This window comes from Streptomyces sp. NPDC002889 (assembly GCF_042888425.1).
Lineage (GTDB): Bacteria > Actinomycetota > Actinomycetes > Streptomycetales > Streptomycetaceae > Streptomyces.
Genome location: NZ_JBIAPT010000011.1, coordinates 1 through 52,842, shown reverse-complemented (window position 1 = coordinate 52,842; position 52,842 = coordinate 1). Strand labels below are relative to the sequence as shown.

At 71.9% G+C, this 52,842-nt stretch carries 41 protein-coding genes; 20 read left to right on the top strand and 21 right to left on the bottom strand.

The genetic code is table 11. The annotated features are described in order from the left end of the window. Positions 1–134 precede the first annotated feature (134 nt). The 4 genes from ACFYWI_RS18080 to ACFYWI_RS18065 all read right to left on the bottom strand — a co-directional run bounded on the left by ACFYWI_RS18080 (position 135) and on the right by ACFYWI_RS18065 (position 3,573). Positions 135–509: an RNA polymerase-binding protein RbpA gene (locus tag ACFYWI_RS18080; protein WP_003959706.1), complete on the bottom strand. Its 375-nt coding sequence runs from the start codon at positions 507–509 to the stop codon at positions 135–137. A gap of 267 nt (positions 510–776) precedes the next feature. Next, positions 777–2,123, bottom strand: a complete 1,347-nt coding sequence (locus ACFYWI_RS18075) for an MFS transporter (protein ID WP_389232765.1) — start codon at positions 2,121–2,123, stop codon at positions 777–779. A 41-nt stretch (positions 2,124–2,164) separates the two neighbouring features. Next, complete coding sequence (locus ACFYWI_RS18070; protein ID WP_389232762.1) at positions 2,165–2,929, bottom strand: glycerophosphodiester phosphodiesterase family protein; 765 nt, start codon at positions 2,927–2,929, stop codon at positions 2,165–2,167. Further along, positions 2,926–3,573 carry a YitT family protein gene (locus ACFYWI_RS18065; protein WP_389232759.1) on the bottom strand — a complete coding sequence of 216 codons (648 nt, stop codon included), beginning with the start codon at positions 3,571–3,573 and terminating at the stop codon, positions 2,926–2,928. Before ACFYWI_RS18065 ends, ACFYWI_RS18070 begins: the two co-directional genes overlap by 4 nt. A 98-nt stretch (positions 3,574–3,671) precedes the next feature. Between ACFYWI_RS18065 and ACFYWI_RS18060 the strand changes: the two genes are divergently transcribed. Beyond that, the gene (locus tag ACFYWI_RS18060) at positions 3,672–5,171 is read left to right on the top strand and encodes a PLP-dependent aminotransferase family protein (RefSeq protein WP_389232756.1); all 1,500 of its coding nucleotides are present in this window, start codon (positions 3,672–3,674) and stop codon (positions 5,169–5,171) included. 23 nt (positions 5,172–5,194) lie between these two features. On the opposite strand, the gene ACFYWI_RS18055 is transcribed toward ACFYWI_RS18060, so the two are convergent. Both ACFYWI_RS18055 and ACFYWI_RS18050 read right to left on the bottom strand, forming a co-directional pair. Next, entirely contained in the window at positions 5,195–6,811 is a 1,617-nt protein-coding gene (locus ACFYWI_RS18055) for a hypothetical protein (RefSeq protein WP_389232753.1), read from the bottom strand. Positions 6,812–6,854: 43 nt separating this feature from the next. Beyond that, positions 6,855–7,049, bottom strand: a complete 195-nt coding sequence (locus ACFYWI_RS18050) for a hypothetical protein (RefSeq protein ID WP_389232750.1) — start codon at positions 7,047–7,049, stop codon at positions 6,855–6,857. Positions 7,050–7,358: 309 nt separating this feature from the next. Between ACFYWI_RS18050 and ACFYWI_RS18045 the strand changes: the two genes are divergently transcribed. From ACFYWI_RS18045 to ACFYWI_RS18020, 6 genes are all read left to right on the top strand, one after another. After that, positions 7,359–7,751, top strand: a complete 393-nt coding sequence (locus ACFYWI_RS18045) for an ankyrin repeat domain-containing protein (protein ID WP_389232747.1) — start codon at positions 7,359–7,361, stop codon at positions 7,749–7,751. A gap of 307 nt (positions 7,752–8,058) precedes the next feature. Further along, on the top strand, positions 8,059–9,477 hold the full coding sequence (locus tag ACFYWI_RS18040) for a HEAT repeat domain-containing protein (RefSeq protein ID WP_389232744.1): 1,419 nt from the start codon (positions 8,059–8,061) through the stop codon (positions 9,475–9,477). Between the two features lie 140 nt (positions 9,478–9,617). Continuing rightward, the gene (locus ACFYWI_RS18035; protein ID WP_389232741.1) at positions 9,618–10,742 is read left to right on the top strand and encodes a glycosyltransferase family 4 protein; all 1,125 of its coding nucleotides are present in this window, start codon (positions 9,618–9,620) and stop codon (positions 10,740–10,742) included. After that, the gene (locus tag ACFYWI_RS18030) at positions 10,739–11,917 is read left to right on the top strand and encodes a glycosyltransferase (protein ID WP_389232739.1); all 1,179 of its coding nucleotides are present in this window, start codon (positions 10,739–10,741) and stop codon (positions 11,915–11,917) included. The genes ACFYWI_RS18035 and ACFYWI_RS18030 overlap by 4 nt, the downstream gene beginning before the upstream one ends. A 128-nt stretch (positions 11,918–12,045) precedes the next feature. Further along, complete coding sequence (locus ACFYWI_RS18025; RefSeq protein ID WP_389233433.1) at positions 12,046–12,963, top strand: SGNH/GDSL hydrolase family protein; 918 nt, start codon at positions 12,046–12,048, stop codon at positions 12,961–12,963. Then, complete coding sequence (locus ACFYWI_RS18020; RefSeq protein ID WP_389232736.1) at positions 12,960–16,565, top strand: hydantoinase B/oxoprolinase family protein; 3,606 nt, start codon at positions 12,960–12,962, stop codon at positions 16,563–16,565. Before ACFYWI_RS18025 ends, ACFYWI_RS18020 begins: the two co-directional genes overlap by 4 nt. Before the next feature lie 58 nt (positions 16,566–16,623). Here the strand turns inward: ACFYWI_RS18020 and ACFYWI_RS18015 are convergent, their stop codons facing one another. The 5 genes from ACFYWI_RS18015 to ACFYWI_RS17995 are packed head-to-tail and all read right to left on the bottom strand — an operon-like array spanning position 16,624 to position 20,381. Continuing rightward, a complete protein-coding gene (locus ACFYWI_RS18015) occupies positions 16,624–17,490 on the bottom strand; it encodes a biotin-dependent carboxyltransferase family protein (protein ID WP_389232733.1) in 867 nt (288 codons plus the stop codon). After that, the gene (gene pxpB, locus ACFYWI_RS18010) at positions 17,487–18,137 is read right to left on the bottom strand and encodes a 5-oxoprolinase subunit PxpB (protein WP_389232730.1); all 651 of its coding nucleotides are present in this window, start codon (positions 18,135–18,137) and stop codon (positions 17,487–17,489) included. Before pxpB ends, ACFYWI_RS18015 begins: the two co-directional genes overlap by 4 nt. After that, positions 18,134–18,898 (bottom strand): LamB/YcsF family protein, encoded by a 765-nt coding sequence (locus ACFYWI_RS18005; RefSeq protein WP_389232727.1) that lies wholly within the window; start codon positions 18,896–18,898, stop codon positions 18,134–18,136. The genes pxpB and ACFYWI_RS18005 overlap by 4 nt, the downstream gene beginning before the upstream one ends. Before the next feature lie 24 nt (positions 18,899–18,922). After that, on the bottom strand, positions 18,923–19,051 hold the full coding sequence (locus ACFYWI_RS18000) for a D-glutamate cyclase family protein (protein WP_389232724.1): 129 nt from the start codon (positions 19,049–19,051) through the stop codon (positions 18,923–18,925). 52 nt (positions 19,052–19,103) lie between these two features. Next, positions 19,104–20,381 carry an MFS transporter gene (locus ACFYWI_RS17995; RefSeq protein ID WP_389232721.1) on the bottom strand — a complete coding sequence of 426 codons (1,278 nt, stop codon included), beginning with the start codon at positions 20,379–20,381 and terminating at the stop codon, positions 19,104–19,106. A 166-nt stretch (positions 20,382–20,547) separates the two neighbouring features. On the opposite strand from ACFYWI_RS17995, the gene ACFYWI_RS17990 reads away from it, so the two are divergent. The 4 genes from ACFYWI_RS17990 (at position 20,548) to ACFYWI_RS17975 (ending at position 29,180) form a co-directional block, all read left to right on the top strand. After that, entirely contained in the window at positions 20,548–21,252 is a 705-nt protein-coding gene (locus ACFYWI_RS17990) for a GntR family transcriptional regulator (RefSeq protein ID WP_389232718.1), read from the top strand. A gap of 259 nt (positions 21,253–21,511) precedes the next feature. Continuing rightward, positions 21,512–23,038 carry a hypothetical protein gene (locus tag ACFYWI_RS17985; RefSeq protein ID WP_389232715.1) on the top strand — a complete coding sequence of 509 codons (1,527 nt, stop codon included), beginning with the start codon at positions 21,512–21,514 and terminating at the stop codon, positions 23,036–23,038. Positions 23,039–23,414: 376 nt separating this feature from the next. Next, positions 23,415–24,326, top strand: coding sequence for a hypothetical protein (locus ACFYWI_RS17980; RefSeq protein ID WP_389232712.1), 912 nt, complete (start codon positions 23,415–23,417; stop codon positions 24,324–24,326). Positions 24,327–24,356: 30 nt separating this feature from the next. After that, positions 24,357–29,180: a hypothetical protein gene (locus ACFYWI_RS17975; RefSeq protein WP_389232709.1), complete on the top strand. Its 4,824-nt coding sequence runs from the start codon at positions 24,357–24,359 to the stop codon at positions 29,178–29,180. A 76-nt stretch (positions 29,181–29,256) separates the two neighbouring features. Here ACFYWI_RS17975 and ACFYWI_RS17970 read toward each other — a convergent pair whose 3' ends face one another. Continuing rightward, on the bottom strand, positions 29,257–29,688 hold the full coding sequence (locus ACFYWI_RS17970) for a hypothetical protein (RefSeq protein WP_389232706.1): 432 nt from the start codon (positions 29,686–29,688) through the stop codon (positions 29,257–29,259). Between the two features lie 435 nt (positions 29,689–30,123). Between ACFYWI_RS17970 and ACFYWI_RS17965 the strand changes: the two genes are divergently transcribed. Genes ACFYWI_RS17965 through ACFYWI_RS17950 form a run of 4 tightly spaced genes read left to right on the top strand, consistent with a single transcriptional unit; the run spans position 30,124 to position 34,542 of the window. Further along, entirely contained in the window at positions 30,124–33,075 is a 2,952-nt protein-coding gene (locus tag ACFYWI_RS17965; RefSeq protein WP_389232703.1) for a nitrate- and nitrite sensing domain-containing protein, read from the top strand. Then, the gene (locus tag ACFYWI_RS17960; RefSeq protein ID WP_389232700.1) at positions 33,072–33,524 is read left to right on the top strand and encodes a roadblock/LC7 domain-containing protein; all 453 of its coding nucleotides are present in this window, start codon (positions 33,072–33,074) and stop codon (positions 33,522–33,524) included. Before ACFYWI_RS17965 ends, ACFYWI_RS17960 begins: the two co-directional genes overlap by 4 nt. A 9-nt stretch (positions 33,525–33,533) precedes the next feature. Further along, positions 33,534–33,938: a DUF742 domain-containing protein gene (locus ACFYWI_RS17955; RefSeq protein WP_389232697.1), complete on the top strand. Its 405-nt coding sequence runs from the start codon at positions 33,534–33,536 to the stop codon at positions 33,936–33,938. Next, positions 33,919–34,542, top strand: a complete 624-nt coding sequence (locus tag ACFYWI_RS17950) for an ATP/GTP-binding protein (protein WP_389232694.1) — start codon at positions 33,919–33,921, stop codon at positions 34,540–34,542. The genes ACFYWI_RS17955 and ACFYWI_RS17950 overlap by 20 nt, the downstream gene beginning before the upstream one ends. 520 nt (positions 34,543–35,062) lie before the next feature. Here the strand turns inward: ACFYWI_RS17950 and glpK are convergent. The 5 genes from glpK to ACFYWI_RS17925 form a co-directional block, all read right to left on the bottom strand. Then, a complete protein-coding gene (gene glpK, locus ACFYWI_RS17945; protein ID WP_389232691.1) occupies positions 35,063–36,586 on the bottom strand; it encodes a glycerol kinase GlpK in 1,524 nt (507 codons plus the stop codon). 12 nt (positions 36,587–36,598) lie between these two features. Next, complete coding sequence (locus tag ACFYWI_RS17940) at positions 36,599–37,360, bottom strand: MIP/aquaporin family protein (protein WP_389232688.1); 762 nt, start codon at positions 37,358–37,360, stop codon at positions 36,599–36,601. A gap of 309 nt (positions 37,361–37,669) precedes the next feature. Further along, the gene (locus ACFYWI_RS17935) at positions 37,670–38,872 is read right to left on the bottom strand and encodes a lipid-transfer protein (RefSeq protein WP_389232685.1); all 1,203 of its coding nucleotides are present in this window, start codon (positions 38,870–38,872) and stop codon (positions 37,670–37,672) included. Beyond that, positions 38,869–39,306: a Zn-ribbon domain-containing OB-fold protein gene (locus ACFYWI_RS17930; RefSeq protein WP_389233430.1), complete on the bottom strand. Its 438-nt coding sequence runs from the start codon at positions 39,304–39,306 to the stop codon at positions 38,869–38,871. Before ACFYWI_RS17930 ends, ACFYWI_RS17935 begins: the two co-directional genes overlap by 4 nt. Positions 39,307–39,372: 66 nt before the next feature. Then, entirely contained in the window at positions 39,373–39,720 is a 348-nt protein-coding gene (locus ACFYWI_RS17925; RefSeq protein ID WP_389232682.1) for an Mpo1-like protein, read from the bottom strand. Between the two features lie 141 nt (positions 39,721–39,861). Between ACFYWI_RS17925 and ACFYWI_RS17920 the strand changes: the two genes are divergently transcribed. Further along, positions 39,862–40,377, top strand: coding sequence for an NUDIX domain-containing protein (locus ACFYWI_RS17920; RefSeq protein WP_389232679.1), 516 nt, complete (start codon positions 39,862–39,864; stop codon positions 40,375–40,377). Positions 40,378–40,468: 91 nt separating this feature from the next. Continuing rightward, a complete protein-coding gene (locus tag ACFYWI_RS17915) occupies positions 40,469–41,491 on the top strand; it encodes an ROK family protein (protein ID WP_389232676.1) in 1,023 nt (340 codons plus the stop codon). Positions 41,492–41,988: 497 nt separating this feature from the next. On the opposite strand, the gene ACFYWI_RS17910 is transcribed toward ACFYWI_RS17915, so the two are convergent. After that, positions 41,989–44,337: a glycoside hydrolase family 31 protein gene (locus tag ACFYWI_RS17910; protein WP_389232673.1), complete on the bottom strand. Its 2,349-nt coding sequence runs from the start codon at positions 44,335–44,337 to the stop codon at positions 41,989–41,991. Between the two features lie 232 nt (positions 44,338–44,569). On the opposite strand from ACFYWI_RS17910, the gene ACFYWI_RS17905 reads away from it, so the two are divergent. Beyond that, the gene (locus ACFYWI_RS17905; protein ID WP_389232670.1) at positions 44,570–46,546 is read left to right on the top strand and encodes an acetoacetate--CoA ligase; all 1,977 of its coding nucleotides are present in this window, start codon (positions 44,570–44,572) and stop codon (positions 46,544–46,546) included. 3 nt (positions 46,547–46,549) lie between these two features. Here the strand turns inward: ACFYWI_RS17905 and ACFYWI_RS17900 are convergent, their stop codons facing one another. Continuing rightward, positions 46,550–47,869: an aminotransferase class I/II-fold pyridoxal phosphate-dependent enzyme gene (locus tag ACFYWI_RS17900; RefSeq protein WP_389232667.1), complete on the bottom strand. Its 1,320-nt coding sequence runs from the start codon at positions 47,867–47,869 to the stop codon at positions 46,550–46,552. A gap of 48 nt (positions 47,870–47,917) precedes the next feature. Here ACFYWI_RS17900 and ACFYWI_RS17895 point away from each other — a divergent pair, with 48 nt between their 5' ends. Beyond that, complete coding sequence (locus ACFYWI_RS17895; RefSeq protein ID WP_389232664.1) at positions 47,918–49,192, top strand: MFS transporter; 1,275 nt, start codon at positions 47,918–47,920, stop codon at positions 49,190–49,192. Positions 49,193–49,217: 25 nt separating this feature from the next. After that, entirely contained in the window at positions 49,218–50,126 is a 909-nt protein-coding gene (locus ACFYWI_RS17890; RefSeq protein WP_389232661.1) for a hypothetical protein, read from the top strand. A 68-nt stretch (positions 50,127–50,194) separates the two neighbouring features. Here ACFYWI_RS17890 and ptsP read toward each other — a convergent pair whose 3' ends face one another. After that, entirely contained in the window at positions 50,195–51,865 is a 1,671-nt protein-coding gene (gene ptsP, locus ACFYWI_RS17885) for a phosphoenolpyruvate--protein phosphotransferase (protein ID WP_389232658.1), read from the bottom strand. Between the two features lie 75 nt (positions 51,866–51,940). Next, positions 51,941–52,390: a PTS glucose transporter subunit IIA gene (locus ACFYWI_RS17880; protein ID WP_389232655.1), complete on the bottom strand. Its 450-nt coding sequence runs from the start codon at positions 52,388–52,390 to the stop codon at positions 51,941–51,943. Positions 52,391–52,842: the final 452 nt, after the last annotated feature.

The window sequence follows — 52,842 nt, the reverse complement described above, 5'->3', positions numbered from 1 at the left end:
GGGGCGGCGCCCCCCCCCCCCCCCACCACGCCGGCGCCAACCCCCCCCCCCCCCCCCCCCGGGGCCCCCCCCCCCCCCCGGGGGCCCCCCCCCCGCGGCTCTTGTTTCTCAGCTCTGCAGCTGTGGCTGTGCGATCAGGCGGACTTCCGGCTGTCGCGTGGGTGCACAGCGATGTTCATGGCACCGGAGCGCAGGACCGCCAGCCGCTCGGCCAGCACCTCCTCGAGCTCCTCGCGGGTACGCCGCTCCATGAGCATGTCCCAGTGCGTACGCGCCGGCTTGCCCTTCTTCTCCTCGGGGCCATCCCCGTCCACCAGGAGTGCCTGGGCGCCGCACGCCTTGCACTCCCACTCCGGCGGAATTTCCGCCTCGACCGAGAACGGCATCTCAAAACGATGTCCGTTCTGGCATGCGTACTCCACCGCCTGGCGCGGGGCCAGATCGATGCCGCGGTCCGTCTCGTAGCTGGTAACCACAAGTCGCGTGCCGCGGAGAGCTCGCTCACTCATGAATCGTGCCTCCCGGGCTTTGTCGCCCACAGGACAGGTGTCGCTGTCGTCGTCATCCGGTCAACGTCCGGTCGGCGGTAAAGATTCCCGTTCCGGGTCATGCGTCGCCCGTCGTGCCGCTGCTTTCCCATTGCTTGGGGTACCCACCAGTGCCCGGTTTGTCACATCTGACAGAAAGTGTCACCCAGTGATTTCACTTCTTCCGCACGCAGTAACGGTCCGCCTGGCAGGCCAAAGGCGTACACTACCGGCCTTTCACTTCAACGTCTAAATCCGCTCCGGAACCGGGTTGCCCGCGGCGGCCACTGCCCGGCGCACCGGCACCCGTGCCAGCAGCACGAATCCCAGCGCGAAGAAGATCACCAAGGAGATGATGGCGTCCCGGTAGCTGCCCGACATCTGATACGCCAAACCGAAGACGAGCGGACCGAGCCAGCTCAGCCCGCGGTCGCTCATCTCGTAGGCCGAGAAGTACTCCGCCTCCTTGCCGCGCGGCACCAGATGTGAGAACAGCGACCGCGACAGCGCCTGACTCCCGCCCAGCACCAGGCCGATCGCCGCCGCCAGGGCGAAGAACCACACCGGAGCGTGCGCCGGCAGGAAGTAGCCCGCCGCAAGGATCAGCGTCCAGACGGCCAGTGAGCCGAGGATCGTCCGCTGCGCACCGTAGGTCCTGGCCAGTCGGCCCATGCCCAGCGCGCCCGCCACCGCCAGTACCTGCACGAGCAGCACCGCGATGATCAGCGTCGTCTGGTCCAGGCCCAGCTCCTTCGAACCGTAGATCGAGGCCTGCGAGATCACCGTCTGCACGCCGTCGTTGTAGATGAGATACGCCAGCAGGAACGACAGCGTCAGAGGATGCCTGCGCATGTCCCGCAGCGTTGCCGTCAGCTGCCGCCAGCCCGAACCGACCGCGCCCTCACCGCTCGGTGCCACCCGCCGGTCGCGCAGCCTGCGCAGCGGGATCAGCGTGAAGGCTCCCCACCACAGACCCGCCGACGCCAGACAGATCCGGACCGCCTCGCCCTCGGACAGGCCGAAGGACTCGTGCCCCGAGTAGACGACCAGGTTCAGCACCAGGACGAGGGCGCCCGAGGTGTAGCCGAAGGCCCAGCCCCTGGACGACACCGCGTCCCGTTCGTCCGGCTCGGCTATCTGCGGCAGATAGGCGTTGTAGAGGACCATCGACACCGACAGTGAGGCATTGGCGACGATCAGCAGGAAAGCGCCCAGCAGGTACCGGTCGCCGTCCAGGAGGAACATCCCGGTGGTCGCCGCCGCGCCCAGGTACGCGGCGAGCGCCAGCAGCGGCTTCTTGCGGCCCGTACGGTCCGCGGCGGCGCCCGCGAGCGGCATCACCAGCACCGCGACCACCACCGACACCGACACCGCGTATGCGAAGAGGGACCCCGCCCGCACCGGAATGCCCAGGGGATGTACGAACCCGTCGCCGTCCGCCGCGGCCTCGGCCACCGACGTCAGATACGGACCCAGGAAGACGGTCAGGACGCTCGTCGAGTACACCGAGCACGCGAAGTCGTAGAAGTACCAGCCGCGTTGCTCGCGTCTGCGTTCGTCCGTCCCGTCGGTGCGATCCGCGGTGCCCGCAGTCATCCGCGCCCCCTCGCTCGTGCTGTGGCAGACGCGCGCGGGCTTCAGACCCATACTCCCCGGTCGGTCATTACCGTGCGCAACGTCTCCAGATGATCGGTCATGATGCCATCCACGCCAAGGTCCAGGAGCGCCGCCATCCTGTCGGCCTCGTTCACCGTCCAGACATGGACCTGGAGCCCCCTTTCGTGGGCCGCCCGTACGAAGCGCCGGTCCACCACGCGGATGCCGCTCTGCGTCTCGGGCACCTGGGCGCACACCGCGCCGCTGCGCAGCGCCGCGGGGATCCCGTAGGAGCGCAGGCGCAGGGCGAGCACACCCCGCACGCCGTACGACGTCGCCAGCCGCGGACCGGCGAGCCGCTTCGCCCGCGCGACCCGGTTCTCCGAGAACGAGCCGATGCACACGCGGTCCCAGGCGTCGGTGCGGCGGATCAGCTCGACGAGCGGCACCAGCGCCGAATCGACCTTCAGATCCACGTTCCAGCGGGCCTTCGGGAACTCCTCCAGCAGCTCCTCGAACAGCGCCAGCGGTTCCCTGCCCCCGACCCTGGCCCGCTGCACCTCGCTCCACGGCAGGTCGGCTATGCGCCCCTTCGCGTCGGTGACCCGGTCCAGTGTGTCGTCGTGGAAGGCGACCAGCCGGCCGTCCGCGGTGGTGTGGACGTCGGTCTCGAAGTAGCGGTAGCCGGCATCGGCGGCCCGCCGGAAGGCGGCCGCGGTGTTCTCCAGGCCGTCCGCCGCTCCGCCGCGATGGGCGAAGGCGAGCGGGGCCGGGTGGTCCAGGTAGGGGTGGAGTACGCGAGTCACGGCCGAAGTATCGCTCGATTCGGTGTCCCGCCGGCGACGACGGTGGTGCCACCGCTCGTCCCGGGGATGGCGAAAAGCCTCAGGAACAGCTGAGCGAGCGGTCCTATCGCCAGCGCGTACGCGACCGTGCCGAGGCCCGCGGTGCCGCCGAGGGCCCAGCCGCCGGCGACCACCACGACCTCGATAGCGGTGCGCACCACCCGGATCGAGCGGCCCGTGAGGCGGTGCAGCCCCGTCATCAGACCGTCCCGCGGCCCCGCGCCGAAGCGCGCCGAGATGTAGAGACCGGTCGCCGCACCGTTCAGCACGATGCCCGCGACCATCAGCGCGATCCGCGTCCCGAGCCCGTGCACCTGAGGGACCAGAGCCAGCGTGGCGTCGATCGCGAGACCGATCGCGAACACATTGGAGATCGTGCCGAGTCCAGGTCGTTCCCGGATCGGGATCCACGCGAGGAGCACCAGCGCGCCGACGATGATCGACACCACGCCGATCGTGAGACCGGTACGCTCCGCCAGCCCCTGATGCAGCACACCCCACGGCTCGAGACCGAGCCCGGCGCGTACGAGGAGCGCCGAGCTCGCCCCGTAGAGCGCCAGCCCTCCGTACAACTGCAGGAATCGGCGAGTGAGATGCGCAGACACAAGGGCCCCCAGTGGTGATAGTGGACTGACGCATGACACTCTGTGGCTATGGAATGGATGCCAACCATGGCCAATTTCAGGAAGGTGGACTGACTTCCATGTCGCAGTGGACCTCGGCGGTAGGGGCGGCGCAGCTCGCCCGACAGCTCACCGCGCAGCAGCCGCGTCCCGCCGGACCCGGCACCCGCAAGCCGCCCGCGTACCGGGCGCTCGCCGACGGCGTCCGGCTGCTCGTCCTCGAAGGCCGGGTCCCGGTCGCGGCCCGGCTGCCCGCCGAGCGCGAACTCGCCCTGGCGCTGTCGGTCAGCCGTACGACCGTCGCCGCGGCCTACGAGGCGCTGCGTGCCGAAGGCTTCCTGGAGTCCCGCAGAGGAGCGGGCAGCTGGACCGCCGTCCCCGCGGGCAACCCGCTCCCGGCGCGCGGCCTCGAACCGCTGCCGCCCGAGTCCCTCGGTTCCATGATCGACCTCGGCTGCGCGGCGCTGCCCGCGCCCGAGCCCTGGCTGACCCGGGCCTTCCAGGGCGCTCTGGAGGAACTGCCTCCGTACGCCCACACCCACGGCGACTACCCCGCCGGTCTGCCCGCGCTGCGCCAGATGCTCGCCGATCGCTACACCGAGCGCGGCATCCCCACCATGCCCGAACAGATCATGGTCACCACCGGGGCCATGGGCGCGATGGACGCCATCTGCCATCTGTTCGCCGGACGGGGCGAGCGCGTCGCGGTGGAATCCCCCTCCTACGCCAACATCCTCCAGCTGATGCGGGAGGCAGGGGCGCGCCTGGTGCCCGTGGCCATGGCCGAGGGACTGACCGGCTGGGACATGGGCCGCTGGCGTCAGGTTCTGCGCGACGCGGCGCCGCGGCTCGCCTATGTCGTCGCCGACTTCCACAACCCCACCGGTGCGCTCGCCGACGAGGACCAGCGGCGCCACCTCGTGGATGCGGCCCGCTCGGCCGGAACGGTCCTCGTCGTCGACGAGACCATGACCGAGCTCCATCTCGACGGCGGCACCGGCATGCCCCGGCCGGTCTGCGCCTTCGACCCGGCAGGCTCCACCGTGCTCACCGTCGGCTCCGCCAGCAAGGCCTTCTGGGCGGGCATGCGCATCGGCTGGGTGCGCGCCGCCCCGGACGTGATCCGCTCACTGGTCGCGGCCCGCGCGTACGCCGACCTGGGCACGCCGGTCCTGGAGCAGCTGGCCGTCAACTGGCTGATGCGCACGCGGGGCTGGGAGGAAGCGGTCGCGCTGAGACGCAGCCAGGCGCGCGAGAACCGGGACGCGCTGGTCGTCGCGCTGCGCAGGGAGCTCCCTGAGTGGGAATTCGACGTTCCCCGGGGCGGTCTGACGCTCTGGGTCCGTACCGGCGGCCTGTCCGGCTCCCGGCTCGCGGAGGTCGGCGAGCGGGTGGGAGTGCGGGTGCCGTCGGGGCCGCGCTTCGGGGTCGACGGGGCATTCGAGGGCTATGTGCGCCTGCCGTTCACGGTCGGTGGCCCGGTCGCCGAGGAGGCGGCGGCACGTCTGGCCGCTGCGGCCCGTCTGGTGCAGACGGGAGCGTCCACGGGCACCGAGGCGCCCCGCACGTTCGTGGCCTGACGGGACTCGCTGCAGCTCCCGGGTCAGCCCTCCGCAGGGACCGGGGTCACGGACGGCGTCGGAGCCGGGGGCGGGGCAACGGCTGCCGCCGGGGCCGGTTCCTGGGGGACCGGCGCCGCGGCCGCGGCGGTGCGGTCGGGGTGGGCCGGGAGGAGATCCAGGACCGCCTGGCGGTGCGCCTCGGTCGTGGCCTCGTCGTACGGGTCGGGGGTCGCCGGAACCTGCAGTCTGAGAACGGGGCCCGTGCCGAGCCGGGCATAACCCCGGCCGGGTGGCACCTGCGAGGTCGGTGTCGTGTGCGGCTGGACGCCGAGCACCGACTCGATGCGGTCGAAGTCCGCGGGGCCCAGCACGACCCGGGCCCGCGTGTGGGTCCATACCGGGTCGGCGAGTGCGTCCACGCTGTCGAACTGCTCCGCCACCACCACCGTGACGTGGGCGGCGCGTCCGTGCCGCAGCGGCACCTGGAGCAGCTCCTGCGGGTCGGTGCGGCCGTCCGCGGCGGCCAGGTGGCCGAGGACGCTCGGCCGGTCGAGCAGGATCCACAGCGGCCGCTTGGTGTCGTCGGGCGGGGCATGACCTGCCTGGCGGGCCCGGTTGGAGGCGATCAGCCGCCGCTCGGTCTCCTTCGAGGCCCACTCCAGGCTGGTCAGCGCGCCATCGAGACCGCACTCGACGGCGAGGACGCCGGGGCGCCCGGTCAGGCACGCGTACTCGCCCGTCCCGCTGCCCTCCATGATCAGTACGTCTCCGTGCTGGAGGGCCTGCAACGCGATCGAGCGCAGGAGTGTGGTGGTGCCGCTGCCGGGCTCGCCGACCACCAGCAGGTGCGGTTCCGTCGAGCGGGGCCCGGTGCGCCAGATGACCGGCGGGGCGTTGCCGGTCCGTGCACCCTGGGCGACCGGCACGGTGCGCTGCACCGCGCCGTCGTCGGTGAAGCCGAGCACGGTCTCGCCGGGGACGGTGACGAAACGCTGGGCGGCGATGGAGGTGGGCAGCGCCGGCAGCACGCTCATCACCAACTGGTTGCCCTCCTCGTCCCAGCTGAAGAGGTACTCGCGGCCGCGCCCGGACTTCGCGTGCAGCAGGTGCTCGATCCGGGTCCGGGATTCGGCCTCGGCATCGGTGAAGTAGGCGGGGTACTTCACCCGCAGCCGGCTGATCCGCCCGTTGCCGTCGAACTCGTACTCGCTGAACGCCTTGGTCCACTCCCCGCCGTGGGCGAACACCGGAGCGGGGTCCTCGGAAACCGAGAAGTAGGGCACCAGCGCCTCGTACACGGCCTGGAGCCGCCGTGCCTCCGCCTCGTCGGGCCCCGTTTCGACCGGGGTCCGTAGCCGTCCCTTCCAGGCGGCCGCGGCCATCACCGTGATCAGGGCCAGCAGCGGCCCGTACGGGATGAGCGCGACCGCCAGGACGCCGGCCGCGACGACGAACAGCGCGGGCCCACGCCGCTCCTTGGGCGTCCGGACCCACTTGTGGCGGGCCGTGGTGGCCAGTTGCCGCAGACCACGGGTGATCGTGATCAGTGGATGGAGTACGTCCGTGGCGCTTTCGGCGGCCGTGCGCGCGATCTCGCGACTGCGGGTGATCTGCGCGCTGCCGCTGCTCAGAATGCGGGGGAGTGGTCGCCGGGCCACATCGGTCTCCTGAAGGTGCTGAGCTGACGGGGGTCGGGGGCGGTCAGAACTTGATCCCGCCCAGCAGCCCGGCGAGGCTCGTCGTGCCTGCCGTGATGCTCGGAGCGATCGCGGTGCCCGCGAGGAAGAAGCCGAAGAGCGCGGAGACGCAGGCGTGGGACGCCTTGAGCCCGTCCTTCCTGAAGAACAGGAAGACGATGATGCCGAGCAGTACGACGCCTGACATGGACAGAATCATGAGATTCCTCCTGGGTGAGGGGACAGTCACCATGAGTTCTTCCATGCTTCCGGGTGGTATCTATGTGTTAAAAGGTGCAAATGAGTGAAATTCTCAGGTTTTCACTGCGCTGGCGGACGGCAGGTCATTGATCAAAGGGCGCGGCACGCGACCCCACGGCACAGTGCTTCCCGTGCCGCGGTCCCGGTGTGATCCCTTGCCCTCGCCGGGCCGCCTCATGTCGGCCCTCGGGCAGTACCCTGTCGGTTCACTCGTACGGCTGCTCTTGCCGTGCGTCCCAGGTCAACGTGGTGAAAGGCGGTCCGCACGATGAGTGAGGTCCCGGACTCCGAGGTGATCGAGCTCGCGACCAAGGTCTTCGACCTGGCGCGCCAGGGGGAGACCGAGACACTCGCCGCGTATCTCGACGCGGGCGTCCCGGCCAACCTCACCAATGACAGGGGCGACACCCTGATCATGCTCGCCGCCTATCACGGGCACGCCGCCACCGTGGAGGCGCTCATCGCCCGCGGCGCCGAGCCGGACCGTGCCAACGACCGCGGCCAGACCCCGCTCGCCGGCGCGGTGTTCAAGTCGGAGGACGCCGTCATCCGCGCACTGCTGGCCGGCGGCGCCGATCCACAGGCAGGCACCCCGTCCGCGGCGGATACCGCCCGGATGTTTGGGAAGACCGATCTTCTGGAGTTGTTCGACGGCCGCTGAGCGGTAGCGGAACGCGCGCCACCGGTGCGCCGAGCGAATGTCGGGCCGCTCATGACCTGCTGCTCCATGACCACCGAGAGAGCGTCTTAAATGTGGTCGCGGTGGCGAAATGGGTGGGTCATCATGACGACGAGCCCTATCCCGGACGTCATCCGGGAGTTCCCCTGGGGCCACCGATGAGAGGCAGAGGAAGATGGTCTACACCAAGCGGAAGACGCGTAAGACGACGGGCGGCCCCACATGCTGCTGCGCGGCCTAGGCATTCCACTCCCCGGTTGCGTCGACAGCTTGATGTGAGGCACTTTCCATGTTCGATCCAGTCATAGCGCCGAGCGGCACCCTGCTCGGCCTGCTGCAGAGGGGCCGCGGCGACGGCACCCTGCACGCGCTTGCCGCGCCGCGGGCCGAAGCGCTCGCAGCCCTCAACCACTGCGTCCTGAACGATCCCCGCCACGACTGGCAGGTCGAGAACCGCTCCCTGTACTACGCGCGCCTCTACCTCGATCTCCACAGCTCACTGGAGGAGATCGAGCGGCACCTCTTCGACACCGACGACCACATCGACACCGACGAGTCCAGGACCGGCCTCGCGCTCGCGGTGCTCGGACACCTGGCGTCCTACGGCCGCGGCGACGCCCTGGCACTGCTGCGCAGGTATGCCGCGAGCGGTGCCAACTGGGCCTGGGCGCTCGACGAGCTCGCCCTGCGCGACAACGACGCGGGACTGCGCGCGCTCGCCGCCCCGGTCCTCGCCAGATTCCCCGCCACCCCCGAGGGCGACGCCGAACTGGCCGCCACCGTACGGGACGCGTTCGAACCCCGGCCGTGGCGGCTGTGGGCCGAGGACGCACGCGAGACCATCGGCGCCCGGATCCGCGCCGCCCGGGAAGCCGGCTCCTTCGACCGGTGGCAGCGGCAGATGCGGCCGTCCGGGCCGCGCCCGGGCTGGAGCGTCCAAGCCGTCCTCGACTGGGCACAGGAGGGCCTCGAGCGCGGCAGCGCCCTCCATGTGCCGGCCGCGCGCTGCCTTTCGGCCGTGGCCGGTCCCGACGACCGGCCTGCCATCGTCGAAGCGGCCCGCAACGGCTCCGACGGCGCGCGCTGCGCCGCCCTGCACTATCTCGCCGAGTCCCGCGACCCCGTCGTCCTGGATCTGATCGAGGCCGCCGTGGGTGACATGTCGAGCACCGTCGCCGAGGCCGCCGTCGCCGCGTTCGAGCGGATGTGCGGCGAGGAGGCCGTCGACAGGGCCCGCGGCTGGGTGCACCGCCCCGACGCACTCGGCGCGTCCGCCGCAGGTGTGCTCGCCTGCCGCGGCGGCGCGAGCGACGCGGCGCTCGTCCTCGGCGCGCTGCGCGAGACCGTACGTGCCGACGGGCCCGACGCACCGCTGCTGTGGGACCTCGTCGATGGCGCCGGCCGCCTCGGTATCGCCTGCGCCGCTCCCGTACTGCGCCATGTGTACCGGGAGACGGCCTCCTCGCAGTTGCGTGGTCGGGCGGCCCGCGCCCTCGCCGCCACCGACACCTCCTTCGCCACCGGATTCGCCGTCGAATGCCTGTGGGACTGCGAGGAGACCACCAGGGAAGTCGCCGCGCTGCACGCCGAGACCGGTGATGTGCGCGTCGCAGAGCGGCTGCGCAGGCTGGCCGCCGACCCGGCCGAGGAGGTCGAGGTGCAGACGGCCGTGCGCAGCAGGATGGGCCCGGACACGACCGCCATGTGATCGCGGAGTGAGGACCATGTGACGGCGGCGTGACCCTCTGGCGCCCGGGCAGGCCGCCGCCCACAAACGCTCATGGGACGTTCCACGGCCGGAAAGATCCACGTTGGGCCAGCCACCCCGGGCGCGAGGACAACACGAGTATGCGTGTCGTCATCGTCACCGAGTCCTTTCCGCCCGACGTCAATGGTGTGGCGCACTGCGCCCTGCAGACCGCGCGGCATCTCGCCGTACGCGGTCATGAACCGCTCGTCATCGCCCCGGCCGCGGCCGGGGCCGACGGCGCCGAACCGGGGGCACCGTGCCCGGTCGTGCGCGTCCCGTCCCTGCCCCTGCCCGGCTATCCCCAGGTACGGGTGGCCCTGCCCAGCCGCCGGGTCGCCGCGGCGATCACCGCTCACCGGGCCGACCTCGTCCATCTCGCCAGCCCCTTCGTTCTCGGGGTGCGGGGTATGGCGGCCGCCGCCAGGCTGGGCCTGCCCGCCGTCGCCGTCTACCAGACCGATCTGGCCGGCTACGCCCGCACCTACGTCGGCGCGGGCGAAGGCGCCGCCTGGCGCCGGATCCGCGCCGTGCACAGCGCCGCCGACCGCACACTCGCACCGTCCTCCGCCGCCCTGCGGGACCTGGAGGAACACGGAGTGGAGCGGGTGCGGCTGTGGCCGCGCGGAGTGGAGACCACCCGCTTCCGGCCCGAGCTGAGGGACGAGGCACTACGGCGCGAACTCGCGCCCGACGGGCAGCTCATCGTCGGATACGTCGGCCGGCTCGCCCCCGAGAAGCAGGTCGAGAACCTCGCCGGGGCCTGCTCGATGCCCGGCGTACGGGTCGTGATCGTCGGCGACGGACCGAGCGAGCCGTCCCTGCGCGGCGCGCTGCCCGGAGCGGTCTTCCTCGGCCGCCGTATCGGCGACGACCTCGCCCGCATCTTCGCCTCGCTGGACGTGTTCGCACACACCGGCCCGTACGAGACCTTCTGCCAGACCGTGCAGGAGGCCATGGCCAGCGGGGTGCCGGTGATCGCGCCGGCGGCCGGCGGTCCTCTGGACCTCGTCCACCACGGGCGCACCGGACTCCTGGTCCGGCCGCACGACGTGGACGCGGTGACGACCGCCGTCGCGCGGCTCGCGGCCGATCCCGGGCTGCGCGATGCCTACGGGCGTGCCGGTCGCGCGGCCGTCGAGGGACGCACCTGGGCAGCGGTCGGGGACATGCTGCTCGACCACTACGCCGATGTGCTCGGCACGCGTACGGCGGTGGCGGCATGAGCGGACTGCGCATCGTACGGCTGGCGAACTTCGTCACCCCGTCGTCCGGCGGACTGCGTACCGCACTCGGCGAACTCGGCAGGGGGTACCGGGCGGCCGGGCACGAGCCCGTGCTCGTCGTGCCGGGCGAGACCGAGAGCGACCGGATGACCTTCCAGGGACGGGTGATCACCCTGCCGGGCCCCGAGCTGCCCGGCACCGGCGGCTACCGGGTGCTGGCCGGCCGCCGGCGGCTGCACCGGCTGCTTGAGGAACTGGCACCCGATCGGCTCGAGGTCTCCGACCGCACCACCCTGCGGTGGACCGGCGAATGGGCGCGCCGCCGCAGGATCCCCTCGGTGATGGTGTCGCACGAGACGGCCGACGGGGTGCTGCGCACCTGGGGGCTGTCCGAGTCGTTCGCGGCCAAGGCGTCGGACCGGCTCAACCGCCGCAGCGCATGGGCGTACTCGCGCATCGTGTGCACGACGGAGTGGGCGGAGCGCGAGTTCGTACGGATCGGGGCGCGCAATGTGGTGCGGGCCCCGCTCGGCGTGGACCTCGAACGGTGCCGGCCCGGACGGCGCAGCACCGTGCTGCGTTCCCAGTACGCGGCCGGGGCCGATGTGTTGCTGCTGCTGTGCTCCCGTCTCTCGGTGGAGAAGCGGCCCGGCACGGCCCTCGACGCGCTGGCCGCGCTGCGGGAGCGAGGCGTGCGGGCGAACCTGGTCGTCGCGGGCGACGGGCCCCTGAGGAGCTCGCTGATGCGCAGGGCCACGACGCAGCGGCTGCCGGTCGAGTTCCTGGGGTACGTCGCCGACCGCGAGTCGGTCGCGGACCTCCAGGCGGCGGCGGACCTGTGCCTGGCGCCGGGCCCGGCGGAAACGTTTGGCCTGTCCGCCCTGGAGGCCCTGGCCTGCGGTACCCCCGTCGTCGCGAGTGCCTCGTCGGCGCTCCCGGAAGTCGTGGGCGACGCGGGCGCGGCGGCGGCGGACACCGGCGCGGACTTTGCCACGGCGGTTCAGGACCTCCTGTCCCGCCCCGAACCGCTGCGCCGCGAGGCGGCCCGTGCCCGGGCGGAACTCTTCGACTGGAGGCGCTCGGTGACGGCGTTCCTCACGGCCCACGAGGCATCTCCGGTCCACGACGCACCCCCGGTCCACGAGGGCGCCCAGGGGACGGAGGCCAGATCGTGACGGGGGCGGCATCGCCGCCGGGGGCGCCACCGGACGCACCCACCCGCGGTGTGCCGCGGCAGCCCGGCGACGTCTTCGGCAGACCGGTTGCGGAGCCCGACGCCGTCGGCGGACCGCAGCCCGCGCCGGTGGACGCGCGGGGTGCCACCGGCGTCCCGAACCTCCGTGCCAGGACCCGGGCCGTACCCCGTGCGACGCGGTTCGTCGCGCTCGGGGATTCGCTCACCGAAGGCGTCGGCGACCCCGTCGGCGGTGGCCGGCGCGGGTGGGCCGCCCTGCTCGCCGCCGGCATCGGGGGCCCCGGCGCCCCCGCCGTTTTCCGTAACCTCGCCGTCAGCGGTGCCCTCACCAAGGACGTCGCCGAGTCGCAGACGCCCGCGGCACTCGCCTTCGATCCCGACATCGCCTCCGTCGTCGTGGGGGTCAACGACACCCTGCGCCGTACCTTCGACATCGCGGACCTCGCGCTGCGCCTCGACAACGTCTGCTCCGCCCTTGCCGCCCGCAACGCCGTGCTGCTGACCGCCTGCCTGCCCGACCCCGGCGCGATGTTCGGGCTGCCCGCGCCGCTCGCCCGGCCGCTGGCCAGAAGGCAGCGGGCCGTCAACGCCGTCGTCCACGCCCTGTCCGACCGCTACGACGCCGTGCATCTGCATGCCGCCGGCGACGCCTGGGTCGCCGACCGGTCCATGTGGAGCGCCGACCGGCTGCACCCCGGTGAGAGAGGGCACCGGATGCTCGCCCGAAGGTTTCACGAACTGCTCGCCGCACGCGGGCTCGCCCAGGGGGCCGCGCCCGAGGCGGAACCCGACCAGCCCCGGCCGACCCGCGCCGCCTCACTGCTGTGGCTCGCCACCGCCGGTACCGGATGGATGGCGCGCCGGTGCACCGATCTGCTGCCGCAGCTGCTGCGGCTGGCCGGCGTCGAGGTCCAGCACTGGGCGCGAGGCACCAGCGCACGGCTGGACCGCAGCGCCGAGCATGCGCTGTTGTCCGCGCTCGCCGTCGTGTCACGGGACGTGCCCCTTGCCACAATGGGGGAATGAGCGGGCGCTGGGAGTTCTGGATCGACCGTGGCGGCACCTTCACCGACATCGTGGGCCGACGTCCCGACGGCCGGCTCGTCACCCGCAAACTCCTGTCCCACAACCCCGAGCGCTATCGCGACGCGGCCGTCGCCGGCATCCGGATGCTGCTGGGCACCCCCGTGGACGTGCCCGTGCCGGCGGACCGGGTCGCCTGCGTCAAGATGGGTACGACCGTGGCCACCAACGCCTTGCTGGAGCGGCGCGGTGAGCCGACCGTGCTCGTCATCACCGAGGGGTTCCGGGACGCGCTGCGTATCGCGTACCAGAACCGTCCCCGTATCTTCGACCGCCGCATCGTGCTGCCCGAGGCGGTGTACGACCGGGTCGTCGAGGTCCCCGAACGCACCGACGCGCACGGCGAAACAGTCCGGCCGCTCGACCTCGCCTCCGTCATCGAACGGCTGAAAGCGGCCCGTGACGACGGACTCACGAGCGCCGCCGTCGTGCTCATGCACGGCTACCGCCACCCCGACCACGAGCGGCTGATCGCCGAGGCGGCCCGCGCCCTCGGGTTCACCCAGGTCAGCTGCTCGCACGAGGTCAGCCCGCTGATCAAGCTGGTGCCGCGCGGCGACACCACCGTCGTCGACGCCTATCTGTCACCGATCCTGCGTCGCTATGTCGACGAGGTGGCATCCGAACTCGACGGCATCCGGCTGATGTTCATGCAGTCCAACGGCGGGCTGCGGGAAGCTGCCCACTTCCGTGGCAAGGACGCTGTTCTCTCCGGCCCGGCGGGCGGCGTCGTGGGCATGGCCCGCACCTCCGAACAGGCCGGGTTCGAGAGGGTCATCGGTTTCGACATGGGCGGCACGTCCACCGATGTGTCGCACTACGCGGGCGAGTTCGAGCGCGAGCTCGGCACCCAGGTCGCCGGGGTCCGGATGCGCGCACCCATGATGAACATCCACACCGTGGCCGCCGGCGGCGGCTCCGTACTCCACTTCGACGGCCGCCGCTACCGGGTGGGACCCGACTCGGCGGGCGCCGATCCCGGCCCCGCCTGCTACCGGCGCGGTGGCCCGCTCACCGTCACCGACGCCAATGTGATGCTCGGGCGCGTGCAGGCCGCCCACTTCCCTGCGGTGTTCGGGCCGGACGGCGACCAGCCCCTGGACGCCGGGACCGTGCGCGAGCGCTTCACAGAACTCGCAAAGAGGGTGCACGAGGAGAGCGGCACACAGTCCACCCCCGAACAGGTCGCCGCCGGCTTCCTGGAGATCGCCGTTCTCAACATGGCGAACGCCGTCAAGAAGATCTCCGTGCAGCGCGGGCACGACATCACCCGTTACGCGCTCACCGCCTTCGGCGGTGCCGGCGGCCAGCACGCCTGCGCCGTCGCCGACGCGCTCGGCGTCAACACGGTGATCGTGCCACCACTCGCCGGTGTGCTCTCCGCGTACGGCATCGGGCTCGCGGACGCGACCGCGATGCGCGAGCAGTCCGTGGAGGCGGAACTGGACGAGCAGTCCGTCGGCCGCGTCCAGGACCTGTGCGACGACCTCGCCGCACGCACCCGCTCCGAGCTGCGCGACGACGACATCCCCGACGCCGCGATCAGCACCCGTGCGCGGGTGCTGCTCCGCTACGCCGGTACGGACGCGAGTCTGCCGGTGCCGCTCGACACCGCCACGGCGATGAAGGACGCCTTCGAGGCGGCCCACCGCGCCCGCTACGCGTTCACCATGGAAAAACCCTTGGTGGTGGAGGCCGTCTCGGTCGAGGCGGTCGGGTCGGCGAGTGAGCACGGCGCGTCGGACGTCGAGGAGAGTGCGGGGGAAAGGGAGCTCGCCCCGCGCGACCGCGTCGGAATGGTCGTGGACGGCGAACGGCGTGAGGTCGCCCTGTACGCCCGCGGCGATCTGCGGCCCGGCGCCGTGGTGGAAGGCCCGGCGATCGTCGCCGAGGCCGAGGCCACCACGGTCGTCGACCCGGGCTGGCAGGCGGTGGCCGGAGACGGCGGCCATCTGCTGCTCACGCGGGTACGGCCCCGCCCCGGAAGGGCGGCCATCGGCACGGATGTCGACCCGGTGATGCTGGAGGTCTTCAACAACCTCTTCATGGCCATCGCCGAGCAGATGGGCGTCCGTCTCGAGAACACCGCCCACTCCGTCAACATCAAGGAACGTCTCGACTTCTCCTGCGCCCTGTTCGACGCCGAGGGCAATCTGATCGCCAACGCACCGCACATCCCGGTACATCTCGGGTCGATGGGCGAGTCCATCAAGGAGGTGCTGCGCCGCAACGAGGGACGCATGCTGCCCGGCGATGTGTACGCGATCAACGACCCGTACCACGGCGGCACGCATCTGCCCGATGTGACCGTGGTGACGCCCGTGTTCGAGGGCGAGAAGCTCCGCTTCCTTGTGGCGTCGCGCGGACACCATGCCGAGATCGGCGGTGTCACACCCGGCTCCATGCCCGCCTTCAGCCACACCGTCGACGAGGAGGGCGTGCTCTTCGACAACTGGCTGCTCGTACGGGACGGACGGCTGCGCGAGAAGGAGACCCGGGAGTTGCTCATCGGTGCCCGGTACCCCTCGCGCGCGCCCGACACCAACCTCGCCGACCTGCGCGCCCAGATCGCCGCGAACGAGAAGGGCATCGCGGAACTGCGCCGTATGGTCGATCAGTTCGGCCTGGATGTCGTGCAGGCGTACATGAGGCACGTCCGGGACAACGCCGAGGAGTCGGTGCGCCGTATCGTCGCCGGGCTGAGCGACGGCTCGTACCGCTACGAGACCGACGGCGGTGCGGTCATCCAGGTCGCGCTGCGCGTGGACCGTGAACAGCGCTGCGCCGTCATCGACTTCACCGGAACCTCGCCGCAGCTGCCGGGCAACTTCAATGCGCCCACGTCCGTGGTGATGGCGGCGGTGCTGTACGTCTTCCGGACACTCGTCGCCGACGACATCCCGCTGAACAGTGGCTGTCTGGAGCCGCTCGAGGTACGGGTCCCGGACGGATCGATGCTCGCACCCGTCCACCCGGCCGCTACCGTCGCGGGCAATGTGGAGACCTCGCAGGCCGTCACCGGCGCGCTGTACGCGGCCCTCGGCGTACAGGCGGAGGGCTCGGGCACGATGAACAACCTGACCTTCGGCAATGAGCGTGTCCAGTACTACGAGACCGTGGCGAGCGGAGCGGGCGCGGGCGAGGACTTCGACGGGGCCGATGCCGTACAGACCCATATGACCAACTCGCGGCTGACCGACCCCGAAGTGCTGGAGTGGCGCTATCCGGTTCGTGTGGACTCCTTCGCCGTCCGCGAGGGCAGCGGTGGTCAGGGACGTCACCGCGGCGGCTGCGGGGTCGTCCGCAGGATCCGCTTCCTCGAGCCGATGACGGCCGCGCTGCTGACCGGGCACCGTCGCATCGCGCCGTACGGTATGGCGGGCGGCGAGCCCGGCTCGCTCGGCGAGAACCATGTGGAGCGCGCCGACGGCAGTGTGACCCAGTTGCGCGGGGTCGACGCGGTGGACGTCGGACCGGGCGACGTCCTGGTCATGAGCACGCCGGGCGGCGGGGGCTACGGCACGCCACAGGAACGATCACAGTAGCCATCGCAGGACACGGATCGGCGGACGGGACCGGCGGAGACGGATCAGCGAACACGGATCAGCGGACCGGGACGAAGCGCACCGGTGTGCCGGGCACCGCCTGCGCGGCCGCCGCGAGATCGCGCTCGTCGACGACCGCCACGACCGGATAGCCGCCCGTGGTGGGATGGTCGGCGAGGAACACCACCGGGCAGCCGTCCGGTGGCACCTGCACCGCCCCCAGCACCATCCCCTCGCTGGGCAGTTCACCGGTCACTGCCCGCTCCAGGGCGGGTCCTTCCGCGCGTAGCCCGATGCGATTGCTCGCAGCCGAGACCCGGTACGTGCTCGCCGCGAGCGTGCGCAGTGACGCCTCGGTGAACCAGTCGTCGCGCGGCCCGAGCCGCACGCGCAGCACCATCTCGGAGGGCGGCGCCGGCCATGGCAGCTGTGCGTCGACGCGGGCCGGCGGGCGGCAGGGTGCGCCGAGCGGCAGCACGGCGCCGTCCGTCAGCGGTGCGTGGCCGAGGCCGGAGAGCAGATCGGTGGAGCGGCTGCCCAGCACCGGGTCGACCGTGATCCCGCCCGCCATGGCCACATAGCTGCGTACGCCGCGGACCGGGGGGCCGGCCTCCAGCACCGCCCCGGCCGCAACCCGTACGGGTGCACCCCAGGCCACTGGCCGCCCGTCGACCGTGACCGGGCAGGGCGCGCCGCCTACGGCCACGGTCACCGGGCAACGCGGCCGCACCGCCGCGCCGTTGAGGGTCGTCTCCAGGACCGCCGCGCCGTCGGCGTTGCCCACCAGACGGTTGACGAGCCGGGCGGCGGGCGTATCGAGCGCGCCGGAGCGGGGCACACCGAGGTGGGCATGCCCGGGCCGCCCCAGATCCTGCACCGTGGTCAGCGCCCCGGCCCGTACGACCGCGAAGGCCCGGTCGGTCATCGGTCCTCCGGCACGAACCGCACCCGCGTGCCGGGGGACAGCAACGCGGCAGGTTCCCGCGCCGGGTCCCACAGCACGGTGTCCGTGGTCCCGATCAGCTGCCAGCCGCCGGGCGACGGGCGTGGGTACACGCCCGTGTACGCGCCGGCCAGCGCGAGCGCGCCGGAGGGCACACAGGTGCGCGGGGTCGCCCTGCGCGGTACCGAGTACTGGTGCGGCAGCCCGGTGAGATATCCGAAGCCGGGAGCGAACCCGCAGAACGCGACCCGGAATTCGACCGCCGAGTGGATACGCACGGCCTCGTCCGGCGTCACTTGCCACACGGCCGCGACATCGGCCAGATCGGGCCCGTCGTAGCGGACCGGTATCTCGATCGAGTCCGCCACGCGTGCGTGGCGCACCGGGATCTCCCACCCGGCCAGCTCCCGGGCGAAGCCCCGCGGGTCATCGAGTCCGTCCAGCAGGACGGTGCGGGCAGCCGGCACGATCTCCCGTACCGGCGGGAGTGTGCCTGCGGCACGGCGGCGCAGCAGCTCGGCGTGGAATGCCTCGGCCTCGTCGCCGCCGGGCAGTTCGACGAGCAGCGCACGGTCACCGACCGGAAGGGGGGCGAGGGCGCCGGCCCGCAGTGTTCGGGCGTTGCTCATACGAACGCCTCCACGCGTACCCCGACCGACTCCAGCCGCTCGCGGACGCGCCGGGCGAGCGAGACGGCGCCCGGGGTGTCGCCGTGCAGACACAGCGACCGGGCCCGCACCCCGACGGACCGACCGCAGTGTGAGGTGAGCACCCCGAACCGGGCCATGCTGACGGACCGTTCGACGACCGCTTCCGGGTCGCTGATCACCGCGCCGTCCTCGGTGCGCGGCACCAGGGTGCCCTCCGCGGTGTAGGCACGGTCGGCGAACGCCTCGGTGACGGCGGGCAGTCCCGCCTTCTCCGCCATGGTGTGCAGCGTGGAGCCCGGCAGGCAGAGCAGCGGCAGCCGCTCACCGGACAGCAGCACACCCTCGACCACGGCAGCCGCCTGCTCCTCGTCGTGCACGACCCGGTTGTAGAGCGCGCCGTGCGGCTTGACGTACGAGACCCGGGAGCCGACTGCCCGGGCGAAGATCTCCAACGCGCCTATCTGGTATGCGACCTCGGCCGCCAGCTCCTGCGGCGGGACATCCATCGAGCGGCGGCCGAAGCCGGCCAGATCGCGGTACGAGACCTGGGCACCGATCCGCACCTTGCGCTCGGCCGCGAGTTCGCAGACCCGGCGCATGGTGGCCGCGTCCCCGGCATGGAAGCCGCAGGCGACATTGGCGCTGGTGACGACGGACAGCAGTTGCTCGTCGTCGGTCAGCCGCCAGCGGCCGAAGCCCTCACCGAGGTCGGCGTTGAGATCGATGGACGCCCAGGTCATGTACTCCTCTTTCCTGTCTCTTTCTCAGACCGTGTGGTACCGCTCGTCGCGTGCATCCGTGATGAACATCCGGCACGGCGCGTAGGTGATCGCGAACGGTTGCCGTGAGGCCGTCACCGCGGTCTGCGGCGTGAGCCCGCACGCCCAGAACACCGGGAACGGAACCGCTTGCGGGCTTCGGCCGGGCTCAGGTCCGGCGTCGTGGTCACATCAATTCCTTGCCGCGCGTCTCCGGCAGACCGACCAGGGCCAGCACCGCGAGACCGTAGCCGAAAGCGCCGAGGACGAGCGCGCCGCCCACCCCCCAGCTGTCGGACAGGAATCCGACCAGGGTGGGCAGAAACGCGCCCACGGCCCGGCCGCTGTTGTACGTGAAGCCCTGACCGGTGCCGCGCACAGCCGTCGGATAGAGCTCGCTGAGGAACGAGCCGAACCCGCTGAAGATGGCGGACATGCAGAAGCCGAGCGGGAATCCGAGGACGAGCAGCAGCCCGTTGGCCCCGGCCGGGATGTTGGTGTAGGCGAGGATGCCGAGGGCGGACAGCACGGCGAACAGGGCGATGTTCTTCTTGCGGCCGATCCGGTCGGTGAGATACCCGCCGGTGAGATAGCCGGTGAACGCGCCGGATATGAGGAAGGTCAGGTAGCCGCCGGTGCCCACGACGGTCAGCCCGCGCTCGGTCTTCAGATAGGTCGGCACCCAGGTCGCGAGCGTGTAGTAGCCGCCCTGCACGCCGGTGGACAGCAGGGTGGCGAACAGCGTGGTGCGCAGCAGGTCCTTCTTGAAGATCGTGGCGAAGGAGCCCCGCTCGGTGCTGGTGCGGCGCTGCTCGGCCGCCTCGGGGGCGTCGCTGACGTTCCGCCGTACGTAGATGACGAGCAGGGCGGGCAGTGCGCCTGTCCAGAACATCACGCGCCAAGCGGTGTCCGCGTCGAGGAAGTGGAAGACCAGGGTGTAGACGATCACGGCGAGCGCCCAGCCGGCCGCCCAGGCACTTTGAACGGCGCCGAGCGTGCGGCCGCGGTGCCTGGCCGTGGCGTACTCGGCGACCAGGATCGCGCCGACCGCCCACTCGCCACCGAAGCCGAGGCCCTGCAGGGCACGGAAGAGCAGCAGAGTCTCGTAGTTGGGCGCGAAACCGCACAGTACGGTGAACACCGCATAGGTGATCACCGTGATCATCAGCGCCTTCACCCGGCCGATCCGGTCGGCGAGGATGCCGGCGAGCGCGCCGCCGACCGCGGAGACGACGAGGGTGACCGTAGTGAGAAGTCCGGTTTGCCCGTTCTCGAGGCTGAAGTACGCGGAGATCGCCACCATGCTCAACGGCAGCGTGAAGTAGTCGTACGAGTCGAGGGCGTACCCGCCGAACGCGCCGCCGAAGGCGCGTCGGCCGCGCGGACCGAGGGCCCGCAACCAGGCGAACGCGCCTGTGTCCTCAGGGAGTTCGTTGTGCTTCGGCTGTACCCGGGTCGTGCTCATCTGCACCTCGCAGAGGGAGAGGAGGGTGCGTCGCTGGGGGCTGTGCGGTGACGCCAAGGTAGGGGATTGTTGAACGATCCGACAAGAGTCGTGTGGGGTCGTTCTTGCTTCTACGATGGAGGCGTGCGCGCCGGCGCAGGCAGCCGGCGAGGGAGAGAGGGCGGTTGTGGGGACGACGGAGTCCGAAACGGGCGGACTGGCGGACGACCGCCGGTTGTTGGGCCGCACCAGTACGGCCGAGCGGGTGGCGGACATCCTGAGGACCCGGATCGCCGAGGGGTACTTCCCGCCGGGCGAGAGGCTGTCCGAGGACAGCATCGGCAAGGCGCTCGGCGTCTCGCGCAACACCCTGCGCGAGGCGTTCCGGCTGCTCACCCACGAGCGCCTGCTCGTCCATCGGCTCAACCGTGGCGTGTTCGTGCGCATGCTCGCCGTCCAGGACGTCGAGGACATCTACCGCACCCGGCAGCTCGTGGAATGCGCCGTCGTCCAGGGACTCGGCGAGCCGCCGTACGCACTGGACAAACTGGACGCGGTCGTCGCCGGCGGCGAGCGCTGCGCACGCGAGCACGACTGGAAGGGCGTCTCCACCGCCAACATCCACTTCCACCGAGAACTGGTCGCCCTCGCCGGGAGCGCCCGCACCGACGAGCTGATGCGCAGCGTCCTCGCCGAGTTGCGACTCGCCTTCCATGTCGTGGACGACCCACGCCGGCTCCACCAGCCCTATCTCGTACGCAACCGGGAGATCCTCGAAGCTCTGCGAGGCGGTGCCCGCACGGAGGCGGAACAGCTGCTCGCCGACTACCTCGACGACTCCCGCACCCAACTGGTGCGCGCTTACGCGGAGCTGCTCACCGACCCGGAGTAGGCGCCGGTGGAGCCGTGGCCCCGGGCCCCGCGGCCGCCGCGGGAGACACGGTCCGCGCCTGCCGAGCGGCCCCCGACGGCGAGAGCGCGGGGCTCATGGACCGTGACGGAGAGAGAGGGCCCGCGCCCGCCGAGCGGCCCCGCCCCCAGGGCGGCGCTCATGGGCAAGGGCCGGCCCGGGGCCGGCGCACCACGACCGCCGGCTCGGGGCGAATCGGCCGTTTCGACCGTTGTCGGTGCGAGGACCTAATCTGTGCACCGTGACTTCGCCTGCCTCGACGGACTTCGTTCCGCCCCAGCTCAGCGCGGGGCCGCGGCCCGCGCCGGGCCCGGCCGCCGACGAGGGGCTGGCGCGGCGCCTGCGTGCGCTCGCATGCACCGCGCCGCTGCACGACCTCGACGTGCGCAAGGCGAATCTCGCGGGAGAGTACTCGGTCTACGCGATGGCCGAGGTCGCCCTCGCCGCCATCGACCTCGTCACGCTCAACATGGACTTCGACACCGGCGCCGACCACGACCAGATAGTGGCGCGCCTGCTGCCGCGGGTCGCCGCCCAGGCACCGCGGCGACCGGTCGCCGAGCACGAGCGGGTCGCCCGCTGGGTGCTGGAGAACCTGATCAACGTCGGCAGCGTGGATCGCGGATTCCGCGCCGTGTACGGCACCTTCGGGGCCGACGGCGCCTACACCCGGCGTGACTACGACTTCAAGCTCATCGAGGAGGTCCCCGGCTACGGCGGCAGCGTCTATCTGCGGACCACCGACGAAGCGGTCAACGTCCTGGTCGGTGCACTCGACACGGACGTCACCAGCGCACAGATCGCGGCCGAGGTGAAGCTGGAGGTCCTCATCAGCCGCGGCCGCCTCGCCGACGCACAGCTCGCCGCGGAGCAGGCCCGCTATCGCACCGTGCAGTACTCCGAGACCCTGCGCAGGACCCTGGAGGCCACCCGGCGCAATGTGCGCGCCGTCGACTGGCTCAACGCCGTCCCCGACATGATCGCCGAAGCCCTCGACCATGTCGCCGACCGCTACCGTCACGAGAACGCGATCCTCACCAACATCCGCAAGGCACGCGACGAGGCCGAGGACCCCGAGCACAAACGACGCGCAGCGGATCTGGTGGACATCGTCAAGGACTGCATCCGCCGTCACACCCAGCTCCAGTCCCGGCTCCTGGAGGCCGGCCCGCTGTTCCGTGCCGAGCAGGACCGCCAGGCGTTCGCCCGGCCCACCGCGCGGACCGGGCTCGATCTGTACGGGCAGCTCGTGGTCCCGCTCCTGCCACTGCCGGTGGAGTCGGCCATCCGCGTCACCGACGCGTACTTCGCCCGCGGCACCGGACTCCGCACCCCCTCGTCGGTCCGCGTCGGCGATCTTGTCGAACTGCTGCTCACCCCGCCGGTCGAGCGCGAGCACCTGGGCGCCGAGATGCCGGAGCCCGACCTGATCGCCACTCCCGACGACAGTCGCTTCAGCGAGGAGCAGCTGGCGAGCGCCATGGAGCTGCTCGACCTGGAGCACGACGCGCCCCGACGGCTCTCCGGCCTGCTCGCGGAGGCCCGCCGTCGTGACCCCGAACTGCCTTATCTGGTGGCCCTGCTCGCCGTCCACGCGGCGAGCCCTCCCGTCGGCACCGCCTACCGCCAGGGCGAGCAGCGGCTGCTGTTCGCCGTTGACGACGGCACGGAACTGGACGACTCCGAGTTCGGCGGCGCCGACCTGATCGTCGGCACGGCCCTGCTGGACGCGGCGAGCATGGCGGCCGACCGCACGGAGGCGGGGTGAGCACCAGGACCGGGGTTCCGTCTTGGGAAGCGCCCCTGCCGTCGTTCGGGCCGCGGCCGAGTGCGGGGGTTCTGCCCCGGATCCCGCGCCTCGATCTCCCCGGGACTTCGCCCGGGGGAACCCTGACAGGGCCTGCATTTCCCGCCGGGGCGGGGAGATCGGCCCGTCCGGCGTCTGAGGACACTTCCCCTGCGCCCTACGGGCGTGGAAGGTACCCCCGCCTCAGGCCGTACGGGCTCCAGGGACCGGCCGCCGGTCCGGGAAGTGGGGGTTCCCCCACTTCGCCAGGCACGGGGGAAGGAGTGGCGATCAGGCCCACCACAGGCGCCCCGGCGCATCCCGTACCCCAGTACCACCGCACAGAGGAGCAGCAGTTGTGAGCGAGCAGCACGCAGAGGCCGCCGCGCCGTGGCGCGAGGCGGACGCGCCGCTCGGCCCACCGTCGGGCCCGATGGCCGTGTCCGGCGGCGTCACGCCCGCCGACGCCGCCGATGCCGCGCGGCTCGTCTCCTTCGGACTGCAGCCCAAGCTGCTCCCGGCCCGCGACGCCGAATACGCCGAACTGCTGCGCCGCTACCGCGAGGACCCCGCCTTCGCCCGCCTCGCCGACGCCGTCGCCACCGGGCTCGGTCTCGTCGTCCTCGAGGTCTCGCCCCGCGCCGGCATGGCCGTCACCGCGGGCGAGGACTCCGTGTTCGCCGTCCGCATGGGCGACTACGCCCGCCGCACCGCGGCCGACTCCGCGGACCGCTTTCTGCACGGCCTCGCCCACCTGGCCGTCGCCGCCATGGCGTTCCCCCGCCCCGAGGACCTCGCCGACGACGGATACATCGGCCGTATCACCGTCAACGGCGTCGACGCCTTCGTACGCCAGGCCTGCCGACGCCTCGAGGAGCGCGCCGACGAGCAGGGAGAGAACACCGACCCCGCCAGCGACGCCCCGGGCCTCGAGGCCGCCTGGCGCATCTACGCTCGCCGCAGCGCCGCCGGTGCCACCAAGGACGCGCGCCGCCTCGCAGGATCCACCACCGGCATCGTCGGCAAGGCCGTCGCCTTCCTCACCGACTCCGGTTTCCTGCAGCGCACCGGCGACGACGCGGGAGGCGCGTACCGCACCACCGCCCGCTACCAGCTCCAGGTGCGCGACATGGCCGGCGGCGCGGCCATGGCCGAACTGCTGGAGCTGGGCGTCGTACCGGTCAGCGACGGGGCCGCCACCCTCGTGCCGCCGCCCGACGGTGACGACCTGGAGCTGGCCGCCGACGCCGGCCTGCCCTTCCACGCGTAACAGCCAGACGACGACTGAGAGTCCGCCGCCATGTACGAGTTGTCCCGGGTCCGCCTCTATTCCATCGGGCCTGCCGGTGCGCGCTACGCCGACACCGTGCTCGACCTGCGCGGAGTCGGCGAGCCCGTGCCCGACCCCGCCCCCACGCAGGCGGAGTTCTTCGAGGAGGAGCCGGTCGGCCCACCGCGCCGCCCCGCGCCCGCGGGCGTGCTCTTCCTCGAGAACGGCGGCGGCAAGTCCGTACTGCTCAAGCTGATCTTCTCCGTCATGCTGCCCGGCCACCGCAACACACTCGGCGGCGCCAGCTCCGGAGTGCTGCGCAAGTTCCTGCTCGCCGACGACTGCGGGCATGTCGCACTCGAGTGGCAGCACACGCTCACCGGCGAACTGATCGTCGTCGGCAAGGTGAGCGAGTGGCGGGGCCGCCAGGTCTCGGGCGACCCGCGGAAGTTCGCCGAGGCCTGGTACTCCTTCCGGCCGGGCCCGGGGCTCAGCCTCGACTCACTGCCCGTCGCCGAGTCCACCGCCGTGCGGCCACCGGTCGAGGGCGCATCCGCGGCGCGGGGCCGGCGGCGCACCATGAAGGGCTTCCGTGACGCCGTCACCGAGGCGGGCAAGGTCTATCCGCACCTCGACGTGTACTGGGAAGAGATCCACGACCGCTGGAACGAGTACCTCGGCGATGTGGGCCTGGACCCCGAACTGTTCCGCTACCAGCGGGAGATGAACGCCGACGAGGGCGAGGCGGCCGGCCTCTTCGCGGTCAAGAAGGACTCCGACTTCACCGACCTGCTGCTGCGCGCCGTCACCGACACCCGGGACACCGACGGACTCGCCGATCTGGTGAGCGGTTTCGGGAACAAGCTCGGCCGGCGCGCCGAGCTGACCGCCGAGCGCGACTTCACGGCGGGCTCCGTCGATCTGCTCGGCCGTATCGTCGAGGCCGCCGAGACCCGGACCCGGGCCCGTGACATCCACGGAGCTGCCGAGCGCCGTACCCGTACGCTGGCGCACCGGCTGTCCGCCCGTGCCGCGGACGAACGCGGCCGTGCCGCCGACCTGGCTCAGCAGGTCACCGCAGCGGCGCACACCGTGACCGAGGCGGAAGGGGCACGCGGCCGCAGTGTACTGATCGCGGCCGAACTGGCCTACCGGCATGCCTCGCTGGCGCTTGCAGCCGCCGAAAAAGGGGCGGCGGCACAGCGGCGCGAGCTGACCGACGCTCGCACGCTGCACTCCGCCTGGCAGGCAGCCGAAGCGGTGCTGCGTCATCGCGCGGCGGCCGACCGCTCCGCGCGCGTCGCCGCCGCGATCCGCGAGGCCGAACGGGACGCCGCGCCGGCGCTGGCCGCCCGTGCCCGGGCCGCAGGCGATCTGGTGCGCGCCCTGCATGCCGCCGCCGAGGACGGCGAGCGCGTGGCCAACGAGGAGGAGGAGCGCTCACAGGCGCTCCAGGAAGCGGGCGAGGCCGCGCACCGTGACGCGACCGTCGCCGCGACCGAAGCACAGCGCGCCCGCAGCGAGATCGGCCATCTGCGCCAACGGCTGACCGAGGTCGAGCAGGAGACGGCCGAAGCAGTACGGGCCGGCTGGCTCGACGACACCGCACCGGACGCCGACCCCGCCCGGGCTGCGCTCGCGGCAAGCGATGCCGAGAAGACGGCGGTCGCCGCGTGGGACGCCGCCCGGGAGACGGCGCGCGGCACGGCGGACCGGGCCCGCGACGCGGCCGCCGCCGAGTCCCGCGCCGACCTGGCCGCGGCCCGCGCCTCGGACGCGGCCCGGGCCGCGGAGAACGCCTACGAGGCACAGCGCAGAGCGGCGCAGTCCATCGCGCAGGACGAACGCCTTGCGGAGCTGTTGAGCCTCATGCCGACGCCCGCGACGCCGATGCAACTTCCGCCGCCGCGCCGCCCCGGCCATGGGACCGCGGCCGGGGAACCGGAGGCGGCCGCCTCGGCCGCCGACGGCGCTCCAAAGGCTCCGCAGGCCGACCCCGCAGTCCGCGACCGAGAGCCCGCCGACGGCAGCGACGCCCCCCGGGCCGCGCACCCCGCTCCCGGAGCGGCCCCTGACGGCGGCGGCCCCCTCGGCGTCGAGGAGCTCGACGGATTCGCCGACGAGCTGCGGGAGCTGCTCGAACGGTCCGTCTCCTCCGCAGAGCGGCAGCTGTTCGATCTGCGGACCGCCGCCGCCGACGACGCCCGCATCCTCGGCGCGCTCGGCGACGGCGGACTGCTGCCACCGGGGCCGGACGTGCTGGCCACGGTCGAGTATCTCGGCGAGCACGGCATCCCCGCGCTCCCCGGCTGGCGCTACCTCGCGCAGGCCGTCGACCCCGCCGATCACGCCGCGGTGCTGGGCGCGCGGCCGGAGCTGGTCGACGGAGTGGTGATCACCGACGCCGTCTCGTACGCCCGCGCGCGTGAAGTGCTCGCCGGGGCCGCGCTGTTGCCGCGGTCCGCCGTGGCCGTCGGGACCGCCGCCGCACTGCTCGCGCCGGTGCCCGGGCCAGGGACGGGCGGCACCGAGGGGGACGTCTTCCTGGTGCCGCCGAACCCTGCCATGCACGACGAGCACGCCGCCGACGAGGAACGGCAGGCACTGCGCGCCCGGGCCACCGCCCGGGACGAGGAGATCCGAGCGCTCGCGGCCCGGCTGACGGGCGACCGCGCCCTCGCGGCCAGGCTCGGCGCATGGCGCGCCGACTGTCCGCCCGCCATGCTCGCCGAGCTTGCCGAGGGCGCCCGTACGGCAGGTGCGGCCGCTGAGGAGGCGCAGCAGGCCCTTGCCGAGGCCCGTACGGTACGGGCCGAGGCGGACGAGGCGGCCTTCGACGCGGCTCGGGTCCGCGACGAGCGGCAGGACGCGGCCCAGCGGGCGCGCCGCGCCGCCGACGCACTCGCCGGGCTCGCGTTCCGGCTGCGCGAGCGCGCCGGCTGGCAGGCGAAACTGCGTGAACTGGCCGACGACGCTGCCGAGTACGAGGCCCGCGCCACGACCTGTCTGGAGCGGGCGAAAGCCGCCGACGAGGACCGCCGCGCCGCCCAGCGTGCCGGTGACGACGCGCGCCGTACCGCCCGCGCACTGCGTGCCGAGCGTGCCGAGGTCGCCGGAGCCCCGGAGAATCTTCCCGAGGAGCGGGAGGCGTCCCGCTCCTCGCTGCCCGCCCTGCGCGAGGCCTACCGCGCGGCCTCCCAGCTGTACGAGAAGGTCGGCGTCGGCGCGGATCTCCGCGCCGAGCAGGCCCGGGCCGAGAGCGACGAGAGCGCCGCACTCGCCGAACTGGACCGGATGACCAACAAGGTCCGCACGCGCGCGGCGCAGCTCCTCGAGGGCACGGACGGGGCCGACGGCCCTTCCCGCCAGGCCGCCGCCGCCCGCGCCGAGTCCCTCGTTCAGATGCTGGAGTCCCGTGCCACCGAGGCGAGCGAAAAGCTCGGTCGGCTCCGGGGCGAGGCCGAACGGCTGGCACCCGAGGACGCCGGGGCACACACGGAACTTCCGGACGAGCTGGTCCCTGCCGACGCGGCGCATGCCCAGACCCTGCTGCGCTCGGCGAGCGCCGAACTGGCCTCCCGTACCGACGCCCTGGAAGCGGCCAGGGCCGCCCACACCACGCTGTTTCGGGCACACCGCGCCGCCGAGGACGCGGTCGGCGGGTTCGACGAGACAGCCGCCCTCCTGCGTGACCTGCTGCGCGACCACCCTCAGGAGGAGGAGAGCGCGCAGACCCCGGAGCCGTACCCCGGGACACTGGAGGAGGCGCGCCACTGGGCCGCCGAGGCCCGGCGCTCCCTGCGCGGGTGCTCGAGCGACCTGTCCGCGGCAGAGGCTGCCGTACGGGAGGCGAGCGACGTCCTCGTACGGCATGCCAACGCCACCCGGTACGAGCAGGTGCGCACCCCCGCGCGCCAGCAGATCCGTGAGCTGCCCGCCGCCGCGCTGCCCGAGCACGCGGCGAAGTGGGCACAGGCGTTCGCGCCGCGGCTGCGGGTGCTGACCGACGAGCTGCAGCAGTTGGAGCGCAACCGCGACACCATCGTCGATCGGCTGCGCGGGCTCGTGGAGTCCGCGCTCACCACCCTGCGTTCGGCGCAGCGGCTGTCCCGGCTGCCGGAGGGACTGGGGGAGTGGTCGGGACAGGAGTTCCTGCGGATCCGCTTCGAGGAACCGGACCAGGCGACGCTCGCGGAACGCCTCGGCGAGGTCATCGACGAGGCGACCCGCGCCGCCGTGAAGAAGAACTCCGATCTGCGCCGGGACGGCGTGTCCCTGCTGCTGCGGGGCGTGCACGCGGCACTGCAGCCGAAGGGCGTCGCCGTGGAGATCCTCAAGCCGGACGCCGTGCTGCGGGCGGAGCGGGTGCCGGTGGGACAGATGGGGGACGTCTTCTCCGGTGGCCAGCTGCTGACCGCGGCCATCGCGCTGTACTGCACGATGGCCGCGCTGCGCAGCAACGACCGCGGCCGGGACAAGCACCGGCACGCCGGCACACTGTTCCTGGACAACCCCATCGGCCGTGCCAATGCGACGTATCTGCTGGAGCTGCAGCGGGCGGTCTCGGATGCGCTGGGCGTCCAACTGCTCTACACGACAGGGCTCTTCGACACGACGGCCCTGGCGGAGTTCCCCCTGGTGATCCGGTTGCGCAACGACGCGGACCTGCGGGCGGGGCTGAAGTACATCAGCGTCGAGGAACATCTGCGGCCGGGGCTGCCGCAGATCGATCCGGCCGGTGAGACGGTGCACGGCGAGATCACCGCGACCCGGATGTTCAAGCGGACCCCGCTTCCGGCGGAGCCGTCGCACAATGAGCCGTCACCCGTCGAGGGCGCCGCCATCGCCGAGTAGCGTCCGCTCCGCCGGAGCCGGGCGGGCACGAAAGGCTGCCTTCGTCACGGCCCGCAGAGCCCGGGACCGCCCCGGCTCACGCCTGGGAGAGCCGGCCGGTGCCCTTTCGCCGTATCCCGGAGTCCTCACGAGCCGCCGCCCGGGCGGCGCGTTGCGCCCTGGGGCGCTCACGGCGCAGTTGGCGTGCCGTGCTGCTGGGCACGGACACCACACCGTGCCGCTGGTGCCACACCTGACGGGTCACCCACACATCCAGCACCGCCCAGGTCGCCACCACCGTGCTGGCCACGCTGCTGAGCACCATGGGGAACGCAAGCCACGACGCCGTCAGCGTGAAGAGGAACGCCGCCATCGCCTGGATCATCGTCAGCGACGCGATGATCACCGCGCGGACCGCGGCGGTGCGCACGGGGTCGGGCAAACGCCACCTGACGACCGGTTCCTCCACCCACAGCTGCCGCGGGACATCCGTCTGTGGCGCCGCGCCGCGAGGCTCGTCCGTGTCCATGGATCGTGTCACTCCCCACTGTGTCCAACTTCAGGGTGGGTGCCCGCAATCCGCCGTCCTACTCCGCCTCGCTCCGCAGTCCCTCCCGCAACAGGACGCATTCGGAGCGACAACGTCCGAAAGTGATGGGCGTGGCGTCGGGCGAATTCTCGAATCTCCCCTTTGACAAGGACGATCGACCTGCCGCGATGATTCCCGAGGAGGGCCAAATTCCAGCCATCTGCCGTGGTCCGAAAATCGACTGACCTCCACGGCATCCGTCGAGGCCGGGAACAATATTCCCCTGGATACCAGGACATCCCATGATCAAGGCTGCTGTCCCAGGCCGAAAACCGTCCGGACGTCCCTTCGAGTTGGCTGGGTGACAGTAGTAGGCTCACGCCGTTTGTTGACGGACACCACCCCGCACCGGGCGGGGGCGAGCAGGGGGAGGCCATGCGCTTTCGCGGGAAGTCCATCCGCCGGAAGATCGTGGCGTTGCTGCTGGTTCCGCTGCTCTCCCTCACCTTGCTGTGGGGGTTCGCCACCGTACTCACAGGCCGGGACGCGAATCAGCTCCTCGAGGTCAGCTCCGTCGCCGAGCAGTTGGGCGCACCCGTCGAAGAAGTCGTCGACTCCGTCCAGAAGGAACGCAGGCAGACCCTCATCTACCTTGCGGACCGCCGCGCTTCGGAAGCACTGCCGACGCTGCGCCTGGACCGCGAAGCCACCGACAACGCGCTCGCCGTGATCGAGGCGAATGCCCAGAAGTCCTCGGTGCGCGACGACATGACCTCCGAAACCTCGCAGAAGCTCTCCGCGCTCATCGACGCGTTCGACGGCCTCGGTGCCATGCGCCGCTCCGTGGAGACGAACACGGTCTCCCGCAAGGAAGCCCTGGAGTTCTACAACCGCCTCGTCGACCCGGGCTACAGCTTCCTGCTCACACTCCACGCACTCGACGACGTCGCGCTCGAGCGGCAGGGACGCGCCCTCGTCGGCCTCGCCCGCGCCCGCGAAATGCTCTCCCGCGAGGACGCGTTGATCACCTCCTCGCTGACCACACGAAGGATCACGGCAGGAGAGATCCGCCAACTCTCCGACCTGGTCGCCCACCGAAAGCTGTACTACGAGGTCAACCTCGAGATCCTGCCCGCCGCGGAACGCGAGATCCTCGACCGCTACTGGCGCAGCCCCGAGACGACGCCCCTGCGCGACACCGAGGAGCGCATCCTTGCCGACGGTCCCGCGGACGGACTGGGCACGTCCGACCTGCAGCGCTGGAACGACAACGCGAGCCCGGTCCTCGAGGAGCTCTCCCGCACGGACGAGGAGGCGGGTGACCGCTACCAGGACCGTGTGGAGCCGGCCGCGTACAGCGTCCTCGTCCGGGCGGGTGTGGCAGGCGTCCTCGGCTTCCTCGCGCTGCTCGTCTCCGTGATCGTCTCCGTACGCATCGGCCGCGATCTGGTCCGCGCCCTGTCCAGGCTGCGCAAGGAGGCCCACGACGTCTCCGGTGTACGGCTGCCCAGTGTGATGCGCCGCCTCGCCGCCGGCGAACACATCGACGTCGAGACCGAGGCCCCGCGCCTGGAGTACGACAAGGACGAGGTGGGCCAGGTCGGCCACGCACTCAACACCCTCCAGCGGGCAGCGGTCGAAGCCGCCGTACGCCAGGCCGACATGCGACGCGGTGTCTCCGAGGTCTTCGTCAACCTCGCCCGCCGCAATCAGGTGCTGTTGCACCGTCAGCTCACGCTCCTCGACACGATGGAGCGCCGTACGGAGGACACCGAGGAACTCGCCGACCTGTTCCGGCTGGACCATCTCACCACCCGTATGCGGCGGCACGCCGAAGGCCTCGTGATCCTCTCGGGAGCCGCACCGTCCCGGCAATGGCGCAAGCCCATCCAGCTGATGGACGTCGTACGGGCCGCGGTCGCCGAGGTCGAGGACTACGAGCGCATCGAGGTGCGCCGGCTGCCGCGCATCGGCGTCGGCGGCCCCGCCGTCGCCGACCTCACCCACCTCATCGCCGAACTGCTCGAGAACGCCACGGTGTTCTCGCCCCCGCACACCGGTGTCCAGGTGCACGGCGAGCGGGTCGCCAACGGCTTCACCCTCGAGATCCACGACCGTGGCCTGGGCATGCCGGCCGATGCGCTCCTCGACGCGAATCTGCGGCTCGCCGAGACACCCGAGTTCGAACTCTCCGACACCGACCGGCTCGGTCTCTTCGTCGTCAGCCGGCTCGCCCAGCGCCAGAACGTCCGCGTGTCGCTGCAGCAGTCCCCGTACGGCGGCACCACCGCGGTGGTCTTCATCCCCGCGACGCTGCTCACCGAAGCGCCCGAGACCCAGGGCACCGGCTTCCGGCTGGACCGCAAGAGCGACAGCGCGGCCGGGCGGCGCGCCGCCGACGGGAAGCCGGCCGCCCTCTCCAGGGCCCCCTCGGGCCTCAACGCCTCCGCGCTGCTGGACGGCCCGGTCGAGCTGGAAGCCCCGGTCGGCACATTGGGCCCCGACGACCGCTCGGCCCTTGCCGGCCCCGGCGCCGCCCTCACAGCCCTGGACGACACCGAGAGCGAGCGCGGTGGCATCTTCCGCGCCCGCTCCCGAGGCAGGCACGACGACTTGGCTGGCGAGCAGCACCAGCTGGTGCCGGAGCCGTCGCCGCAGCAGTACGGCGGCCCGGTGCCGCTGCCGCGCCGTAACCCCCCGACCCTGGTCGCCGACCACGGCCGCCGGGTGGACGAGCGGGGCACGAGCGGGCGTACGCATCCCGCCCCGGGGTCCTCGCGGGCCGCCGAGGTGTCGCCGTTCGCACCGCACATGCCGCTCGCGGCGACGCCCACACCCATCGCGGGCGAGCGTGGCGAGCGCCCGGGCCGCGGCAGACCGCGGCCTGTCCCCGCCCCGGCCCCGAAATTCGACCGGCCGGCGACGGCGCAGGACCCGCGGCCGATGCGGCAGGCACCCATGCCCGTCGCCGACACCCCGGCGACGATCGACGGACTGCCGCGGCGCGTCCGCCAGGCCCCGTCGGCGCCCGTGCCGCCTGCCGCCGCTCCCACGACACCGCAGGGGCTGCCGCGCCGCGTCCGTCAGGCGAGCCTCGCGCCCCAGCTCAGGGAGTCGGCCGCGCCGGGGACGGACCAGCCGCCGTCCGCCCCGGCGGCAGGAGCCTTCGAGCGGAATGCGGACGAGGTCCGCAACCGTATGGCTTCGATGCAACGGGGCTGGCAGCGCGGCCGCCGCCAGAACGCCGAGGAGGCGGCCCCGACCGGACAGGGCGGGGGCCGGCGACCACAAGGCGTCCCGGGCCAGGGACCGCAGCACCGCACGGACCAGGCCACCGGCTCCGGCCGGAACGCACCAGGAACCACATCTGAGGGGGACGGTCGATGACCGCACCGCACGCCGCAGCACCGAGCGCCATGGGCGCCCACACCGCCAGGGGGTCCGGCGAGCTCAACTGGCTCCTCGACGAACTCGTCGACCGCGTCGCCAGCATCAGCAGGGCCCTGGTGCTCTCCGGCGACGGCCTTGCCACCGGCACGTCCAAGGATCTGACCCGCGAGGACAGCGAGCATCTCGCCGCCGTCGCCTCGGGCTTCCACAGCCTCGCCAAGGGAGTCGGCCGTCACTTCGACGCCGGCCAGGTCCGCCAGACGGTCGTCGAACTGGACGAGGCCTTCCTCTTCGTCACCGCGGCCGGTGACGGCAGCTGTCTGGCCGTCCTCGCCGACGCCGACTCCGACGTGGGCCAGGTCGCGTACGAGATGACGCTCATGGTCAAGCGGGTCGGCGCTCACCTGGTCACGGCACCACGGACCGGTCCGGCCGCCGGAGGGTGAGTGGCGGGGATGAGTGACGCAGTCCAGCAGGGCCGCAGGCCCCACCACTGGATCGACGCCGACGAGGGGCCGGTGGTCCGTCCGTACGCGATGACCCGCGGCCGCACCAGCAGTTCGAGCCGCCATCCCCTCGATCTGATCGCCCTGGTGATTCCCGACACCGCGGTCGGCGACCCCGGCCGTGACCAGATGCTTTCCCCGGAGCACGTCGAGATCGTCGAGCGCTGCGGCGGCACCCCCCAGTCGATCGCCGAACTCGCGGCAGGTCTCGACCTCCCCGTCGGCGTGGTCCGTGTCCTGGTCGGCGATCTCGTCGAGGACGCGCTTGTGCATGTAACCCGTCCCGTTCCGCCGGCCGAGCTGCCGGATGTGAGCATTCTCCGCGAGGTGATCAATGGCCTTCGGGCGCTCTAGCCGCCACCCGGCGCCGATCGAGCCGGTGACGCTGAAGATTCTGGTGGCGGGCGGCTTCGGAGTCGGCAAAACCACCTTCGTGGGCGCGGTCAGCGAGATCAAGCCGCTGCGCACGGAGGAGACGCTGAGCGAAGCCGGCCGGCCCTTCGACGACACCGAAGGCGTCGAGAGCAAGACGACCACCACGGTCGCCATGGACTTCGGGCGCATCACGCTGCGCGAGGATCTGGTGCTCTATCTCTTCGGCACACCGGGCCAGGACCGGTTCTGGTTCCTGTGGGACGAGCTGGCGCAGGGCGCGCTCGGCGCGGTCGTCCTCGCCGACACCCGCCGGCTGGAGGACTGCTTCGCGGCGGTCGACTACTTCGAGCGGCGTGGCATTCCGTTCACGATCGCCGTCAACTGCTTCGAGGGAGCGGACCGTTTCCCCGTCGATTCCGTACGGGCGGCGCTCGACCTCGACGCCGAGGTACCGCTGATGATGTGCGACGCGCGTGACCGGGGGTCCGTCAAGAACGTGCTGGTGGCGGTGGTCGAGCATGCGCTGGCCCGTGCCGACCAGCTGCACGCGCAGCGCGCCACGACCGCGGTGACCGGCAGCTGAACCGCCGCGGCGACGTAGGCGGCCGACCGGGCCGAGCCCTGCGCCTGCCGACTGAGGGGCGGTGGCGACTCCGGGCGGCTCAACCCCTTCGCTGTCGGCTGAGAAGGCGGTGGCGTCTGTCTCCGGGCCGAGCCCTTGCGGCCGTCGGCCGGGCGGACGGCTGCGACTTTTCGGCCTGTCCGGCCCCCTGCGGCCGCCGGCTGTGCGGACGGGGGCCGAGCCTCGCTGCCACAGGCCGCGCCGACCTGCTGCCCTCGGCCGGGTGGACGTCCGAGACCGTCTGCCGGGCCGCCCGCGGCGGCCACCCGCCGCGGTGGATGCGGCCACCGTCCGAGCCGGTCGCGGTGACGTGGGCAGGAGCACGGCCCGTACCCCCACCGACTGGGGTACGGGCCGTGGGCTTGTGACGGCCGCCGCCGGGCGAACGCCCGCCCGGCACCCTGCGTCCGGCGTGGGCCTCCACCGCCCGATCCGTCGCGGCGCCGGACCCGGTCCATGCCGGACCCGGTCCGGGCAGGACTCAGTCCAGGCCGGACTCCTCCTCCCAGCCGAAGCTCTTCTCCACCGCCTTGCGCCAGTTGTGGTACTCCCGCTCGCGGACCTCCGCCTCCATCCGCGGCGACCACTCCACATCGCGCTGCCAGTGGCTCTTGAGCTCGTCCAGGCCCGACCAGACGCCGGTGGCGAGCCCGGCCGCGTACGCGGCGCCCAGACACGTCGTCTCGGAGACCTTCGGCCTGATCACCGGCACCCCCAGCACGTCCGCCTGATGCTGCATCAGTAACTGGTTGGCGGTCATCCCGCCGTCCACCTTCAGCGTGGTGATCGGCACCCCGGAGTCCTGGTACATCGCGTCGACGACCTCACGCGTCTGCCAGCTGGTCGCCTCCAGCACCGCCCGCGCGAGATGGGCCTTGGTGACGTACCGCGTCAGGCCGGTGATCACACCGCGCGCATCGGAGCGCCAGTAGGGCGCGAACAGCCCGGAGAACGCGGGCACGATGTACGCACCGCCGTTGTCCTCCACACTCGCCGCCAGCGTCTCGATCTCGTCCGCCGAGCGGATGATGCCGAGCTGGTCGCGGAACCACTGCACCAGCGCACCGGTGATCGCGATGGAGCCCTCCAGGCAGTACACCGGATCCTCGTCGCCGATCTTGTAGCCCACGGTGGTGATCAGCCCGCTCTTCGACGGCACCGGCCGGTTGCCGGTGTTCAGCAGCAGGAAACTGCCGGTGCCGTAGGTGTTCTTCGCCGTGCCGGTGTCGTAGCAGGCCTGTCCGAAGATCGCCGCCTGCTGGTCGCCGAGCGCCGAGGCCACCGGCACGCCCGCGAGCTGGCCCACGGCCGTTCCGTACACCTCGGCCGACGACCTGATCTCGGGCAGCACCGCCTGGGGGATGTTCATCGCCATGAGAATGTCCGGATCCCACTGCAGGCTCTGCAGGTTCATCAGCATCGTGCGTGAGGCGTTGGTGACATCGGTGACATGCGCTCCGCCGTCCGTGCCGCCGGTCAGGTTCCAGATCAGCCAGGAGTCGATGGTGCCGAAGGCGATCTCGCCCCGCTCGGCGCGGCCGCGCAGCCCGGGGACGTTGTCCAGCAGCCAGGCGGCCTTGGGACCGGAGAAGTAGCTGGCGAGCGGCAGTCCGGTGGCGTCTCGGAAGCGGTCCTGCCCGTCGGTGCCGCCGAGTTCCCGGCACAGGGCGGCAGTACGGGTGTCCTGCCAGACGATCGCGTTGTGGACCGGTTTGCCGGTCGCGCGGTCCCACAGGACCGTTGTCTCCCGCTGGTTGGTGATGCCGAGCGCGCTGAGCTGCTCGGCCCGCAGGCCCGCATCGGCGAGTGCCCCGGCGACGACCGCCTGCACCTTCGACCAGATCTCGGTGGCGTCGTGCTCCACCCAGCCGGGCTTGGGGAAGATCTGCCGGTGCTCGCGCTGGTCGACGGCGACGATCGCGCCGTCCTGGTCGAAGATGATGCAGCGGCTGGACGTGGTGCCCTGGTCGATTGCGGCGACGTATTTCTGCGAGGTGTCCGTCATGACGTTCCTTTGTCAGAAGGCTGCGTTGAAGACGAGACCCGCCAGCAGACCGCCCACCAGCGGGCCGGCCACGGGGATCCAGGCGTAACCCCAGTCGGAGGTTCCCTTGTTGGGGATCGGCAGGAGGGCGTGCGTGATACGGGGCCCGAGGTCGCGCGCCGGGTTGATGGCGTATCCGGTCGGCCCGCCCAGTGACAGGCCGATGCCGACGACCAGCAGCGACACCAGCAGGATCGAGATTCCGGAGCCGTAGATCCCGGCGTTCTCACCGGGGATCGGGCCGATACCGATACCGGCGTTGCGTCCGAAGGCCAGGATGGGCAGGACGAGTGCGACCGTCGCGATGATCTCGGACACGAGGTTCGCGACCGGGCTGCGGATCTCCGGGCCGGTGGAGAAGATCCCGAGCGTCGGCTGCGCGTTCTCGGCATCCGCGTTGGCCTGGAACTGCGCGAAGTACACCAGGTAGGCGAGCACGGCGCCGAGGGCCGCGCCGATCATCTGTGAGGCGATGTACAGCGGGACCTTGCTCCACTCCCCGGTGTCGACGGCGACACCCACGGTCACGGCGGGGTTGAGGTGTCCGCCCGACAGCGGAGCCGCGGTGTACGCACCGGCCAGCACCCCGAAGCCCCAGCCGAAGGAGATCACCACCCAGCCGGCGGCCTTCGCCTTGGAGTGGTGCAGCGTGACCGCGGCGCAGACGCCCGCGCCGAACAGGATGAGTATCGCGGTGCCGATGACCTCACCGAGAAGGATGTCTGCGTTGCTCATGGCGGCTCCTTGGCCCTTGCCCGGGGCACTGGCCCCGGTCCTTGGTGCAGGGTGCGTGCTCCATGGCATTCCATGGCTGCGGAGCCGGTGGCAGGGGGTGTCCCGTGCCCTCTCGGCGTCCGTGACGAGCATGGTGAGCGTGCCGAAGTGCGGCGATGCCGACGAAGAGGCAGTGTTCACCTGCCGTGATGGGCAGTCAAGCATGCCTGCAGTACGCGCAGTTCACGGCAGGTGCTGGACACGGCGGGGCGGAACGTAAGGTGCTCGCGCCCCGTGCCGAAAGCGCTTCACCACACGGGCCGACCCGTCTCAGCGGACGACGACGACGGCCGAGCCATGGCCGAACAGGCCCTGGTTCGCGGTGATTCCGACCCGGGCACCCGGTACCTGCCGCTGTCCGGCCGTGCCCCGCAGCTGCCAGGTCAGCTCGCAGACCTGGGCGATGGCCTGGGCGGGCACGGCCTCGCCGAACGAGGCCAGTCCGCCACTCGAGTTGACCGGGATTCGGCCCCCGAGCGCGGTGACGCCGTCGCGTACGAGCGCCGCGCCCTCACCCACCTTGCACAGCCCGATGTCCTCGTACCACTGCAGCTCCAGCGCCGTGGACAGGTCGTACACCTCGGCGAGCGAGAGGTCCTCGGGGCCGATGGAGGCCTCCTCGTACGCCGCCGTGGCGATCGAGGCGCGGTAGGACCGCGGCCCCGGGGCGGCGGCCGTCGCAGAATCCGTCGCGATGTCCGGGAGATCCAGCACATCGCGTGGATACGTCGGCGTGACGGTGGACACGGCCCGGATACGGACGGGGGCGGCGACCGAGTGCCGTCGGGCGAAGTCCATGCTGGACAGCACCAGTGCGGCCGCGCCGTCGGAGGTGGCGCAGATGTCGAGCAGCCGCAGCGGATCGGCGACCACCGCGGAGGCCGCCACCGCCTCGGCCGAGACGGTTTGGCGGTAGCGGGCGTTGGGGTTGAGCGCGCCGGCCGCGGCGTTCTTCACCTTGACGAGGGCGAAGTCCTCAGGGGTGTCGCCGTGCAGCGCGATGCGGCGGCGGGCGTACAGGGCGAAGTAGGCCGGATTGGTCGCTCCCAGCACGCGAAAGCGCAACCAGTCCGGATCGTCGGGGCGATCACCCCCGGCCGGGGCGAAGAACCCCTTCGGCGCCGCATCCGCGCCCACCACGAGCACCACATCCGCGAGGCCCGCGAGGATCTGGGCGCGGGCGGCGCCGATCGCCTGTGCCCCCGATGCGCAGGCCGCGTAGACGCTGGTGACGCGCGCCCCCTGCCAGCCCAGGGCCCGGGCGAACGTCGCTCCCGCCACATAGCCGGGATAGCCACCGCGGACCGTGTCCGCGCCGACCACCGACTGCACCTGCCGCCAGTCGACGCCGGCGTCGGCGAGCGCGGCCCGGGCGGCCGCCGTCCCGTACTGGACGAAGCTGCGCCCCCATTTGCCCCAGGGGTGCATTCCGGCCCCGAGGACCGCGATGTCCCCCCGTGCGTCGCCGCTCATCGGGCGGCCTCGACCGGGCGCCAGTGCCAGGTTGTCCAGACGGTGCCTGTGTCCGCGTCCTCGTTGAGCACGCCGGGCACCACCTCGACCTCCATCCCGACCGCCAGATCAGCGACGCCGACACCAGGTGCGGCCTGGCCGAGTACGACCATTCCCTCGGCCTCGAGCTCGACAGCGACCAGGGTGTACGGCTCCCACGGTGCCTCCGGGTCGGACACGTACGGCGCGGGCGGCCGGTAGCGCCCGTCGGTGTACGACCACACCCGCCCCTGCCGCGACAGTGGCACCTCCACCAGTTCGCCGCCCGTGCAGGAGGGATTGCGGCAGTGTGCGTCCTCGCGGGGAAAGAAGACCGCCGAGCAGGCCGTGCAGCGCGTACCGAGCAGCCGGAAGTCCTCCTCACCGCTGTCGCGTGTGAACCATCCGGTCACCACAGGCGTGCGCGTCAAGGCCCCTCCCCGGCACAGAGATCTGACGGTACGTCAGAAGTGTGCCACGGATCAGCGGTTCTCGGCGAGCCACTTGGCGGCGGTCTCGGCCAGCTCCGCGTCCCGGCCGGCCAGCATCATCCGGATCATCCGGGCGTCGCCGCGCAGTGACCACACGGGATGCCCGAAGGTGGCCGGATTGTTCTTCTCGATGAAGAAGTGGGCCGGCCAGGCCGTCCCGTAACCGATCAGCGGCAGCGCGGCCGCATACCGCTTCCGGCCTCGCGCCAGCCCGTACACGCTGATCGCCAGCCCGGTGAGGGTGCCCGTCAGATGGACCCAGCGTGTCGCCGCGCGCGCATGCATCGCGACGTAGTACGGCCAGAACTCCTCGTACGAATCAAACGTCTGCTCAGCCATACCCGCACCGTAACGGCTGGACGCGCAACCCGAAACGGCCAGGGGGCCAGGGCGCGAAAAGCGGTGTACAAGTCCTGTCATGGGCAATCGTTTGTGAGTTCATGCCCCGAAGGGAATGAGTGGTCGGATACAGTCCGGCGGGTGTCGAAGGACTCCCACTGCGGCCACTGCGGAGCGCCGTACGGCTCCGTCACCGACTGGCCCCGCTCCTGTCCGGCTTGCGGCGAGATCGCCTACCGCAATCCCCTGCCCGTCGCGGTGGCGCTGCTGCCCGCACATGACGCGCAGGGCACCGGGCTCGTCGTGATCACCCGCACCATCGAACCCGCACGCGGCGGCATCGCCCTGCCCGGCGGGTTCATCGACCACACCGAGGACTGGCGGGCCGCGGTCGTACGGGAGTTGAACGAGGAAACCGGCATCGAGGCATCGCAGCACGAGGTCCGGCTCGCCGATGCGCTCAGCTCGCCGGGCGGCCACCTGTTGCTGTTCGGGCTGCTGCCCGAGCGCCCTGCGGCCGACCTCCCGCCACCGGCGCCGACCGACGAGACGTACGGCTGGCACCTGCTGCGCACCCCGGCCGAGCTTGCCTTCCCGCTGCACACCACAGCGGCCCGCAAGTGGTTCGAGGGCGGCTACGCCAACTGCGCGCAGTGAGACGCGCCGGCCGACAGGAGAACGTCGGCGGCCGGACCGACATTCGGCGACAGCGGACGACCGGCCCATGACGGAAGGGCGGGAGCCACCCGTGTACGCAGCACTCGACATCGGCGGCACCAAGATCGCCGGCGCCCTGATCGACGACTCGGGCCGCATTCTGGTGCGGGCCAGGAGGCCCACGCCGGCGGACGGCCCCGCAGCCGCCTTGATGAGCGCGGTCACCGCGGTGGTCGACGAGCTCGCCCAGGACCCGCGCTGGGAGGCGCTGACCTGCCTGGGCATCGCCAGCGCCGGTCCTGTGGACGCCGCGGCCGGCACGGTCAGCCCGGTCAACATTCCGGCCTGGCGGTCGTTCCCCCTGGCGGACGAGGTGCGTTCCCATCCGCGGCTGCCCGCCGCCATCGCGCCCGTACTGATCGGCGACGCCGTGGCCATGGCCTCCGCCGAGCACTGGCTGGGTGCAGCCAAGGGCGTCGCAAACGCCCTGTGCATGGTGGTGTCCACAGGCGTCGGCGGCGGCCTCATCCTCAACGGCGCACTGCACCCCGGACCCACCGGGAACGCCGGACACATCGGCCACATCAGCGTCGACCTGGACGGTGCACCGTGCCCATGCGGCGCGCGCGGCTGCGTCGAGGTCATGGCCGGTGGTCCCGCCATCGCACGCCACGCGCTGGACGCGGGCTGGTCACCGCCGCCCGGAGTGCCGCCGTCGGCGGCGGCTGTCGCGGTCGCCGCACATGCGGGCGACCCCCGTGCCCTGGCGGCGTACGAGCGTGCGGCACAGGCACTCGCGGCGGGCATCGCCGCCACCGCGTCGCTCGTCGAACTCGAACTGGTGGTGATCGGCGGGGGAGTGGCCCAGGCAGGCGAGATCCTGCTTGCACCGCTGCGGCGGCAGCTCCCGCGCTACGCCACGCTCGACTTCACCCGCGATCTGCGGGTCACCGCCTCCCGACTGGCACTTGACGCGGGACTGATCGGCGCCGCCGGTGCGGCCGCCCGCGGGGCGCGCTGCCCTGCGGGGGAGGCCGCCCGGGGCCAGGGCCGGTCGCACCTCACCGGGAGGCAGAGGCATGCCCGACAGACACCGCACCGACCTGGTTCATGACGTCCTCGGGGCGCACCCGCCGCCGATCCGGTCGGTGGCCCCGGGGCCTACCGTCGCCGAGCCGGGCCGTGGCCCCAGCACTGATCGTCGCCGGCACGCTCGGGGACCGGCTCCAGCGCTCATCCGTCGCCGATCCGGACGGTGGCCCGGGGCCTACCGTCGTCGAGCGGTCCGTGGCGCCCCGCCCCGGCGCCCCCGCCGAGCCGGTCCGCGGCCCGTCGGTGGTCCGCACCCCGAGCAGGCGCCTCGCACGGCACAGAGGGCCCTGGCCGGTCGCGGCCCGACCGGCGGAGGGGCCCTCGGCATGGCCCGTCCGAGGGCGGGTCGTCGTCCATGGGCACTCGCGCCACGGGCCACCCGACGGGCCGGCGCCGGAGCGGACTCGTACGCGCTGGGTGCGCCCCTGAGCTGCGGGCACGCAGGGCGTAGGTGGACCACCCGCCCGGGCGCCCCGTCCGTCGCCTCGGGCACCTCCCACCCCGCTGCCACGCGGCCCCTCAGCCCAGCCCCCGCACCCGTGCAGGACCCTCCACCGGCACCGGACCCGCGTCGGTCATCCGCTCCACCACCACCCGGCCGGCGGAGAGCCGCGTCGCATAGCGCTCCACCTCCGCCTCCCCCCAACCGTCGCCCCCGTCACGGACCACCAGACCGCCACCCCGTCGCCCGGGCGCCGGGGCCCACACCTCCAGTTCGACCCCGTCCTCGCCCTGGACCGCAAGCACCGCCCCCGCACGTGCCAGCACCGGGATACGCGACAGGGGCGCATCGACCAGCACCTGGCCGGGCCCGTCGTACGCCCGCCCGCTCGCCGTGTCGTACCACCGCCCACGCGGCAGCCGCACAGCCCGCCGGTCCGCGCCCCGCTCCAGCACCGGGGCCACCAGCAGCGCATCGCCCAGCAGGAAGGCGTCCTCGCAGTCACGCAGCAACCGGTCCCCGGGAGCGCCCCACCACACCGGACGCACATACGGCGCGCCGGTCAGCCGGGCCAGATGCGCCAGCGTGACGAAGTACGGGCGCAGCCGCTCCCGTTCCAGCAGCGCCGCCTTCGCATGCGTCAGCACCTCGGGACCGAACTCCCACGGCTCCCTGCGGCCGGCGTCGATCGCCGCATGCGTGCGGAACAGCGGCAGATACGCCCCGAGCTGGAACCATCGCAGATACAGCTCCGGCGACGGACTGCCGTCGAAACCGCCCACATCAGGGCCCGAGTACGGCACTCCGCACAGCCCGAGCCCCAGCACCAGCGCGAGCGAGGCCCGCAGCCCCGGCCAGGTCGACGACACATCACCCGACCAGGTGCCCCCGTATCTCTGCATGCCCGCCCAGCCCGAGCGCGAGAACTGGAACGGCCGCTCGTCCGGGCGCAGCCGGCGCAGCGCCTCGTAGCCGGCCCTCGCCATGGCGAGGCCGTACACGTTGTGGGCCTCCCGGTGATCGCCCCCGCGCCCCTCCAGCGCGTGCCGGGCGGAGCGGGGCAGCGTCATGTCGCCGAACGGCGTGAACGCCACCGGTTCGTTCATGTCGTGCCACACGCCCGAGAAGCCCTGCGCGAGCCGCTCCTCGTACAGCTCGCCCCACCAGGCCCGTACCTTCGGATCGGTGAAGTCCGGATAGACGCAGTCGCCGGGCCAGACGACGCCCCGGACCTCGCGGCCACGCCCGTCCCGCACGAAGGCACCGGCCGACGACCCGCTGTCGTACACCGCGTTTCCCGGCTGCGCCTTCACCGCCGGATCGACGATCGAGACCAGCCGCACCCCGTCCTCGCGCAGATCCTTCGCCATGCCCGGCAGATCGGGAAAACGCTGCCGGTCGACGGTGAACACCTGATGGTCGTCGTAGTGGTCGATGTCGAGATGGACCGCGGACAGCGGCAGCCCACGCTCCCGGTAGCCCGCCACGACCCGCCGCACCTTCTCCTCGCTGCCGAAACCCCAGCGTGCGTGCTGCGGACCCAGCGCCCACGACGGCGGCAGCGCCGGCGCGCCCGTGAGCTGCGCCCAGCCGTTCAGTACGCGTGCGGGCGTGCCCGCCACGACCCAGCACCGCAGCGGCCCGCCGTCCAGGCGCACCTCGCAGGTCCCGGGCCGGTCGTGCCCGGAACCGGCTCCCTCCTCGCCCTCGCGCAGCGTGATACGGCCCTCCCAGGAGTTGTCGTGGAAGGCCAGATGGGTGCCCGCGTCCGACACCACCAGCTGCACCGGCATCGTGATGTAGAGCGGATCGTCGCCGGGCTCGAAGCCGCCCTTGGGATCGGTGTTCCACAGCCGGTACGTCCCCTCGCGCAGCCGCGGCCCTGCCGCCCGGCCGCCGAGACCGAAGAACCGGGCGTCCGCAGGCACCTGGCTGCGCTGCACCCAGCGCGCCGGGCCGCCGCCGACCGGCTCCCACCAGCGGGGCGGCAGATCCCGGCGCAGCACCAGCCCGCCGGGGGTACGGATCTCGACCGCGCCGTGCCGGGAGACCTCGACCGTCACGCGCTGCGACACGACTCGCCAGCCGCCGTCCTTGTCCGGTTCCAGCCCGGCCCGGGAGTCGGGCTCGGGGGCCTCATCGGCCAGCGCGTACGACGGATCCGGCCGGGCGCCGTCCCACCCCCAGAACACGGCGCCGCCCGCCGCGACCATGATGCGCAGCTCGGAGCGGGCGAAGCGGACGATCCCGCCACCGGGCAGCGGTTCGGCATCGCGCACGGGGCCGGGCACCCTGGCCCGTTCCGGCCCCCTCGCGGGCAGGCCCTCGGCATCCGTTCTGTGCCGCCGCCAAGCGGAGCGCGCCGCCCGCAGCCCCCGCACCGTGCCGAAAGTCCTCACCGAGCGCACCAGATCACGACCGTCCATGCAGCTCACCCTGCCATTCGGCCGCTGCCCCGTGGGCTCTGTTCAACTCCCGTTCACCCGTGGTGGCAGCACATATTCGCCGACTCGACCATGGGTGATGAGCCCTGGTGTGAAAGACGATCACATGGCATCGTCCCTCTCAGCCGCGTCACGCGCACACCCCGCTCGTGCGCGCGCCGCACGCATACACCGCGTCGAGCACAAAGCGTCGAGCCAGCCCGGGAGCCGCCCCATGACCGCAGCAGCGAACCCTGCCCCTCTCTGGCAGCCCGACCCCGACCGCATCGCGGCAGCCCGGATCACCCGGTTCCAGGCGTGGGCCGCCGAGCGCCACGGTGCCCCTGCCGAGGGCGGCTACGAAGCACTGCACCGCTGGTCCGTCGCGGAGCTGGAGGCCTTCTGGCAGGCGGTCGCCGACTGGTTCGAGATCCGTTTCTCCACCCCGTACGAGCGCGTGCTCGCCGACCCCGCCATGCCCGGCGCCCGGTGGTTCCCCGGTGCCATGCTGAACTACGCCGAGCATGCGCTGCGCGCCTCCGAGGACCCAGCGCGCTCCCATGACCCGGCACTGCTTCATGTGGACGAGACACATGAGCCGACCCCGATCAGCTGGTCGGAGCTCCGCCGCCAGGTCGGCGCACTCGCCGCCGAACTGCGCACCCTCGGCGTACGACCGGGAGACCGCGTCAGCGGCTATCTCCCCAACATCCCGCAGGCCGTCACAGCGTTCCTCGCCACCGCCGCGGTCGGCGCCGTGTGGACCTCCTGCGCCCCCGACTTCGGCGCCCGGAGCGTCCTCGACCGCTTCCAGCAGGTCGAGCCCGTCGCGCTGTTCACCGTGGACGGCTACCGCTACGGCGGCAAGGAGCACGACCGCACCGAGACCGTGGCCGAGCTGCGCCGCGAGCTGCCCACGCTGCGCGCCGTGATCCACATCCCGCTGCTGGGCACCGAGGCCCCGGAGGGCGCCCTCGAATGGTCCGCCGTGACCGCCGACGACGTGGAGCCCGTCTTCGAGCAGGTCCCCTTCGACCACCCGTTGTGGGTCCTGTACTCCTCCGGCACCACGGGTCTGCCGAAGGCCATCGTCCAGTCGCAGGGCGGCATCCTGCTGGAGCACTTCAAGCAGCTCGGCCTGCATTGCGACCTCGGTCCCGAGGACCGCTTCTTCTGGTACACCTCCACCGGCTGGATGATGTGGAACTTCCTCGTCTCCGGACTGCTCACCGGCACCACCGTCGTGCTGTACGACGGCAGCCCCGGCTACCCCGACACGGGCGCCCAGTGGCGTATCGCGGAACGCACCGAGGCGACCCTGTTCGGCACTTCCGCCGCGTACGTCATGGCCTGCGCCAAGGCGGAGGTCCACCCGGCACGCGATTTCGACCTGTCCCGCGTCAAGTGTGTGGCCACCACAGGGTCACCGCTGCCGCCCGACGGGTTCCGCTGGCTGCACGACGAGGTGGCCGGCGACCTGTGGATCGCCTCGGTCAGCGGCGGCACCGATGTGTGCAGCTGCTTCGCCGGAGCCGTACCCACCCTCCCCGTGCACATCGGCGAGCTGCAGGCCGCCTGCCTCGGCACCGACCTGCAGTCCTGGGATCCGCACGGCAAGCCGCTGATCGGGGAGGTCGGCGAACTCGTCGTCACCAACCCCATGCCCTCGATGCCGATCCGGTTCTGGAACGACCCCGACGGCAGCCGCTACCGCGACAGTTACTTCGAGATGTTCCCCGGCGTCTGGCGGCACGGCGACTGGATCACGATCACCGACCACGGCTCGGTCGTCATCCACGGCCGCTCCGATTCGACGCTCAACCGCCAGGGCGTGCGCATGGGTTCGGCGGACATCTACGAGGCCGTCGAACGTCTCCCGGAGATCCGCGAATCACTCGTCATCGGTCTCGAGGAGCCGGGCGGCGGCTACTGGATGCCGCTGTTCGTGCATCTCGTCGACGGCGCGACGCTCGACGACGGGCTGCGCGCGCGCATCAAGCAGACCATCCGCGAGCAGCTCTCGCCGCGTCATGTCCCGGACGACATCATCCAGGTCCCCGGAGTCCCGCACACGCTGACCGGCAAGCGCATCGAGGTGCCGGTCAAGCGCCTGCTCCAGGGCACGGCCCTGGCCAAGGCGGTCAACCCCGGTTCCGTCGACAACCTCGACCTCCTGCGTTTCTACGAGGAGCTGGCCCGCACCCGCGGCTGACGGTCAGCCCCCGTACGTGGCCTCGGACTCGCCCAGCACAGCGGCGAAGTCCGAGGCCAGCCGAGTTGCGTCCGCCTCTTCGAGGCCGGCGCTGGTGATCCGTACGGCCGGAGGGCTGGCGATCCGGAATCGGGTGCCGGCCGCCACCCACCAGCCGTGCGTGCGCAGCCCGTTGACCACCGCCGACTCGTCGCGCACCGGCACCCACACATTGAGCCCGCTCTCGCCGTACGCCGCGATCCCGTGCTGCCCCAGAGCACCGATCAGCGCTGCACGCCGTACCGCGTACGCCCTGCGCCCTGCGGCCACCAGCTTCCCCGTCCCCGGATCGGCCAGCAGCCGGGCCGCGGTCTCCTGCAGTACGAGACTGACCCACCCGGACGTCAGCAGCAGCCGTCCGTCGTGGCGTGCCAGCGTCGTGGCATCGCAGGCCAGCGCCGCCCAGCGCAGATCGATGCCCAGATGCTTCGACGCTGTTCGTACCTGTGCCCAGCGCGGCAGTCCGCCGGTGCTCAGCGAGTGCAGGGGTACGCCGGCGATGTCCGCGTTGTGATCGTCCTCCACCACCAGTACGTCGGGGAACCCGCCGAGCACCGCCAGGAGTTCGTCGCGCCGCCGCGCCGAGAACCAGCCTCCGCGCGGGCTCTGCCCCCGCGGGCTGCACAGTACCGCGCGCACCCCGGCGCGCAGCGCCTGCCTCAGTTCGTCGGGCCGCATACCCTCGTCATCCACCGCGACCGGCAGCATCCGCAGCCCCAGCGCCGGGACCAGGTCCAGCAGATGGTGGAAACCAGGATCCTCCACGGCCACTGCGTCACCGGGCTTCAGCTCGGTGGACAGCAGACGCGCGATGCAGTCCAGCGCACCGTGGGCGAAGGTCACCTGCCCGTCGGGCACCCCGTCGCGAGCGAACCACTCCCGGGCCAGCACTTCCAGCCGGGGCATCCGCGGGTTGCCGCGGTGCGATCCCTGGACCGGTGAGACCCGGTTCGGAGGGGTCAGGACGGGCAGGAAGGCCGGGTCGGGGTGGCCGCCCGCCAGGTCGCGCACCCCTGCCGGCACCCGCGGCGGACGCCGGGAACCCACGGCCGGGGCGTGCGCCACCACGGTCCCGCCACGCCCGCGGGTCACCACGATCCCGCGCTGCCGCAACTCCTTGTACGCGGTGGCGACGGTGCCGGGGCTGACCCCGAGTTCGTCGGCGAGCCGACGCACCGGAGGCAGTGCGTCCCCCGGCCCCAAACCGCCCTGTGCCACCGCGCGTTCGACGGATGCGGCAATTGCCCTGGCGGTCATACCGCTGATGGAATATTGTGCTGCCACGTACTCGACAATGTACCAATACGTAATTGATGTCAAGGGGGAGGGGCCGTGCGCCTCAAGCAGTACCGGGCCGCAGCCGGAGAACGCATTCCCGGCGGAGCCGACGGCCGCCGCATGCTCTGGATCTCCCTCGTCGACAAGACCGGCGCCGGCCTCTGGGCCGCCACCGGAGCTCTCTACTTCACCTATGTCACCGGCCTGAGCGTCGCCGAGGTCGGCATCCTGCTCGCCGTCTCCGCCGGCATCGGAGTCGCCGGAGCACCCATCGCCGGCCGCATCGCCGACCGGATGCCGCTCACCCGGCTGATGACCGCCATGCAACTGCTGCGCGCAGCAGCCGGCCTGGCCCTCCTCACCAGCGACCACTACGCGCTGCTGCTGGCGTTCGCGGCTGCCGGCAGCTTCGGCGACCGCGCCACCAGCGTCCTCACCAAGCTCTATGCCGCCCGGATCAGCGGCCCCGACCGGGTCCGCTACCAGGCCGTGAACCGAACCGTCTCCAACATCGGCTTCGCGGTCGGCGGCATCGCCGCGGCCGCCGCACTCGGGGTCGGCACCACCCTCGCCTACCAGGCGCTCGTCGTCGGCAACGCACTCGCCTCCTTCGTCGCCGCACTGCTGGTCGTACGGTGCGCGGAAGCACCGGTCCCGGCCCGCGTCGTCACCGGCTCCGCCGCCAAGACCACCGCCGCCAAGCCCAAGAGCCCCTGGCGGGACCGCACCTACCTCCTCTACACAGCGAGTGAAGCGGTGCTGTTCCTCGACGACGCGGTCTTCAAGGTCGGCCTGCCGCTGTGGCTCGTGCACGCCACCGACGCCCCGCACGGCCTCGCCCCGCTGTTGCTCGTCCTCAACAACGTGCTGGTCGTTGCGCTCCAGATACCGCTCGCCCGCTACGGCGCCACCAGCCGGGCCGCCCGTCGGCTCCTGGTGCCGCTCGCGGCAGCCTTCGCAGGTGGAGCCCTTGCCCTCAGCCTCTCGGTGGTAGGCGGAGCCTGGACCGCGAGTGCCGCACTCACGATCGCCGCTGTTGCTCTCACCCTTGCCGAGATGCTCCACTCCGTCGCGTCCTGGGAGCTGTCGATCGCCCTCGCACCCGACGAGGCTCAGGGCGCCTATCTCGGCGTCCACGCCCTCGCCGTCTCCGTCCAGCGCAGCGTCGGCCCGCTGGTCATGTCCGCGGTCATCGCAACCGGCCCCGCCGGATGGGCCCTGTTCGGCGCCTGCCTGGCCGCCACCTGCCTCGCCCAGAGTCGGCTCGTACGCGACCGGCTGCCCGGACCCGCGTTGTCAGTGCCCCCCACTACGGTGAGTCACGACTGATCAACAGCGCTCAGGGGGAATCAGCATGGCGCACACCAGCCCGACCAAGCGGCCCGCCACCCACGCATCGATGCGGCGCACCCTGCGCCGCGAAGTCCCCAGCACCGTCGGCATCCTCGCGGACGAACAGGACTTCCGCTCGATGCGCCGCTACCGCACCTTCACCTTCGACGATCATCCGACCTATCTGCGCCAGGCCGAGCAACTGCTCACATCGCTGGCATCCCGGCACCTGCACACATCCGTGGCCCTTTTCGATCCGGACGAGTTCGCGGAGTTCTGCGCCGAAGCGGGCGTCGACCCCGACGGTGCCGAGAGCCGCAGCCGCTTCACCGCCGAGATCGCGGGTCGGGGCCCGGCCGTCCTGTACACAGGGCAGTCACTGGGCAGTCTGCTGCCTGAGCTGATCAACAAGGCGGTACGACAGGCGACATGGGAGTACGCGACGATGCTCCTCGCCGAGCTCGGAGCCTGCGCGGACTGCGGCCAGGACATCGGCCGTTCCGCGTTCGACCGGGCCTCCCGCATCCTGATGCGGCTCCTGGAAGTGGCGGGCCCCGGCAGCCACCACCTCGTGTGCAGCGTCTCCGGCCCGGACGAACAACTCCTCGCTGTTCTGCACGCCGAGGCCACCGCGGGCTCATTGGCGGAACTGGACGCCTCCGAAGGCGCCGAGTTCGTCACCGTGCTCGCCGCCGGCATCGCGCTGGAGAGTGCAGGCGGCCTGGTGCTGCGCACGAGCGCCCCCGACACCGCCGACCGCCTCCACGGCTGGCGCCTGAGCCAGGGCGGCCTCGTCCCCCTCACCGCCGGCGAAGTCTTCAACGCCTACTGCACGAACGCGGCCACCGGCGCCCCCGTGTCCCCCGAACCCGGCGTCGAATACTGCGCCGGCTTCCCCGTCACCACCCACGAGCCCGACGACCACCACTGACCGCAGCACGAAGGGGCTCCCGCCGAACCCGGTGGAAGCCCCTTCGATCAGCCGTCGTCCTGCGCGTCCTACTCGCCGGACAGAACCGCCTGTGCGGCTACCCGGGCCTCCTCGGCGGTGTCAGCGGCACGCGCGGCAGCCGCAGCACGCTCGCACTGGGCGAGGGTGGACTTCGCCAGCGTCGCTCGTACATAAGGAATGGACGCCGCACCCATCGACAGCGACGTCACCCCCAGCCCGGTGAGCACACACGCCAGCAGCGGATCGGAGGCAGCCTCACCACACACACCACAGCTCTTGCCCTCGGCCTTCGCGGCCTCGGCCGACAGCGCCACCAGATCGAGCAGCGCAGGCTGCCACGGGTCCTGCAGCCGGGACACCGCACCCACCTGTCGGTCGGCGGCAAACGTGTACTGCGCGAGGTCATTGGTGCCCAGGGAGAGGAACTCGACCTCCCGCAGGATCGAACGTGCCCGCAGTGCGGCGGACGGAATCTCGACCATGGCACCGAACTTCGCCTGCAGCCCCGCCTCGCGGCACGCGTCCGCGAACGCCCTGGCGTCCGTACGGTCCGCCACCATCGGCGCCATGACCTCGAGATGTACGGGCAGCCCCTCAGCCGCCTTCGACAGCGCGGTCAGCTGGGTCCGCAGTACCTCCGGGTGGTCGAGCAACGCGCGCAGCCCCCGAACGCCCAGCGCAGGGTTCGGCTCGTCGGCCGGCGTCAGGAAGTCCAGCGGCTTGTCGGCACCGGCGTCCAGCACCCGCACCACCACCCGGCCCTCGGGGAAGGCCTCGAGCACCTGGCGGTACGCCTCGATCTGCTTCTTCTCCGACGGTGCCTGCTTGCTGTCGTCCAGGAACAGGAACTCGGTACGGAACAGCCCGATACCCTCGGCACCCGCCTCGACCGCCGCCGGAACATCGGCGACGCCCCCGATATTGGCGAGCAGCGGCACCTTGTGCCCGTCCGATGTCGCGCCCGGCCCACTCGAAGCCGCCAGCGCGGCCTTGCGCTCGGCCGCGGCCGAGGCAAGCAGAGCCTGCTTGTCCTCGCTAGGTTCCACGAAGATCTCGCCCGTGCTGCCGTCGACCGCGATCAGCGTTCCCTCACCGATCTCACTCGCGCCCGGCAGAGCCACGACGGCGGGAACCCCGAGGGCCCGTGCCAGAATCGCACTGTGGCTGGTCGGCCCACCCTCCTCGGTGACGAAGCCGAGCACCAGCGTCGGGTCCAGCAGCGCGGTGTCCGCCGGCGCGAGGTCCCGCGCGATCAGTACATACGGCTCGTCGCTGTCCGGCACACCCGGCATGGGCACACCGAGCAGCCGCGCCACGATCCGGTTGCGTACGTCGTCCAGGTCCGCGACGCGCCCTGCCAGGTACTCGCCGGCACCCGCCAGCAGGGCCCGGTACGCCGCGAACGCGTCGTACACCGCACGCTCGGCGGTGCTGCCCACGGCGATCCGACGCTCCACGTCGGCCATGAGCTCCGGGTCCTGCGCCATCATGGCCTGTGCCTCGAGCACGGCCTGGGCCTCGCCGCCTGCCAGATTGCCCCGAGCAATCAGGTCGGCGGACACAGCCTCCACGGCCTGACGGGCGCGCCCCTGTTCGCGCTTCGCGTCCTCGGCGGGAATCTGCTTGGCCGGCGGCTCGAGTACCGCCGTGCCCATGTGCCGGACTTCGCCGATCGCCAACCCGTGGCTCACGCCGACGCCTCGCAGCGTTGTCTCCATGTCACCCGTCTTCGGTCGAGCGACGGCTTCCCGGCCGCCGCGGTGAATGTCCCAGTCGCCGTCATCGCGGCGGCGTCACTGCCAGGTGAAAAGGGTGTCCCCGGCCTTCACATCGCCGTCCTCACGGAGTCCGGCGAGAGAGTCGGCCGTGGCCTCGAGTGCCACGATCGGGCAGATGGGAGACTTGCCGGCCTCCTCGACGGCCGACGGGCTCCAGCGCACGACGGCCTGTCCGCGCGTGACGGTGTCGCCCTTGTTGACGAGCAGCTCGAAGCCTTCGCCGTTGAGTTGGACGGTGTCGATGCCGAGATGCGTCAGAACGCCGTGCCCTTCGCCGTCGACGACGACGAAGGCATGCGGGTGCAGGGAAACGACGATGCCGTCGACGGGCGAGACGGCTTCCGATGCCTCGCGATCGGGATCAATGGCAGTCCCGGGACCGACCATCGCACCGGAGAACACGGGATCGGGCACTGCCGCGAGCCCGATGGCACGTCCGGCAAGAGGGGACGTCACTGTGGTCATGGACCCTCCCAGGGGCGGAGTTTTCGTACGGCGTCGTCACTGCGCTGTCCCTGACGACGCGCTGTTGAGCAGGGTAAGTCACAAGAAGTCCTAGTTTCCCCCGACTGGTAACAGTTGGGGGATCTAGGGGTGCACCGGAAACGATTTGCTACCACTCCAGGTGGCGTGTAGGGTCGTACCCCTGCCTGGCCCCAACGCGACTTTGAGTCGGGGGTCGGCAGCACCTATCAAGGCGGGATCCTAACTGGTCTACACCTCTGCATGTCCGCAGGGTGGTGGTCAGGAGGACTAAAAAAGCCTGATAGAGTTTGGAAACACCGAAGGGAAGCGCCCGGAGGGCCCGATGAAAAGGGTCCGAAGGAAGCGTCCGTTCCTTGAGAACTCAACAGCGTGCCAAAAATCAACGCCAGATATGTTGATACCCCGTCCATCCTTCGGATGGTCGAGGTTCC

Excerpts from the sequence above, each read along its gene's own strand:
- ACFYWI_RS17935 (WP_389232685.1), bottom strand. The coding sequence starts at position 38,872 with ATGAGCGGCGACGCACGGGGGGACATCGCGGTCCTCGGGGCCGGAATG.
- ACFYWI_RS18040 (WP_389232744.1), top strand. The coding sequence starts at position 8,059 with ATGTTCGATCCAGTCATAGCGCCGAGCGGCACCCTGCTCGGCCTGCTG.
- ACFYWI_RS17910 (WP_389232673.1), bottom strand. The coding sequence starts at position 44,337 with ATGGACGGTCGTGATCTGGTGCGCTCGGTGAGGACTTTCGGCACGGTG.
- ACFYWI_RS18035 (WP_389232741.1), top strand. The coding sequence starts at position 9,618 with ATGCGTGTCGTCATCGTCACCGAGTCCTTTCCGCCCGACGTCAATGGT.
- ACFYWI_RS17975 (WP_389232709.1), top strand. The coding sequence starts at position 24,357 with ATGTACGAGTTGTCCCGGGTCCGCCTCTATTCCATCGGGCCTGCCGGT.
- ACFYWI_RS17940 (WP_389232688.1), bottom strand. The coding sequence starts at position 37,360 with ATGAGCAACGCAGACATCCTTCTCGGTGAGGTCATCGGCACCGCGATA.
- ACFYWI_RS17950 (WP_389232694.1), top strand. The coding sequence starts at position 33,919 with ATGGCCTTCGGGCGCTCTAGCCGCCACCCGGCGCCGATCGAGCCGGTG.
- ACFYWI_RS17970 (WP_389232706.1), bottom strand. The coding sequence starts at position 29,688 with ATGGACACGGACGAGCCTCGCGGCGCGGCGCCACAGACGGATGTCCCG.
- ptsP (WP_389232658.1), bottom strand. The coding sequence starts at position 51,865 with ATGGAGACAACGCTGCGAGGCGTCGGCGTGAGCCACGGGTTGGCGATC.
- pxpB (WP_389232730.1), bottom strand. The coding sequence starts at position 18,137 with ATGAGCAACGCCCGAACACTGCGGGCCGGCGCCCTCGCCCCCCTTCCG.
- ACFYWI_RS17965 (WP_389232703.1), top strand. The coding sequence starts at position 30,124 with ATGCGCTTTCGCGGGAAGTCCATCCGCCGGAAGATCGTGGCGTTGCTG.
- ACFYWI_RS18050 (WP_389232750.1), bottom strand. The coding sequence starts at position 7,049 with ATGATTCTGTCCATGTCAGGCGTCGTACTGCTCGGCATCATCGTCTTC.
- ACFYWI_RS17880 (WP_389232655.1), bottom strand. The coding sequence starts at position 52,390 with ATGACCACAGTGACGTCCCCTCTTGCCGGACGTGCCATCGGGCTCGCG.
- ACFYWI_RS17960 (WP_389232700.1), top strand. The coding sequence starts at position 33,072 with ATGACCGCACCGCACGCCGCAGCACCGAGCGCCATGGGCGCCCACACC.
- ACFYWI_RS17925 (WP_389232682.1), bottom strand. The coding sequence starts at position 39,720 with ATGGCTGAGCAGACGTTTGATTCGTACGAGGAGTTCTGGCCGTACTAC.
- ACFYWI_RS18060 (WP_389232756.1), top strand. The coding sequence starts at position 3,672 with ATGTCGCAGTGGACCTCGGCGGTAGGGGCGGCGCAGCTCGCCCGACAG.
- ACFYWI_RS18030 (WP_389232739.1), top strand. The coding sequence starts at position 10,739 with ATGAGCGGACTGCGCATCGTACGGCTGGCGAACTTCGTCACCCCGTCG.
- ACFYWI_RS18080 (WP_003959706.1), bottom strand. The coding sequence starts at position 509 with ATGAGTGAGCGAGCTCTCCGCGGCACGCGACTTGTGGTTACCAGCTAC.
- ACFYWI_RS17905 (WP_389232670.1), top strand. The coding sequence starts at position 44,570 with ATGACCGCAGCAGCGAACCCTGCCCCTCTCTGGCAGCCCGACCCCGAC.
- ACFYWI_RS18075 (WP_389232765.1), bottom strand. The coding sequence starts at position 2,123 with ATGACTGCGGGCACCGCGGATCGCACCGACGGGACGGACGAACGCAGA.
- ACFYWI_RS18015 (WP_389232733.1), bottom strand. The coding sequence starts at position 17,490 with ATGACCGACCGGGCCTTCGCGGTCGTACGGGCCGGGGCGCTGACCACG.
- ACFYWI_RS17995 (WP_389232721.1), bottom strand. The coding sequence starts at position 20,381 with ATGAGCACGACCCGGGTACAGCCGAAGCACAACGAACTCCCTGAGGAC.
- ACFYWI_RS17890 (WP_389232661.1), top strand. The coding sequence starts at position 49,218 with ATGGCGCACACCAGCCCGACCAAGCGGCCCGCCACCCACGCATCGATG.
- ACFYWI_RS18020 (WP_389232736.1), top strand. The coding sequence starts at position 12,960 with ATGAGCGGGCGCTGGGAGTTCTGGATCGACCGTGGCGGCACCTTCACC.
- ACFYWI_RS18045 (WP_389232747.1), top strand. The coding sequence starts at position 7,359 with ATGAGTGAGGTCCCGGACTCCGAGGTGATCGAGCTCGCGACCAAGGTC.
- ACFYWI_RS17955 (WP_389232697.1), top strand. The coding sequence starts at position 33,534 with ATGAGTGACGCAGTCCAGCAGGGCCGCAGGCCCCACCACTGGATCGAC.
- ACFYWI_RS18005 (WP_389232727.1), bottom strand. The coding sequence starts at position 18,898 with ATGACCTGGGCGTCCATCGATCTCAACGCCGACCTCGGTGAGGGCTTC.
- glpK (WP_389232691.1), bottom strand. The coding sequence starts at position 36,586 with ATGACGGACACCTCGCAGAAATACGTCGCCGCAATCGACCAGGGCACC.